General features: G+C 67.6%; 50 protein-coding genes and 2 riboswitches (2 of these 52 cut by a window edge). Of the genes, 16 read left to right on the forward strand and 34 right to left on the reverse strand.

The window, feature by feature from the left end; genetic code table 11:
• The 6 genes from dnaG to BLS42_RS03595 form a co-directional block, all read right to left on the reverse strand.
• Positions 1 to 135: the 5' portion of a DNA primase gene (gene dnaG, locus BLS42_RS03570; protein WP_090576551.1), read on the reverse strand. It extends 1,815 nt beyond the left edge of the window; only the first 135 of its 1,950 coding nucleotides appear in the window; it begins with the start codon at positions 133 to 135; its stop codon lies beyond the left edge, outside the window.
• Positions 136 to 187: 52 nt separating this feature from the next.
• Positions 188 to 1,486, reverse strand: coding sequence for a deoxyguanosinetriphosphate triphosphohydrolase (locus BLS42_RS03575; RefSeq protein WP_176803144.1), 1,299 nt, complete (start codon positions 1,484 to 1,486; stop codon positions 188 to 190).
• Positions 1,470 to 2,648, reverse strand: a complete 1,179-nt coding sequence (dusB, locus tag BLS42_RS03580; protein ID WP_090576558.1) for a tRNA dihydrouridine synthase DusB — start codon at positions 2,646 to 2,648, stop codon at positions 1,470 to 1,472. Before dusB ends, BLS42_RS03575 begins: the two co-directional genes overlap by 17 nt.
• Positions 2,649 to 2,788: 140 nt before the next feature.
• Complete coding sequence (locus tag BLS42_RS03585; protein ID WP_176803146.1) at positions 2,789 to 3,931, reverse strand: acyltransferase family protein; 1,143 nt, start codon at positions 3,929 to 3,931, stop codon at positions 2,789 to 2,791.
• Between the two features lie 206 nt (positions 3,932 to 4,137).
• Positions 4,138 to 5,607, reverse strand: a complete 1,470-nt coding sequence (locus BLS42_RS03590) for a YibE/F family protein (protein WP_090576565.1) — start codon at positions 5,605 to 5,607, stop codon at positions 4,138 to 4,140.
• Between the two features lie 117 nt (positions 5,608 to 5,724).
• Positions 5,725 to 7,098, reverse strand: coding sequence for an FAD-binding oxidoreductase (locus tag BLS42_RS03595; RefSeq protein ID WP_090576568.1), 1,374 nt, complete (start codon positions 7,096 to 7,098; stop codon positions 5,725 to 5,727).
• Positions 7,099 to 7,355: 257 nt separating this feature from the next.
• Between BLS42_RS03595 and BLS42_RS03600 the strand changes: the two genes are divergently transcribed.
• The 4 genes from BLS42_RS03600 (at position 7,356) to BLS42_RS03615 (ending at position 11,382) form a co-directional block, all read left to right on the forward strand.
• Positions 7,356 to 8,120 (forward strand): alpha/beta hydrolase, encoded by a 765-nt coding sequence (locus tag BLS42_RS03600; RefSeq protein WP_090577088.1) that lies wholly within the window; start codon positions 7,356 to 7,358, stop codon positions 8,118 to 8,120.
• The gene (locus BLS42_RS03605; RefSeq protein ID WP_090576572.1) at positions 8,120 to 8,932 is read left to right on the forward strand and encodes a DUF1295 domain-containing protein; all 813 of its coding nucleotides are present in this window, start codon (positions 8,120 to 8,122) and stop codon (positions 8,930 to 8,932) included. The genes BLS42_RS03600 and BLS42_RS03605 overlap by 1 nt, the downstream gene beginning before the upstream one ends.
• A gap of 46 nt (positions 8,933 to 8,978) precedes the next feature.
• Complete coding sequence (locus tag BLS42_RS03610; protein ID WP_090576575.1) at positions 8,979 to 9,872, forward strand: lysophospholipid acyltransferase family protein; 894 nt, start codon at positions 8,979 to 8,981, stop codon at positions 9,870 to 9,872.
• A 70-nt stretch (positions 9,873 to 9,942) separates the two neighbouring features.
• Positions 9,943 to 11,382 carry a short-chain fatty acid transporter gene (locus BLS42_RS03615; protein ID WP_090576579.1) on the forward strand — a complete coding sequence of 480 codons (1,440 nt, stop codon included), beginning with the start codon at positions 9,943 to 9,945 and terminating at the stop codon, positions 11,380 to 11,382.
• Positions 11,383 to 11,455: 73 nt separating this feature from the next.
• On the opposite strand, the gene BLS42_RS03620 is transcribed toward BLS42_RS03615, so the two are convergent.
• The 3 genes from BLS42_RS03620 to BLS42_RS03630 all read right to left on the reverse strand — a co-directional run bounded on the left by BLS42_RS03620 (position 11,456) and on the right by BLS42_RS03630 (position 14,928).
• Positions 11,456 to 12,454 (reverse strand): GNAT family N-acetyltransferase, encoded by a 999-nt coding sequence (locus BLS42_RS03620; protein WP_090576582.1) that lies wholly within the window; start codon positions 12,452 to 12,454, stop codon positions 11,456 to 11,458.
• Between the two features lie 2 nt (positions 12,455 to 12,456).
• Positions 12,457 to 13,842, reverse strand: coding sequence for a glycine--tRNA ligase (locus BLS42_RS03625; RefSeq protein ID WP_090576585.1), 1,386 nt, complete (start codon positions 13,840 to 13,842; stop codon positions 12,457 to 12,459).
• A 120-nt stretch (positions 13,843 to 13,962) separates the two neighbouring features.
• Positions 13,963 to 14,928, reverse strand: a complete 966-nt coding sequence (locus BLS42_RS03630) for a DMT family transporter (protein WP_090576588.1) — start codon at positions 14,926 to 14,928, stop codon at positions 13,963 to 13,965.
• Between the two features lie 33 nt (positions 14,929 to 14,961).
• On the opposite strand from BLS42_RS03630, the gene BLS42_RS03635 reads away from it, so the two are divergent.
• On the forward strand, positions 14,962 to 15,198 hold the full coding sequence (locus BLS42_RS03635) for an RNA-binding S4 domain-containing protein (protein WP_090576591.1): 237 nt from the start codon (positions 14,962 to 14,964) through the stop codon (positions 15,196 to 15,198).
• A gap of 8 nt (positions 15,199 to 15,206) precedes the next feature.
• Here BLS42_RS03635 and BLS42_RS03640 read toward each other — a convergent pair whose 3' ends face one another.
• The gene (locus BLS42_RS03640) at positions 15,207 to 15,863 is read right to left on the reverse strand and encodes an alpha/beta hydrolase (protein WP_090576594.1); all 657 of its coding nucleotides are present in this window, start codon (positions 15,861 to 15,863) and stop codon (positions 15,207 to 15,209) included.
• Between the two features lie 71 nt (positions 15,864 to 15,934).
• Here BLS42_RS03640 and BLS42_RS03645 point away from each other — a divergent pair, with 71 nt between their 5' ends.
• Together BLS42_RS03645 and BLS42_RS03650 are read left to right on the forward strand one after the other, a co-directional pair.
• The gene (locus tag BLS42_RS03645) at positions 15,935 to 16,810 is read left to right on the forward strand and encodes an SGNH/GDSL hydrolase family protein (protein ID WP_256336221.1); all 876 of its coding nucleotides are present in this window, start codon (positions 15,935 to 15,937) and stop codon (positions 16,808 to 16,810) included.
• A gap of 166 nt (positions 16,811 to 16,976) precedes the next feature.
• On the forward strand, positions 16,977 to 17,588 hold the full coding sequence (locus BLS42_RS03650) for a hypothetical protein (protein WP_090576597.1): 612 nt from the start codon (positions 16,977 to 16,979) through the stop codon (positions 17,586 to 17,588).
• On the opposite strand, the gene BLS42_RS03655 is transcribed toward BLS42_RS03650, so the two are convergent.
• The 3 genes from BLS42_RS03655 to mmsB all read right to left on the reverse strand — a co-directional run bounded on the left by BLS42_RS03655 (position 17,575) and on the right by mmsB (position 20,794).
• Positions 17,575 to 18,165: an isochorismatase family protein gene (locus tag BLS42_RS03655; protein WP_090576600.1), complete on the reverse strand. Its 591-nt coding sequence runs from the start codon at positions 18,163 to 18,165 to the stop codon at positions 17,575 to 17,577. The two genes, BLS42_RS03650 and BLS42_RS03655, sit on opposite strands and share 14 nt — an antisense overlap.
• 151 nt (positions 18,166 to 18,316) lie before the next feature.
• Complete coding sequence (locus BLS42_RS03660; protein WP_090576603.1) at positions 18,317 to 19,801, reverse strand: CoA-acylating methylmalonate-semialdehyde dehydrogenase; 1,485 nt, start codon at positions 19,799 to 19,801, stop codon at positions 18,317 to 18,319.
• 90 nt (positions 19,802 to 19,891) lie between these two features.
• Positions 19,892 to 20,794, reverse strand: a complete 903-nt coding sequence (gene mmsB, locus BLS42_RS03665; RefSeq protein WP_090576605.1) for a 3-hydroxyisobutyrate dehydrogenase — start codon at positions 20,792 to 20,794, stop codon at positions 19,892 to 19,894.
• A 198-nt stretch (positions 20,795 to 20,992) separates the two neighbouring features.
• On the opposite strand from mmsB, the gene BLS42_RS03670 reads away from it, so the two are divergent.
• Positions 20,993 to 21,892, forward strand: a complete 900-nt coding sequence (locus tag BLS42_RS03670; protein WP_090577094.1) for a LysR family transcriptional regulator — start codon at positions 20,993 to 20,995, stop codon at positions 21,890 to 21,892.
• A 98-nt stretch (positions 21,893 to 21,990) separates the two neighbouring features.
• Here BLS42_RS03670 and BLS42_RS03675 read toward each other — a convergent pair whose 3' ends face one another.
• The 3 genes from BLS42_RS03675 to BLS42_RS03685 form a co-directional block, all read right to left on the reverse strand.
• Positions 21,991 to 23,370 carry an MFS transporter gene (locus BLS42_RS03675; RefSeq protein WP_090576608.1) on the reverse strand — a complete coding sequence of 460 codons (1,380 nt, stop codon included), beginning with the start codon at positions 23,368 to 23,370 and terminating at the stop codon, positions 21,991 to 21,993.
• A gap of 166 nt (positions 23,371 to 23,536) precedes the next feature.
• Positions 23,537 to 24,676: a homoserine O-acetyltransferase MetX gene (locus BLS42_RS03680; protein ID WP_090576610.1), complete on the reverse strand. Its 1,140-nt coding sequence runs from the start codon at positions 24,674 to 24,676 to the stop codon at positions 23,537 to 23,539.
• 11 nt (positions 24,677 to 24,687) lie between these two features.
• Positions 24,688 to 24,803: riboswitch (SAM riboswitch) on the reverse strand.
• 164 nt (positions 24,804 to 24,967) lie between these two features.
• On the reverse strand, positions 24,968 to 26,284 hold the full coding sequence (locus BLS42_RS03685; protein ID WP_090576613.1) for a bifunctional o-acetylhomoserine/o-acetylserine sulfhydrylase: 1,317 nt from the start codon (positions 26,282 to 26,284) through the stop codon (positions 24,968 to 24,970).
• Between the two features lie 61 nt (positions 26,285 to 26,345).
• A riboswitch (SAM riboswitch) is annotated at positions 26,346 to 26,461 on the reverse strand.
• 170 nt (positions 26,462 to 26,631) lie between these two features.
• On the opposite strand from BLS42_RS03685, the gene BLS42_RS03690 reads away from it, so the two are divergent.
• Positions 26,632 to 27,270 (forward strand): VOC family protein, encoded by a 639-nt coding sequence (locus BLS42_RS03690; RefSeq protein ID WP_090576615.1) that lies wholly within the window; start codon positions 26,632 to 26,634, stop codon positions 27,268 to 27,270.
• 112 nt (positions 27,271 to 27,382) lie between these two features.
• Here the strand turns inward: BLS42_RS03690 and BLS42_RS03695 are convergent, their stop codons facing one another.
• A complete protein-coding gene (locus tag BLS42_RS03695) occupies positions 27,383 to 28,150 on the reverse strand; it encodes a CPBP family intramembrane glutamic endopeptidase (protein WP_090576618.1) in 768 nt (255 codons plus the stop codon).
• 100 nt (positions 28,151 to 28,250) lie between these two features.
• Between BLS42_RS03695 and BLS42_RS03700 the strand changes: the two genes are divergently transcribed.
• A complete protein-coding gene (locus BLS42_RS03700) occupies positions 28,251 to 28,931 on the forward strand; it encodes a histidine phosphatase family protein (protein WP_256336222.1) in 681 nt (226 codons plus the stop codon).
• 47 nt (positions 28,932 to 28,978) lie between these two features.
• On the opposite strand, the gene hutI is transcribed toward BLS42_RS03700, so the two are convergent.
• The 4 genes from hutI to tdh all read right to left on the reverse strand — a co-directional run bounded on the left by hutI (position 28,979) and on the right by tdh (position 34,142).
• Positions 28,979 to 30,196, reverse strand: coding sequence for an imidazolonepropionase (gene hutI / locus BLS42_RS03705; protein WP_090576623.1), 1,218 nt, complete (start codon positions 30,194 to 30,196; stop codon positions 28,979 to 28,981).
• An 11-nt stretch (positions 30,197 to 30,207) separates the two neighbouring features.
• Complete coding sequence (locus BLS42_RS03710; protein ID WP_090576626.1) at positions 30,208 to 31,338, reverse strand: NAD(P)/FAD-dependent oxidoreductase; 1,131 nt, start codon at positions 31,336 to 31,338, stop codon at positions 30,208 to 30,210.
• 459 nt (positions 31,339 to 31,797) lie between these two features.
• Positions 31,798 to 33,009 (reverse strand): glycine C-acetyltransferase, encoded by a 1,212-nt coding sequence (locus tag BLS42_RS03715; protein ID WP_090576629.1) that lies wholly within the window; start codon positions 33,007 to 33,009, stop codon positions 31,798 to 31,800.
• Positions 33,010 to 33,095: 86 nt separating this feature from the next.
• Positions 33,096 to 34,142 carry an L-threonine 3-dehydrogenase gene (gene tdh / locus BLS42_RS03720; RefSeq protein WP_090576632.1) on the reverse strand — a complete coding sequence of 349 codons (1,047 nt, stop codon included), beginning with the start codon at positions 34,140 to 34,142 and terminating at the stop codon, positions 33,096 to 33,098.
• 168 nt (positions 34,143 to 34,310) lie between these two features.
• Between tdh and BLS42_RS03725 the strand changes: the two genes are divergently transcribed.
• Positions 34,311 to 35,219, forward strand: coding sequence for a LysR family transcriptional regulator (locus BLS42_RS03725; RefSeq protein WP_090576635.1), 909 nt, complete (start codon positions 34,311 to 34,313; stop codon positions 35,217 to 35,219).
• Positions 35,220 to 35,222: 3 nt separating this feature from the next.
• Here the strand turns inward: BLS42_RS03725 and gatB are convergent, their stop codons facing one another.
• The 4 genes from gatB to BLS42_RS03745 all read right to left on the reverse strand — a co-directional run bounded on the left by gatB (position 35,223) and on the right by BLS42_RS03745 (position 40,263).
• Positions 35,223 to 36,728: an Asp-tRNA(Asn)/Glu-tRNA(Gln) amidotransferase subunit GatB gene (gene gatB, locus BLS42_RS03730; RefSeq protein WP_090576638.1), complete on the reverse strand. Its 1,506-nt coding sequence runs from the start codon at positions 36,726 to 36,728 to the stop codon at positions 35,223 to 35,225.
• Positions 36,728 to 38,314, reverse strand: a complete 1,587-nt coding sequence (gene gatA / locus BLS42_RS03735) for an Asp-tRNA(Asn)/Glu-tRNA(Gln) amidotransferase subunit GatA (protein ID WP_090576641.1) — start codon at positions 38,312 to 38,314, stop codon at positions 36,728 to 36,730. The genes gatB and gatA overlap by 1 nt, the downstream gene beginning before the upstream one ends.
• A 4-nt stretch (positions 38,315 to 38,318) precedes the next feature.
• Positions 38,319 to 38,615 carry an Asp-tRNA(Asn)/Glu-tRNA(Gln) amidotransferase subunit GatC gene (gene gatC, locus BLS42_RS03740; RefSeq protein WP_090576644.1) on the reverse strand — a complete coding sequence of 99 codons (297 nt, stop codon included), beginning with the start codon at positions 38,613 to 38,615 and terminating at the stop codon, positions 38,319 to 38,321.
• Between the two features lie 175 nt (positions 38,616 to 38,790).
• Positions 38,791 to 40,263, reverse strand: coding sequence for a CitMHS family transporter (locus tag BLS42_RS03745; RefSeq protein WP_090576648.1), 1,473 nt, complete (start codon positions 40,261 to 40,263; stop codon positions 38,791 to 38,793).
• Positions 40,264 to 40,432: 169 nt separating this feature from the next.
• Here BLS42_RS03745 and BLS42_RS03750 point away from each other — a divergent pair, with 169 nt between their 5' ends.
• Entirely contained in the window at positions 40,433 to 42,211 is a 1,779-nt protein-coding gene (locus tag BLS42_RS03750; protein WP_090576651.1) for a sensor histidine kinase, read from the forward strand.
• The gene (locus BLS42_RS03755; protein ID WP_090576654.1) at positions 42,204 to 42,875 is read left to right on the forward strand and encodes a response regulator; all 672 of its coding nucleotides are present in this window, start codon (positions 42,204 to 42,206) and stop codon (positions 42,873 to 42,875) included. Before BLS42_RS03750 ends, BLS42_RS03755 begins: the two co-directional genes overlap by 8 nt.
• A 28-nt stretch (positions 42,876 to 42,903) precedes the next feature.
• Here the strand turns inward: BLS42_RS03755 and BLS42_RS03760 are convergent, their stop codons facing one another.
• The 9 genes from BLS42_RS03760 to BLS42_RS03800 form a co-directional block, all read right to left on the reverse strand.
• Positions 42,904 to 44,634, reverse strand: coding sequence for a SulP family inorganic anion transporter (locus BLS42_RS03760; protein ID WP_090576656.1), 1,731 nt, complete (start codon positions 44,632 to 44,634; stop codon positions 42,904 to 42,906).
• A gap of 111 nt (positions 44,635 to 44,745) precedes the next feature.
• Entirely contained in the window at positions 44,746 to 45,249 is a 504-nt protein-coding gene (locus BLS42_RS03765) for a GNAT family N-acetyltransferase (RefSeq protein WP_090576659.1), read from the reverse strand.
• 124 nt (positions 45,250 to 45,373) lie between these two features.
• Positions 45,374 to 46,216, reverse strand: a complete 843-nt coding sequence (locus BLS42_RS03770) for an inositol monophosphatase family protein (protein WP_090576662.1) — start codon at positions 46,214 to 46,216, stop codon at positions 45,374 to 45,376.
• The gene (gene ligA / locus BLS42_RS03775) at positions 46,213 to 48,468 is read right to left on the reverse strand and encodes an NAD-dependent DNA ligase LigA (protein ID WP_090576665.1); all 2,256 of its coding nucleotides are present in this window, start codon (positions 48,466 to 48,468) and stop codon (positions 46,213 to 46,215) included. Before ligA ends, BLS42_RS03770 begins: the two co-directional genes overlap by 4 nt.
• Before the next feature lie 60 nt (positions 48,469 to 48,528).
• Positions 48,529 to 49,317 carry a PP2C family protein-serine/threonine phosphatase gene (locus BLS42_RS03780; RefSeq protein WP_090576667.1) on the reverse strand — a complete coding sequence of 263 codons (789 nt, stop codon included), beginning with the start codon at positions 49,315 to 49,317 and terminating at the stop codon, positions 48,529 to 48,531.
• A 160-nt stretch (positions 49,318 to 49,477) separates the two neighbouring features.
• Entirely contained in the window at positions 49,478 to 50,755 is a 1,278-nt protein-coding gene (locus BLS42_RS03785; protein WP_090576670.1) for an adenylate/guanylate cyclase domain-containing protein, read from the reverse strand.
• Positions 50,745 to 51,344 (reverse strand): PH domain-containing protein, encoded by a 600-nt coding sequence (locus BLS42_RS03790; protein WP_090576672.1) that lies wholly within the window; start codon positions 51,342 to 51,344, stop codon positions 50,745 to 50,747. The genes BLS42_RS03785 and BLS42_RS03790 overlap by 11 nt, the downstream gene beginning before the upstream one ends.
• Positions 51,337 to 52,269 carry a biotin--[acetyl-CoA-carboxylase] ligase gene (locus BLS42_RS03795; protein WP_090576675.1) on the reverse strand — a complete coding sequence of 311 codons (933 nt, stop codon included), beginning with the start codon at positions 52,267 to 52,269 and terminating at the stop codon, positions 51,337 to 51,339. Before BLS42_RS03795 ends, BLS42_RS03790 begins: the two co-directional genes overlap by 8 nt.
• Before the next feature lie 186 nt (positions 52,270 to 52,455).
• On the reverse strand, positions 52,456 to 53,346 hold the full coding sequence (locus BLS42_RS03800; protein WP_090576678.1) for an SDR family oxidoreductase: 891 nt from the start codon (positions 53,344 to 53,346) through the stop codon (positions 52,456 to 52,458).
• A gap of 204 nt (positions 53,347 to 53,550) precedes the next feature.
• Between BLS42_RS03800 and BLS42_RS03805 the strand changes: the two genes are divergently transcribed.
• From BLS42_RS03805 to BLS42_RS03815, 3 genes are all read left to right on the forward strand, one after another.
• Complete coding sequence (locus BLS42_RS03805) at positions 53,551 to 55,134, forward strand: acyl-CoA carboxylase subunit beta (protein ID WP_090576681.1); 1,584 nt, start codon at positions 53,551 to 53,553, stop codon at positions 55,132 to 55,134.
• Positions 55,135 to 55,184: 50 nt separating this feature from the next.
• On the forward strand, positions 55,185 to 55,424 hold the full coding sequence (locus tag BLS42_RS03810) for an acyl-CoA carboxylase subunit epsilon (RefSeq protein WP_176803149.1): 240 nt from the start codon (positions 55,185 to 55,187) through the stop codon (positions 55,422 to 55,424).
• A gap of 93 nt (positions 55,425 to 55,517) precedes the next feature.
• Positions 55,518 to 56,167, forward strand: the 5' portion of a protein-coding gene (locus tag BLS42_RS03815) for a DUF885 domain-containing protein (protein ID WP_371129503.1). The gene runs 1,051 nt beyond the window's last position; 650 of the gene's 1,701 nt are visible here — the first part of the coding sequence; it begins with the start codon at positions 55,518 to 55,520; its stop codon lies beyond the right edge, outside the window.

Here is a 56,167-nt window from a genome sequence, read left to right on the forward strand (position 1 = left end):
GTCGTGGAAGGGGCACAGGCCCTTGTAGGACCCCAGCCCGGCTCCCTTGAGCGTCACGTAGCCATCGACGACTTCCTTGATGTCGGTGCGCTGGCGCACTTCATCGATGTCTTCACGTTTGATCAGGCCGGCCACAGTGCCATCCTAGTCCCCGGGTACGACGCCGACGGGCCGGCCACGGTGGCGGTCACCACAGCGACGGCAGGCTGCCCACGAGGCGCTCGTACATGGCCAGCGCCGAGCCGTCCGTCAGCGAGGCGACCTGATCGATGACGACGCGCAGCCGCGCGGCGTCGTCCGCAGCGTCGAGCCAGTCGGCGGCGAACATCGGCTCCAGGTGGCGGTCCCCCGTGGCGCTGAGCGCGGTGACGAGGGCATGCAGGACCTCGCGCTGGCGCTCGTAGATGGGCTGCCGGTGTTCGGTGGTCATCACGAAGGTGGTGGCCAGGCCCTTCATCACCGCGATTTCCATGACGGTCTCATCCGGGACGATCAGCTCCGCCTTGTAGCGGGTCAGGTTTTCCGGGCCGTAGACCGTGCGGGTGGCCTCCAGCGCACTCTGGCAGAAGCGCCCGATGAGCTGGCTGGTCATGTCCTTGAGCGCCGCCATGGCCTTGCGGCTGCCGTCGGCCTCGCGCACCCAGACGTCCGTGGCCTCCAGCCGGGCCAATGCGGCGTCGATCGCGGCGGGATCGTTGTGCGGCAGGTACCACTGCTTGGCGTAGCCGACGACGCGGGCGCGGTGGTCCGGGTTGTCCATCCAGCGCAGCTGGAAATGGCCTGCGACGATCGCGTCCTCGACGTCGTGCACCGAGTAGGAGATATCGTCCGCCAGGTCCATGACCTGCGCTTCGAGGCAGGACCGGCGTTCCGGGGCGCCGTCCCGGATCCAGTCAAAAATGGGAAGGTCGTCCTCGTAGGCTCCGAACTTGCTGGTCCGCTCTCCGTGGATGACCGGCGCGTTCACGGCGGACCAGGGGTACTTGGCGGCGGCATCGAGGCTCGCCCGGGTCAGGTTCAGGCCGGCCGGCCGGCCGTCGGCGGCCAGGACCTTGGGCTCCAGCCGGGTCAGCAGCCGCAGCGTCTGGGCGTTGCCTTCGAAGCCGCCGATCCCATGGGCCACCTCGTTGAGGGCAGCCTCGCCGTTGTGGCCGAAGGGCGGGTGGCCGAGGTCGTGGCTGAGGCACGCCGTATCCACGACGTCGGGGTCGCAGCCGAGCGCGCGGCCCAGCTCTCGGCCCACCTGGGCAACCTCGAGGCTGTGGGTGAGCCGGGTCCGGACGAAGTCGTCGGTATCCGGCGCCACCACCTGGGTCTTCGCGCCGAGCCGGCGCAGCGCCGAGGAGTGCAGGACCCGCGCACGGTCGCGCTCGAAGTCCGAACGGTAGGTGCTCTTGGGCGGCTCTTCGACCCACCGGGCCCAGTCGCGGGAGGTGTAGCCGTCCAGGACGGGGGCGGTGGTCCGGGTCTCAGCCACCGGAGACATCCAGTTCGGCGAAGGAGATGTCCCGGGTCTGCGCGTCATCCAGCGTCCGGTTCAGCAGCCAGTCCTTCGGCAGCGCAGGCTTTTTCGGAGAACCGGCGCGGCCGCGCGGGCCCTCGGCGTCGACCCCGGGATACGGCGAGTCGAGGTCCAACTGGTCCAGGGTCCCGCGCAGTACCTCGAGGCTGGTGACGAGTGCCAGCTTGGTCCGCAGTTCGCTGCCGACCACGTAGCCCTTGAAGTACCAGGCAATGTGCTTGCGGATTTCGCGCAGCGCCTTGCCCTCGTCCCCAAATGTCTCAACCATGAGCTCGGCATGCCGGTACACGCTTTCGGCCACCTGGCGCAGATCCGGCCGGTACCGCTGGTCGCTGCCTTCGAACGCGGCCATGAGATCGCCGAACAGCCAGGGCCTGCCCTGGCAGCCGCGGCCGACGACGACGCCGTCCACCCCTGTTTCGCGGACCATCCGGACCGCGTCTTCCGCGGACCAGATGTCTCCGTTGCCAAGGACGGGAATGTCCGGCAGGGCCTCGCGCAGCCGGGCAATGGCGGACCAGTCGGCCTGGCCGGAATAGAACTGCGCGGCCGTGCGACCGTGAAGTGCGACGGCGGCGACGCCGGAATCGCGGGCAATCCGGCCGGCATCGAGGTACGTCAGGTGGTCCTCGTCAATGCCCTTGCGCATCTTGATGGTCAGCGGGACGTTGCCCCGGGAGGCTTCCTTCACCGCGGTCTGGACGATCGAGGTGAAGAGGTCAATCTTCCACGGCAGGGCCGAGCCGCCGCCGCGACGGGTCACTTTGGGCACGGGGCAGCCGAAGTTGAGGTCGATGTGGTCTGCCCGGTCCTCCTCGACGAGCATCCGGACGGCCTGGCCGACGGTCACGGGGTCGACACCGTAGAGCTGGACGGAGCGGACTTTCTCGTCGTCGTCGTGCGAAATAATGCGCAGCGATTCCGGCGTGCGCTCCACGAGGGCACGCGAGGTGACCATCTCTGCCACATACAGGCCGCCGCCGTATTCACGGCACAGCCTGCGGAAGGCGGAGTTGGTGATGCCCGCCATGGGCGCCAGGATCACGGGGGTGTCCACCGTGATTGGGCCCAGCTTCAGGGGCGGGAGTTCCAGCTTGGGGGCGGGAGGCGTTGCTACAACAGTCACCCGACCATTGTCTCAAAGACGGGCAAATCGGCCCGGACCCGCTCCGGCTATGTGGAAATCAGGACCTCAGCTCCGGACGGGAGCCCGTCGATCCCAGCGTGTTTCCCGGGCCGGACGTCGCTGCTGCGCCGGCGGCCAGACTAGGAGGCAGGCCGTTTCTCTCCGAGTCGTTTTTCGGCCGGCAGGGTACCCAGGTCGTGTGCTGGGGGCGGAGGCTGGGTGGAAACCGCCGCGCCCTGGCCTGATCGCACCGGTCCTGAACGGGGAATACGCCAACTCTTAAACCGCTGAGCGGGGCGTTCGATAAAGTACCAGCTCAGCACAGCGAGGGGCGCGGTAGCGGCGACACTGGCCGAAATGAAGGCCACTGGACCAGCTTGTTGTAGCCCGGTCAGCACAAACAGTTGCTGAACGGGAAACGCGTACAGGTATGTTCCGTAGGAGAAGTCATTCTTTGACCCCAGTTTCCGCAGCTTGCGCGGGAGGATCGCCCCAAGCCAAAGCAACACGTACGCCAGCGGCAGGGGCGACAAGGCCCGTCCAAAACCGGCTATTGAGCACACGACGAAAATCGCAATTGCTGGTACGCCAATTTGCCAGCGGAGCGGAACGCGATCCGCCAGGCTATAGAGAGCGGCGCCAGCTAGGAAAAATGTACCCAGCAGAATCCATCGTTCAGCATTTCCCGTGTCGCCTCGCGCATGAATGACCAGGCTGCAGGCCGTGGCAACGATAAACAGCGTGGGTGTCAGCCATGTCAAACGCCGCACCAAAGGGATGATGAACACCAATCCCAGTAGCACGTAGCACGCCACTTCATAGAACAGGGTCCATAGCGAGCCATTCCACGCGCCCGGGAAGGGTGCCCCGAGGAGCGTGGCCCCAATAACGAGATCACCGTTTCGCATATCAGCATTGGTATAGACGAAGTGCCAGGCAGCGCCAGGCGTCCATCCCCCGCGGGCCAACGCCGCCACTGCAGCGGCGACAAATGCTGTGAAAATCAGGCAGACCCAATAGCCAGGAAGGATCCGAAGCGCCCGCCGCCATGAATAGCTCCAAAAAGATGAGCGATGTCGGCTTCGGGTAATTAGATAGCCACTTATTGTGAAGAAACCGCCGACGGCGACCGTACCGAGTTTTATATCTCCCAACTTCGGGTCGTCGCCATACCCGGCAATGGGCCACGTGTGGGAAACGATGACGAGGACCGCCAAGACCAGACGGATCAGATTGAGCGCGTTATCGTGGGGGTCGAGCTTTTGCTCCAACGAATCCGACATTGCGCTCCTCATTTGGAAACGAACCGCGAGAGCCGACGCCCGTGCTCAGAGCATAGGGGGCCAGATGGATTTCCGACAAGGGATCGGAGCACTTCATCGGAGACCCCGGCGCTGGGTGGGCATCGCCGAGGGGCCGTGCGCAGAGCATCACCAGATGTGGAAATGGCCGGTTATGTGGAGACTTTCGGGCGCCGCCAGAGCCCGCGTCAGCCCCGCAGGGCGGCACGCCGCCCGCGGCGCGTGGCAGGACCGGCGCCGGCCCCGTCCGGCTCGACCCAGTCCGGGTCGACCCAGTCCGGCTCGATCCCGTCGGACTCGCCGGCGTCGGACCCGACCCAGTCGGACTCGATCCCCTCGAACTCGCTGGCATTGACCGGGCTGGCCTTAATCCCACTGCCCTTGATCCCGGTGGCCTTGACCACCAGCACGGCAATGAGGGTGGTGACCGGCACGGCGAGGACGAGCCCCACGGAACCGACCAGGGTGCGGATGACTTCCTCGGAGAGTTCGGCGCTGGTGATGGCGTCCCCGAGCGGCCGCTCGTAGAGCATGACCAGGATCAGGACCGGCAGGGCCGCGCCGGCGTAGGCAAACGCAATGGTGTAGACCGTGGAGGCGATGTGGTCCCGGCCGATCCGCATGGCGGACGTAAAGAGCTGCCGGGCACTGGTTTCGGGGGCGAGTTCCCACAGTTCCCAGACGGCCGACGACTGCGTGATGGTGACGTCGTTCAGCACCCCCAGACCGGAAATGATCAGCCCGCACAGGATGATGCCGGAGATGGAGATGTGGTCCGACATGTTGGTGAGCGTGGCGGCGTCGTGGCTGCCCACACCGGCAAGATTTGCGGCGTCGGTGGCCCAGGCGGCCAGCAGCGCCGTAATGGCGAGGCCGAACATTGTCCCGAGCAGCGCCGTCGACGTGCGGGCGGAGAAGCCGTGGGCGAAGTAGAGCACCCCGATCATGATCACCGTGGAACCCACGAGGGCCAGGAGCAGCGGCGGCTTTCCCTCGACCAGCCCGGGCAGCATGAACGAGACCAGCACGACGTAGGCGCCGACCAGTCCGATCAGGGCCCGCAGGCCGCGCCAGCGCGCCACCGCGATCACGACGACGGCGTAGAGCACGGCCAGGAAGATGATGGGCAGTGTCCGGACAAAGTCGACGAAGACATAGGCCGGCGCGCCCTGGCCGTCGGCGCCCTGTGCCTTGGAGAGGTTCAGGTAGCGGATGTTGTCCCCGGGCTTCACGCCGTGGGATTTCGCGATGTCAGGGTTGATGACCACCTTCACCGGGTTGCCGCCCTTGTCCGGCTCGGTGTAGGCGAACGTGCATTGCGAGCCTTCGTTCGGTGGCTGCGCGGCGGCGCCGGAACCGGATGTGCCCTGCTGCGCCGCGGCGTCACCGCCCGCTTGGGCATCCGAACAGCTGCCGACGACGACCCGCTGGATCTTGCCGGTGTCAAACGTCACGCCCGGGGCCGCCGCATAGGGGCTGGCCAGGGTAATGCCGTCCTTGCTTCCCGACGGCCACATGAAGACCATGGCCGCCAGGGTCAGCAGCGTCAGCGGGATCAGGATGGCAGCCAGGATCCAGTTGGCCTTCTTCCGCGCCACGAGCGTCCGGGGCGAGGGCTCGACATCGTCAGTGTGGGAGTGCGAGTGTCCGGCGCCCATCAGCAGTTCAACCTCATGCCGAAAACTTTACGGCGTGGGCGGGGCCGCGCTGGACGGATGACGCCGCGCGCTCGCGGAGCGCCGAAAGCGCTCTCGTCGCGGCGGAAGTGGACCAGGTTACGCGGGCGCGATGTTCTGGTTGACGTGGAAGAGATTCTGCGGATCGTACTTGGCTTTGACCTCCCGCAAGCGGCTGTAGTTCGGTCCGTAGTTTTCCGCGACCCTGGGCTGGTCATCGCCGTCCATGAAGTTGATGTAGCCACCCGCCGCCGAATAGGGGCGCAGTGCCGCCGCATAGTCCTTGACCCAGGCGATGTTTGCCTCGTTCTCTGCCGGGTCCTGCCAGATGGCCGCAATCACAGGCGCGAACTTCACGCTCCTGTTGGGGAACGCAGTTTCGCTTGCGCCCACGCGATGGACTGCCCCGTCAATGGGGTACAGGTGGACGGCGGTTTGCACGCTCGGTACCCTGCTGCCGAAATCGAGGTGTGCGGCGATGGCGCCGTCGTTGAGCTCCGGGAGGAAATCGGCTTTCCAGTAGCCCTGCAGTCCTTTTGGAACCAGCGGGTCGAAGGCCTGGTTCAGGGCCGGGTAGGGCATCGGGCCCACCATGGATCCGGCCACGGGAGCGATGTCGAGGAAGGGTTTCCAGCGGCTGGGCCCTTCGGCCTGATCGCCCGTCCACATGCCGACAACCACGGCAACCGGTTTCCCGTGCCATTCCGCGGGCAGGAACGGTACAGGCGGCCCGAGGGCGAATGCCAGGAACGCTCCAAACTCCTCCGGCGCTGAATCCATATGATCCCGGTAGAACTTCGCCACTGTCTCCGCGTGCTCCATCGGATAGATGATGATGCCGGCATGGACCATATCCACCGGATGCAGCCGGTATTCCAGCGACGTCACCACGCCGAAGTTTCCTCCGCCGCCGCGCAGTGCCCAGAACAGGTCCTCGTTCTGGCTTTCACTGGCGGTCAGGAACTTTCCGTCCGCCGTTACGACGTCGGCGGAGAGCAGGTTGTCACAGCTGAGTCCGTACTTCCGCGCCAGATAGCCAATGCCGCCGCCCAGGGTGAGCCCTGCGACGCCCGTCGTCCCCACGATACCGCCGGTGGTCGCCAGCCCGAAGGCATGCGTGGCGTGGTTGAAGTCGGCCCACGTTGCACCGGCCTCCGCGCGCGCCGTCTTGGCTGCTGGATCCACCCGGACGCCGGAGGTGTTGACGAAGTCGATGACCAGGGCGTCGTCCCAGGTGCCAAACCCGGGAACGCTGTGGCCTCCACCGCGGATGGCAAGATCCAGGGAGTTGTCCCGGGCGAAGTTGACGCACGCGATGACGTCAGCCACCTGGGATACGCGGACCACGGCTGCCGGCCGTTTGTCGATCATGCCGTTGTGCACTGCCCTCGCGGCGTCGTAGTCCGGGTCACCGGGCGTGATGATCTGCCCGCGGACTTGTTCGCGGAGGCCATCGAACTTTGTTCCGTTCATTTTCTGTACCGTCGATTTCGTCGTGAGATTCGACCCGGACGGTTCTCTGCGCTCCCAGCCGGCGTGACGCCCGGAGGTTTACCTGCACATGCCTACTCTTTCGGCATTCCCTCGTCAAGGGTCCGCGTGCTCGCCGCACCCATCGCCGGGGGCGCCGGCTCCGAATCCACACTAGGCACCCCCTGCCTTGACGGGCGGAGGCTGCAACCTAGGGTTGGTTATTAACGGACAAAGGACGGAAGGACACACGCGTGGCCATGCGTAAACTAGACGACCGCGAACCGGGGGCGGGCCGTTCCGGGCCTGCCGCCAGGGCCGTGCTGAGAATCACCGAAGCCGCCGGGGAGACCCGCGGAGTCGCCTTGGTCCTGCACGGCGGGCGGGCCGACAGCTACGACGCGGTCCGCGGCCGGCACCTGAGCCCGGCCCGGATGCTGCCCTTCGCCCGGGCACTGCACAGGCAGGGCGGCCGGCACGGGCTGGCCGTGTGGACGCTGCGCAACCGGTACCGCGGCTGGAACGGGGAGGAGATGTCCCCCGTTCACGATGCCCGCTGGGCGCTCGCCCGGATCAGTCAGGAACATCCCGGCGTGCCGGTGTACCTGCTGGGCCACTCCATGGGCGGTCTCACGGCACTGTGCGTGGCCGACGACGCGCAGGTCGAGGCCGTCGTCGCGCTCGCCCCGTGGCTAAATCACAAAACCCCGGTCGAACCTGTCGCTGGCCGCCGGGTCCTGATCGTCCACGGCACCGACGACCGCTGGACCAGCCCGGCGAAATCACTGGACTATGCCCGGCGCGCCGACGGCGTCGCCGCTTCCGTGGACTACGTCTCGCTCAAAGGTGCCGGCCATTTCATGATCCGCCGGGTGGCACTGTGGAACGTGCTGGCGAATGGCTCCGTCCTGGATGCCTTCGGCGAGGCCACGGGAGCTGATGTCTCCGGCGCCACGGACGCACTACGCCGTGTCCTGCATCGCGCCCTGCCGGCGGCCGGAACACGCCTGCCGGTGGTGTTGTGATGCCGCCGTTCCCCCTTGATGCCTTCCTTGCCAGCCTGCCGTGGGTCATCGCGGGACTCGTGGTGCTGCTCGGCCTGACCTTCGCGGTTGCCGTGCGGCAGAACCGGCACTCCGTCATCGACACTGTCTGGGGTCTCGGCTTCGTGGTGGTGGCCGGCATCTCCTGGGTGCTGTCCGCAGGATACGGCGACACCGGCCGGCGGCTGCTGCTGCTTGTCCTGGTCGCGGTCTGGGGCATCCGCCTCGCCGTCCACATCGGCCTCCGTGCCCGCGGCGGCCACGAGGACCCGCGGTATGTGGACATGCTCTCCGCGGCACCCGGGTCACGGAACGTCTACGCCCTGCGGCGGGTCTACCTGCCCCAGGGGGTGGTGATGTTCTTCGTCTCGCTCACCATCCAGGTCGGCATGTTTGCCACCGGAAGCGTGGGCTGGCTGGCGTTCGCCGGCGTCCTGCTCTGGATCCTTGGCTTCGTGTTCGAGACGGTCGGCGACTGGCAGCTGACGCAGTTCAAGGCCGATGCCGCCAGGCGCGGCACCGTGCTCAACACTGGGCTGTGGCGCTACACCCGCCACCCCAACTACTTCGGCGACGCCGCCGTCTGGGCAGGGCTCTTCCTCGTGACCGCCGATTCCTGGCCGGGCGTGCTGACCATCCTCTCCCCCGCCCTGATGATCTGGACTCTCGCCGGCAAGACAGGCAAGCCGCTGACGGAAAAGGCAATGTCCGCACGGCCCGGTTACAAGGAATACATCGACTCCACCTCCGGCTTCCTGCCCTTGCCGCCCCGGCGGCGGGTGGCCGGGCACTGACATGCGAGGCACGGGACAGGCACGGCCTGCCCTGAGCTGGCGGCCCTTGAGATGGCGGCCGGAACCCAGCGACCGCTTCTACCGGTTCGTCGTCCGCACCGGGCTGGCGCTGCGCTGGCTGTTCCGGATCCGCGTCCTCATCACGGGCCGGGAGCACCTGCCGCAGCCCGGGCTGCACAATGATTCCCGCCGGACTGCCGTCTGCAACGATTCCCGAGGCGCTTTCTCCCCCGGTGCCGCCGCCCGCGGCCCGTCGCGGCCGGTGGTGCCCGGCCGGGGTGCCGTGGTCGCGATCACGCACTTCGGCTACCTCGACTTTGCCTTCGCCGAGATGCTGCTGTGGTGGCACAACCGGGCCCAGCTGCGTTTCCTCGTCACGCAGGGAGCCGCCGACCATTGGTTTGCCGGGCCCGCGGTCAGCGCAGCCGGGCTTGTCGTGGTCGGATACGGATCGGGAGCCAACGCCTACGACGCCGCCGTCGCCCGGCTGAGGCAGGGAGAGTACATCGCCATCCTGCCCGAGGCCGGCGTGAGCCGCAGCTTCACGGTGCGCGAATGTAAGACCGGTGCCGTGCGAATGGCCGCCGAAGCCGGCGTGCCGATCATCCCGGTCTCCATCTGGGGCGCCCATCGGCTGATGAGCCGCCACCATCGATTCTCGCCGCGGCGCGCCTGGCGTGCCCCAGTCCGAATCCACGTGGGCGAGCCGATCCTTCCGGACTCGCTCCCGAGCCCGGCCGACGACGCCCTGCCGGCCACGGCGCGCCTGGCCAGGACCCTCCAGGACGGGATCGAAACCGGCATCGCCGGCTTCCCCCTGCAACCCGCGCCCGGTGCCTGGTGGATGCCGGCCAGTCTCGGCGGCGGCGCCCCGACGGAAGAGGAACGGCGCCGGCTCGACGAGGCCGACGGTCCGCGGCGCGCAGGCAGGCGCCGATAAGCCCGGTTTCCGCCATCGTCTTGACTAAGCTCCATGGGGTACAAAATGCACTCAAAGGAGAGGGACACCTGTGGCAAGCACAGTCGTGACCAGGAGCGGAATCGAAGAACGCGGTCTCGCACGGATAGCCCAACGGATGGCGGCGTGGACGGAGAAGTGGTTCCCGGACGCCTACATCTTCGCCCTCGCCGGCGTCGTCATCATCGCTGTGGCCGCGCTGGCCATCGGCGCCTCGCCCCAGACCATCGCTGACTCGTTCGGCAACGGCTTCTGGGACCTGACAGCGTTCACCCTGCAGATGGCCATGGTGGTCTTGACGGGTTACGTCGTGGCCACCTCCCCGCCCGTGGCGAAGCTGATCAACCGGCTTGCGCTCATGCCGTCAACCGCGCGGACCGCCGTCAGCTTCGTGGCGCTGATGTCGATGTCCGTCTCCTTCCTCAACTGGGGGCTCAGCCTGATCTTCGGCGGGCTGCTGGCCCGCGCGATCGCCCGCCGCAAGGACCTGACCGTGGATTACCGGGCCCTCGGCGCGGCCGCTTTCATGGGCCTCGGCGCCGTGTGGGCGCTCGGGCTGTCCTCTTCCGCGGCGCAACTGCAGGCCACCGCCGCGTCGCTGCCGCCGGCGCTGCTGAAAATCACGGGCATCCTTGACTTCGGCACCACGATCTTTACCTGGCAGTCGCTGCTGACACTGGCCATCCTGATGGCCCTCACCACCGTGATTGCGCACTTCTCTGCGCCCCAGGGCGGCTCGATCCGCACCGCCGAGGACCTCGGCGTCGACCTCGACGATGAACCGAGCGAGCCCGCACCGCGTTCCCGGCCCGGCGAATGGCTCGAATACAGCAAGGTCCTGCCGATTCTGGCCGGCATCCTCACGCTCGGCTGGCTCATCTCGCAGTTCCTCACCAAGCCTTTCCTCAGCGTGGTCAGCAGCCTCAACGGCTACTTGCTGGTGTTCCTGATCCTGGGCCTGGTCCTGCACGGGACGCCGCGGAACTTCCTGCAGGCGGTCACCAAGGCCGTCCCGGCCACCGCCGGCATCCTGGTGCAGTTCCCGCTCTACGCCGCGATGGCCGCGATCCTGACCAAGGCCACCGGCGACGGCGGGATGACCATCTCCGGGCACTTGGCCGAGTTCTTCTCGGACATCGGTGGCAATGGGGCGTTCGCCGTCGTCATTGCGCTGTACACCGCCCTGCTGGGCCTCCTGGTGCCGTCCGGCGGCGGTAAATGGCTTGTCGAGGCGCCGTACGTGATGCAGTCCGCGACCGACGTCAACATGAACCTCGGCTGGACCGTGCAGATCTACAACATCGCCGAGGCCCTGCCGAACCTGGTCAACCCGTTCTTCATGCTGCCGCTGCTCGCGGTGCTGCGGCTGCGCGCCCGGGACCTGGTGGGCTTCACGTTCCTGCAGTTCGTGTTCCACCTGCCGGTGGTCCTGCTGCTCGTCTGGCTGCTGGGCATGACCTTCGAGTTCGTGCCGCCGGTGATCCCCAAATAGCTGTGCTCGACAGTAACTGTGCTTAACGCAAACTGACCCGCAGCTATGGCTGCGGGTCAGTTTGCGTTAAGGCCTAGGCCGGGTCGGAGACGACGAGCGTTTCCGAGCCCTGGACATGGGCTTTGCCGCTCTCGAGCAGCGGTTCGACGACGGCGCGCAGGGCGGTCATCGCGTCGTCCAGTTCCAGCATCACCGGGTGCTGGTAAGCGATCAGGGCCAGAATGTCCCGAACGGCGGCCCCGGCTTGATCCGCGCCGAGCTTGGGTTCGTGTCCGACGAAGACCTCAGTGGGCCCGTCCGAGCCGGCCGCACCGTCGGCGTCGGCCCCTGGAATTCCCTGGGCGTAGCTGATGGCGAACCCCTCCAGCCGACCCTTCCGGCTCGCAGCGATGCCCTGCCCGAAGGCACTGGCCTTGGGCGCCCGCAGCACGATCGCTCCGTGGGCGCCGCTGAGATCATCCAGGAACAGACGCTGCACCGCGGCAACGCCCAGCTCCCCCGGGCTGTCCCAGCCGTGCATGGCGGTGTAGTAGCGTCCCACGACGTCGCTGAGCTCCACCGAGCCCGTGGCCAGATCTTCGACCTGATCGGTGGCCGCGGACTCCGAACCGTCGCCGAACACCGGCAGCTTGAGCGGCGCCGGGTCAACGACGACGAGGCGGGAGCGCTGGATCGGGGCCAGGCCCGCGGCCTCGGCAAACGCCGCCCCGGGGGTGCCCGGCTCCACTTTGCAGCGCAGTTTGGACACGCCCGACGGCGACTGGGCGGCCTCGTGCCGCAGCATGGTCAGCAGCGTGGACCCGAGCCCGGTGCGGCGGTGGTCTCGGGCGACCTCGACATACGCCCAGAGCCGTTCCGGATGCAGCGAGGCCTCGTGGACCACGGCAGCCGCCACCGGAATGGCGACGCCGTCCACGACGTCCTCGGCCACGATGCAGCGGCGCCACGGGGCATTGCCCGAGGGCGCCAGCGTGCCGCGGAACTGTCCGGCCTGGACCGTCTCAGGACCGCCCCAGATTTCCAGCAGCGCGAGGTCGTCGCCCTCCCGCCATTCCCGGTATGCGATGGCCATGATCAGGCGCCGATCAGCCGTGCGGCCAGGTAACCCTCCACCTTGTCCAGGGAAACGCGTTCCTGGCTCATGGTGTCGCGTTCGCGGATGGTGACGGCCTGGTCGTCCAGGGTCTCGAAGTCCACGGTGATGCAGAACGGGGTGCCGATCTCGTCCTGGCGGCGGTAGCGGCGGCCGATGGCGCCGGCGTCGTCGAACTCGATGTTCCAGCTCTTACGCAGCTGGGCTGCGAGGTCCTTGGCCTTCGGGGACAGGTCCTCGTTGCGGCTCAGCGGCAGCACCGCGGCCTTCACCGGGGCCAGGCGCGGATCGAGCTTGAGCACGGTGCGGATGTCCACGCCGCCCTTGGCGTTGGGGGCCTCGTCCTCGGTGTAGGCATCGATCATGAAGGCCATGAACGAGCGGGTGAGGCCGGCGGCGGGCTCGATCACGTACGGGGTGTAGCGCTCGTTGGTGGCCTGGTTGAAGTAGCTCAGGTCCGCACCGGAGGCCTTGGCGTGGGTGGAGAGATCAAAGTCGGTGCGGTTGGCGATGCCCTCGAGCTCGCCCCACTCCGAGCCCTGGAAGCCGAACCGGTATTCGATGTCGGTGGTGCCCTTGGAGTAGTGGCTGAGCTTGTCCAGCGGGTGCTCGAAGTAGCGCAGGTTCTCTTCGCGGATGCCCAGGCCCGTGTACCAGGACATGCGTTCCTTCATCCAGTACTCGTGCCACAGCTCGTCAGTGCCGGGCTCGACGAAGAATTCCATCTCCATCTGCTCGAACTCGCGGGTGCGGAAGATGAAGTTGCCAGGCGTGATCTCGTTGCGGAACGACTTGCCGATCTGGCCGATGCCGAATGGCGGCTTCTTCCGCGAGGTGGTCAGAACGTTGCCGAAGTTCACGAAGATGCCCTGGGCCGTTTCGGGGCGCAGGTAGTGCAGGCCTTCCTCGCTGGCGACGGGGCCGAGGTAGGTCTTGAGCAGGCCCGAGAATTCGTGGGGCTCCGTCCACTGGCCGCGGGTGCCGCAGTTGGCGCAGGCGATGTCCTTGAGGCCGTTCTCGGCAGGACGGCCCTTCTTCTCCTCGTACTCTTCTTCGAGGTGGTCCGCGCGGTAGCGCTTGTGGCAGGAGAGGCACTCGACCAGCGGGTCGGAGAAGACATCGACATGGCCGGAAGCTTCCCAGACCTGGCGGGGAAGGATGACGGAGGAATCCAGGCCTACGACGTCTTCGCGGCCGCGGACCACGGACTGCCACCACTGGCGCTTGATGTTTTCCTTGAGCTCGGCGCCCAGCGGCCCGTAGTCCCAGGCAGAACGGGAGCCACCATAGATTTCACCGGCCTGGAAAACGAATCCCCGGCGCTTGGCGAGGGAAATGATCTGGTCAAGGACGGATTTTGCTGCCATGGGAACTCCAATTTTCTACAGGGCCGCTGGGTGCGGTCCGCGGTGTCAGCCCCGGGTCACCGGCTGGTTGCCGGAAGGGGAAACGAACAGTGCGATGCAAACTCCAAGCCTACCGGCCCGCTAGCGCTTCAACGCGCCGCGGGGCCAGGGCAGGGTGGCCAGGATGATGGCGCCGAGCGTCAGCACGGTGCCAAGGACTGTCGGGAGCGAGATCACGGTTCCGGGCACCGGCAATATCAGGTCCAGTCCGAGGGACCCCAGCAGCTGCCCGGCGATCATCCCGAGGCCGGTGACCAGCACCCCAAGGCTGCGGACCAGGAGGGCACCGATGCCGATGAAGATGCAGCCGAGCGGGCCGCCAAGGTAAAACCACCACTGCGCCGGGAGGGGGTTGCCGGCCCCGGCCACGGCGAGTTTGATCAGCCAGGCCGCCCACAGCAGGGCGCCTCCGGCGATGAAGTTCACGAGTGTCGCGGCGATGGGGGTGCCGTAGTGCACGGTGGCTGTGCCGTTCATGGCCTGCTGGAAACTCATCAGGAACCCGGCCAGGAGCGGAAGCATCACGGGCACAAGCAGCTGCAGCACGGATTCCCCGGCGCTGAACCTGGGCGACACCGCCCAGGCGACGGCGGCGACGGTGAGCACACTGCCCAGCACCCGGATGCCGGTGATGGGTCTCTTCCCCGCCGGCCCGATCCCCATCCGGTCCACCAACAGGCCACTGAGGGTCTGCCCCGTCACGGCGGCCACGGTGAAGAGGGCGACACCGAGCAGTCCCACGGTAAAGGACTGGGCGAAGACGAAGAAGGCCCCGATGCAGCCGGCCAGGACGTAGAAGGGCGGAAACTGCCGTTCGCGCACGGCCGGCAGGACCCGCGCCAGTCCGGCCCGGCCTTTGGGCAGTGCCAGCGAAATGGCCGTCATCACCACCAGTCCGGTGCTGAAGCTGACGACGGCGGCGCCGATTCCGTCCCCAAGCGCCACCCCGAGTGCGCCGTTGATCCGGCCCTGGACGGGGATTAATAGTCCGGTCGCGACGGCCATGGACAGGCCCGCGACCAGCGGGAGCCGGGGGGTGTGGGTCATTGGTGCCACCTTAGGTCAGGCATCATTGCTTATATGAGCAATCCGGAATTCGAAGACATCACCATTCGCGACAGCATGATCCGGCTGGGCCAGCTGCTGAAGCTTGCGAATCTGGTGGAGGACGGCGTGGAGGCCGCAGAACTGATCAAGAACGGGCTGGTCAAGGTGAACGGCGAAATCGACGAGCGCCGCGGCCGCCAGCTTCACGACGGCGACACGGTCACCGTGAACGCCCGGACCGTGCGGATCAGCGCGCCCGCCGCCTCCTAGCCGCCCGGCTACTTCTTGGAGTTGAGCACCACGTGCGTGAGGAACTCCGAGACGTGGCCGACTTCCTGCTGGTTGATGCCGTGCCACATGCCCGTGTACAGGACCTTGGTGAGCTTCACGTGCTTGCGGACCCAGCCGATGGTGTAGTCAATCTTGTCCTCGGTGATCACCGGATCCTGCTGGTCCCGGCCCCAGAACAGCGGCACGGTGCCGTCCAGGTCGCCGTCGAGGAAGCTGGGGTCATCGCCGGCGTCGATAACAAACCCCGACAGGCCGACGACGGCGGCGAAGTCCGCCGGACGCTGCCGCAGCAACGTGGTGGCCATGGCCATGCCCATCGAGAACCCCAGCAGCGTCACCGACGGATGGTTGGCCTTGACCGAGTCGATCCAATCCAGCACATACCCCGAGGCCGCCTTGACGGCGTCGAGCGAATAGTCAATGGAGGCGGTCAGCGGGAACCAGGTGAAGCCGGGGCCGGTGACAAGGGGGGCCCGCACCGAGGCCACCGCGAAGTCCTCGGGAAGCATGTCCGCCAGGCTGAGCAGGTCCTGCTCGTTGGCGCCGTAGCCGTGCAGCAGGACCAGGAGCGGCTTGCCGGCGCGCTCCTGCTCGGGCTTGGACCACAGGACAACGGGGGTGGGAAAGGCATCGGCTTGAGTCATGGGTCCATTCTTGCAGTTACCCTGCGGTAACAACGCTACGGTGGCGTAGCTTTGCAGGAACAGTGCAGGATATGAAGGTGAGCGAGACCGAAGCCATGGAGAATTCACCAGACACCGTCGTAACCCACCCGTGGACCCGCTATGTGGCCATGGGCGACTCTTTCACGGAAGGCATCGGCGACCCCGAACCGGCCAGCCCGGGCGGCCACCGGGGCTGGGCAGACCGCGTCGCCGAGGAACTCAGCCGCGGGCACAACGACTTCGCGTACGCCAACCTGGCCGTCCGCGGCCGGCTCCTGCAGCAGATCGTGGACCAGCAAATGGCGCACTGCCTGTCCCTCAAGCCGGACCTCATCACGCTCTCCGCGGGCGGCAACGATCTCATCCGTCCGGGCGGTGATCCGGACGTGCTGGCCGAAAGGCTGGACTCGGTGGTGCAGATCCTGAGCCTGGGCGGCGCCACCGTGGTCCTGTTCAATGGCCCGGACACCGGTTCCACGGTACTGGGCCGGATCCGCAGCAAGGTGGCCATCTACAACGAGAACCTGCGCACCATCGCCGCGCGCCACGACGCCGTGATCGCGGACATGTGGTCCCTGCGCCAGCTCAACGACCCGCAGATGTGGAATGTTGACCGGCTGCATTTTTCACCGCTGGGCCACCACACCATCGCGGCCATGGTGCTGGACGCGCTGAACGTCGAGCACACCCTCCAGCCGCTCGCCCCCAAACCCCTGCCGCAGCGCGGTTGGCGCGAGGCGCGCAGCGGGGACCTGGTGTGGGCCAAGGAGTATTTTGTCCCCTGGGTGGTGCGGCGCCTGCGGCACCGTTCCTCGGGCGACGGCGTGACGGCCAAGCGGCCCCTGGCCGGCCCGGTGTTCGGTCCCGGCGTTCCGCTCGGCTCCGGCGAAGGCCCACCCGGCGCCGAGGACCCCGTACGATCCTGAGGCTGCGGTCCTGAGCCTGCGGTCCTGAGGCTGCGGTCCTGAGCCTGCGGTCCTGAGGCTGCGGTCCTGAGCCTGCGGGGCATAAGCTGGAGGGACACTTCTCCGGCCCTACAGATGAGCCCGCAGACGAGAAGGCCCAGCAGCTGAAAGGCCGAGTACCGTGAGTATGTTCTTCTGGATCATCGTGTTGTCGTTCCTGATTCCCGTGGCAATGCGCCTCTACCGCCGGTCCGTCCGCGGCCGGAACCAGGGCACGCCGGGACAGTTCGGCCCGTTCCCCGGTAGCCAGAACAACCCCGGTAACCAGAACAACCAGCCGCGGGATGGCTACACGCAGCAGGACTACTTTGGCGGCTTCGGCCAGCTGGGCGCCCCGAAGCAGCCGGGACCGGCCAACCAGCCGTACCCCAACCAGCCGTACCCCGACCAGCAGTACCCCAATGCGCAGTACCCCAGTCCCCGGTTCCCCAACCAACCGTTCCCGAGCGAGCCGTACCCCGGTCAGCAGTACCCCGGGCCGGCGGGCTACCAGTCCCCCGTTCCCTACGAGGACAGCCCCGAGTACCTGAACAACCCGCCGCAACCGCAGCGGCAGGCGCCCCCAACTGCCCCGGCGCCGGCAGCGGGACAGCCGCAGGCACCCCAGACTCCCCAGCCGCCGGCGGCCGCTCAGGGCTACCGGGCCCGCAAGCTGGCTGAACTCGACCAGCAGTACAGCGACGGCAAGCTGTCCATGGAGGACTACATGGCCCAGCGCGCTGAAATCATGAAGGGCTAGGCTCTGAAGGGCTAGGATCTGAAGGGCCGGCGAAGTCGACGTCGACCGCGTTGACCGTTCCCGCCGTCCGCCCCGGGGCCTTGTGGTACTGCCAGTACAAGTTGGTGTGGGCCACCACCAGTTCCGGCGGCGGCGCGCCATAATCGCTCAGGTCCTCGGTGGTGTGCGCGTCGGCGACCAGCGTGACATCGTAGCCGCGCGTGATCGCGCCGTGCAGGGTCGAGCGGATGCACTCGTCGGTCTGCGCACCGGCCAGGAAGAAACGGCCGATGCCGCGACCGGCCAGCACGGACTCCAGATCGGTGGCCTCGAACGCGTCGCTGTATTCCTTGGCCACGAGCGGCTCCGAACCGCGGCGCGCGAGCTCCGGCACGTACTGCCATCCGTCGCTGCCGCGCGGGAGTTCCTCGCCGCTGTGCTGCACCCAGATGACGTCCACCCCGGCACCGCGCGCCTTATCCACGAGGGCGGCGATGGTCGCGACGACGTCGTCGCGGCGGTAGGCCTCCGCGACGACGCCGACCTGCATATCGACGACGAGCAGCGCCGTGTTGGGGCGGTTGATGAGCGTGGTCATGGTGCCTCCCGGATCGTGGCTTTCCCTGCCTGCCTACTCTATTCCCGGAGCCCGAAAGCAACGAGGGGTCACCCGCACCCTGATCCGTTGCCGGATGGGCGCGAAGTGACCCCGCGTTGCTTGGAAGTTGCTTGGAAACGGAGAAGAAGTGTCAGTCGACCTGGGGGAAGCCGAGGTCGATCACCGAGGTGGACGGGTCCGGCCAGCGGGTGGTGACCACCTTGCCGCGGGTGTAGAAGCGGATGCTTTCGGGGCCGTACATGTGGGTGTCGCCGAAGAGCGAATTCTTCCAGCCGCCGAACGAGAAGGTGCCCACCGGCACCGGGATGGGCACGTTGACGCCCACCATGCCGGCCTCGACGTCGAACTCGAACTGCCGGGCGGCGCCGCCGTCGCGGGTGAAGATGGCCACGCCGTTGCCGAACTCGTTGTCGTTGACCAGCTTCACGGCGTCGGCGTAGGTCTCGACGCGGACCACCGAGAGGACGGGGCCGAAGATCTCGTCGTCGTAGACCTTCATGCCGGGCTTGACGTGGTCGATCAGGCTGACGCCGATGAAGAAGCCGTTGGAGTCGAATTCGTGATCGCGGCCGTCCACCACCACGGTGGCGCCTTCGTTGGCCGCGCCGGCAACGTAAGAGGCCACCTTGTCGCGGTGCTCGGCCGTGATGAGCGGGCCCATCTGGGAGGCCGGGTCCGTGCCCGGGCCAATCGTGAGCGTGGCCATGCGGGTGCTGATCGCGTCCACAAGCTCATCGGCGATGCTGCCCACGGCGACCAGGACGCTGACTGCCATGCAGCGCTCCCCGGCGGAACCGTAGGCGGCCGAGACGGCGGCGTCCGCGGCCATGTTGAGGTCCGCATCCGGCAGGACCACCATGTGGTTCTTCGCGCCTCCCAGGGCCTGGACGCGCTTGCCGTGATCGGCGGCGCGCTTGTAGATGGACTGCGCGATCGGCGTCGAGCCGACAAAGCTGACGGCCTTGACCTCGGGGTGTTCCAGCAGGACGTCCACGGCCTCCTTGTCGCCGTGGACCACGTTGAGCACGCCAGCCGGCAGCCCGGCCTCGGCGAAGACCTGGGCGATGAAGATGGCGGAAGACGGGTCCTTTTCGCTGGGCTTGAGCAGCACGGTGTTGCCGCAGGCCAGGGCGCTGCCGATCATCCACAACGGCACCATGGCCGGGAAGTTGAAGGGCGTGATGCAGGCGACGACGCCGACCGGCTGGCGGACCGAGTGCACGTCGACGCCGCCGGAGACCTGCTCGGAGCGCTCGCCTTTGAGCATGTGGGACAGCCCGGTGGCGAATTCGATGTTCTCCAGTCCGCGGGTGATTTCACCTTCCGCATCCGAGAGGACCTTGCCGTGCTCGCTGGTCAGCAGGGCGGCCAGTTCGGGCCGGCGCTGCATGAGCAGTTCACGCACCTTGAAGAAAATGCCGGTGCGCTTGGCCAGGCTCGTGGCGCGCCAGCCGGGCAGGGCGGCGCGGGCGGCCTCGATGGCTTCCTCGACGCGGGCGGCAGAGGCCAGGGCCACCTCTTTCTCCTGCTCGCCCGTGGCGGGGTTGAAGACGGGGCCGAAGCGCTCGGCGTAGGAAATCAGGGCGCCGTTGATGAAGTGCGGAATGCGTTCCATGGGTGGGTCTCTTTCGTGAAGGGCAGGCCGTGAAGTGGTGGGCCAGTGAAGTTGTGGGCCCTAAAGGGTTGGGCCCTGTTGGGGGGACGCCTAGTTGGCGGGGTCGAGGGTACCGTCGACGAGCTTGACGATCATCGAGCAGTCCTGGCCGGACTGGCCGGAGTCGATGAGCCGCTGGAAGAGCTGCTGGACGTGCTCGCCGATTTCCAGCGGGGTGCCGGTGTCGCGCGCGGCGCTGATGGCCAAGCCAATGTCCTTGTTGGCCAGCTCCGTGGTGAAGGTCGGGGCGAAGTCGTTGTTGGATGCCGCGGTGGGCACGACGCCGGCCACGGGGTACCAGGTGCGCAGCGCCCAGCTGTCGCCTGAGGAGACCGAGGCGATGTCCCAGAAAACCTGCTTGTCCAGGCCGAGGCGGTCGGCGAGGACGGCGCCCTCGGCGGTGGAGGCGAGGTTGATGAAGAGCATGAGGTTGTTGCAGATCTTCGCGGCCTGGCCGGTGGTGGGGCCGCCGGTGGGGATGATGTTGGCCGCCATGGGGCGGATGTATTCGGTGGCCTCGGCAACGGCGCCGGCCTCGCCTCCGATCATGAACGTCAGGGTGGCGGCCTTCGCGCCGCTCATGCCGCCCGAGACGGGAGCGTCGACAAAGCGGAAGCCGGCGGCAGCGGCGGCGTCGTGCAGGGCCTGCGCGGAGGCAATATCGATGGTGGAGGAATCCACCAGCAGGGTCCGGGTATCGGCGTGGGCCAGGACGCCGTCCTCGCCGAGGTACACGGCGCGGGCGTGCTCGCCCTTGGGGAGCATGGTGAAGACGACGTCGGCGCCGGCGACGGCCTCGGCGATGCTGCCGGCGGCTTTGACTCCCCCGGCCTCGGCGGCGGCAACGGCTGCGGTGTTGAGGTCGAACCCGCGGACCTCATGTCCGGCGTTTGAGAGGTTGACGGACATGGACCCGCCCATGTTTCCGAGTCCGATCCAGGCGATGACTGCCATGGCTTAAGCTCCTTTGCTTTGATGTGCTGCCGGGTGCTTCGGCCTGAAAGCCGACACCCTCGCTGTCAACCATCACACCCCTGATAGAGTGCAATCAAGGGAAAAAATCACAGATGCCATGTGCACAGATGCACACAGGCGGCGCCGGCTCCCGTATCCGTTGACGACACACTCGCTGAAGAGGGGACAAAAGTGGACTTGCGACGGCTTCCCAGCCCTGATGACCTGCTGATCCTCTTGACAGTGGCGCGACTGGGCCGGTTCAACGCGGTGGCGGAGACGCTGGGCACGACCCACACCACCATCTCCCGCCGCGTCCTCGCCCTGGACAAGCAGCTCGGCGGCCGGACGCTGGAACGCAGCCCACACGGCTGGGAGCTGACCGAACTCGGCAGCCAGGCCGTCGCGGCCGCGGAGGCCATCGAGGGCACTCTCGGCGCCCTGTCCAGCAGCATTGCCCGGTCCGGCGACGTGGTCTCCGGCCTTGTCCGGATCAGCACCCCGGATGCCTTCGGCGCCGAATTCCTGGCCCCGGCGCTCGTACGGCTGCAGAAGGCGAATCCGCTGCTCAACGTCGAGCTGCTCAGCGCCACACGCAAGGTCAGCCAAAACCGCTCCGGCGTGGACCTGGAAGTGGTGGTGGGCAACATGGACACCGCAAACGCCCAGGCCATCTTCCTGAGCAACTATTTCCTCAGGCTCTACGCCAGTCCCGGATATGCGCAGGAGCACGGGCTTCCGGCAACGCTCGACGACGTCCGGCAGCACGGCTTTGTCTCCTACGTGGAGTCGGCGCTCCAGGTGGCCGAGCTGGGGCACCGGTCCACGCAACTGCCGGTGCCGCGGTCCAGCTTCCAGGCCACAAGCGTCTTCGCCCAGCTGGAGGCCGTCCGGCGGGGCGCCGGGATAGGCCTGCTCCCCAACTTCCTCGTGGCCGGCCGGTCCGGCTTCCTGCCCGTGTTGCCGGACGATTTTCAGCGTCAGCTGCCCATCTGGGCAGTGGCCCGGCCGGAGTCGCTGCGTTCAGCCCCCGTCCGTGCCGTGCTGGAGGCGATCCGGACCGAGATTGCCGACCGCCAGGCAGTCCTGGCAGGCTGAGAAATCCTGGCGGGCTGAGCCGGCACAAACGGCAACAGCCCGGACCCCGCAGTGCGGGATCCGGGCTGTTGCCGTTTTAATTCGATGTTGCTTCTTGCCTACTTCTTGGAGGCGGCGAGGAGGTCCGCGGTGCCCCGGGCGTCGGCTGCGTCGACGTCGCGGAGCGCGATGCCGCGGGTTTCCTTCAGGAAGTACACCGCAACCATCGTGACCACACAGGCGCCGAGGAGATAGATGGCCACCGGGACGGAGGACTTGTACTGGCTCAGCAGGGCGACGGCGATGATCGGAGCCAGCGAACCGGCCACAATCGAGGTGACCTGGTAGCCCAGCGAGACACCGGAGTACCGCATCCGGGTCGGGAACATTTCGGCCATGAGGGCCGGCTGACCGGCGTACATGAGGGAGTGGAACAGCAGACCGATGGTGATCGCAGCGAGGATGACGAGGTCGTTCTTGGTGTCCATCATCGGGAAGGCGAAGAAGCCCCATGTGCCGCCGAGGACGGCGCCGGCCATGTAGACCGGTTTGCGGCCGACGTTGTCCGAGAGCTTGCCGACCATGGGGATCACGGCGAAGTGGACGACGTGCGCGACCAGCAGCAGGAGCAGGATCCGCGAGGTGTCCGTCTGGACGACGACCTTCAGGTAGGTAATGGAGAAGGTGACCACAAGGTAGTAGAGGATGTTCTCGGCGAAGCGCAGGCCCATCGCGGTGAAGACGCCGCGCGGGTAGCGGCGGAAGACCTCGGCCACGCCGTAGCCCTTGTTCTCAACGGCGACTTCCTTTTGGGCCTCAAGGAAGATGGGAGCGTCCTTGACCTTGGTGCGGATGTAGTAGCCGACCAGCACGATCACCGCGGAGAGCCAGAAGGCGACGCGCCAGCCCCAGCTGAGGAAGTCGGCGGAGGACAGCAGGGAGGACAGCGTAAACAGCACGGCGGTGGCGAGCAGGTTGCCGAGCGGAACGGCAGACTGCGGCCAGCTGGCCCAGAAACCGCGGGACTTGCTGGGGCTGTGCTCTGCGACGAGGAGGACGGCGCCGCCCCATTCACCGCCGACGGCGAAGCCCTGGGCGAAGCGCAGGAAGACCAGCAGCGCCGGGGCCCAGTAGCCGATCTGCGCGAAGGTGGGGAGGCAACCCATCGCGAAGGTGGCAACGCCCACCAGGATAATGCTGACCTGGAGCAGCTGCTTGCGGCCGAACTTGTCGCCGAAGTGGCCGAAGACGATGCCGCCGATCGGGCGGGCGACGAATCCGACAGCGTAGGTAAGGAACGCGGCGATGATGCCGTCCAGTTCCGTGCCCGAATTGGGGAAGAAGATCTTGCCGAAGACCAGGGTGGCGGCGGAGGCATAGAGGAAGAATTCATACCACTCAACCACCGTGCCGGCCATGGAGGCCGTTACTACTTTCTTCAGGCCGGACGATTTGACGTCCGTTTCTTCAGCGCGCCTCGCGGCGTTTTCCGTACTCATGAGAACTCCTTCGGCGTCGTCTTCGACACCCTGTGGACCATTGGACTGAGGACGCCCGTGATGTAGGGCACATGGCGTCATTCTCCATGAGTATGGACGCTCCCGCCCTGAGCATCAACGGCCATTAGTGCAGAGCGCATCTGCAAAAATGCACAACCGATGCTGCCTAGTGGCCGAAGAAGGTCTCCCGCAACTGGCCGCTGAGCTGGGCGATCTCGGTCAGGAAGCCGTCGTGGCCGATCGGCGCTTCAATGATGTGCAGTTCCGGGCTGCCCGGCAGGGCCTCCGCCAGCTGACGGGACTGGGCCGGGAAATAGAGGCGGTCCGAGTCCACGGCCGCCACCAGGAACTCGGCGGTGGCCGGGGCCAGGGCCTCCGCGAGGCTTCCGCGCCCCCGGCAGACATCGTGGCTCATGAGGGCTTCGGTAATGGCGATGTAGCTGTTCGCGTCGAAGCGCCGGACCAGCTTGCTGCCCTGGTGGTCCAGGTAGCTTTCCACCTGGTAGCGCCCGCGTCCGGCCAGTGATCCGGCTTCCAGGGGCGCCTCGGACGCCTGGGCGTTCCGGCCAAACCGGCCGTCCAGTTCGGCTGCGGAGCGGTAGGTGATGTGCGCGATGCGGCGGGCGAGGGCGAGCCCTGCTTCGGGTTCCGGGCCGCCGTAGTAGTTTCCGCCGTTGAAGTGGGGGTCCTGGCGGATAGCCAGGGTCTGGGCCTGCGCGAAGGCAATCTGTTCGGCGGTGCTGCTGGCGCCGACGGAAATCACGGCGCAGCGCCGGACGCGGGCGGGGTAGGTGACGGCCCATTCGAGGGCGCGCGCTCCGCCGAGCGAGCCGCCCAGCACGGCGTACCAGCTGCCGATGCCCAGGGCGTCGGCCAGCCGCGCCTCGGCGGCGGCCGTGTCACGCAGGGTGACGAGCGGGAACCGCGATCCCCAGGGGCGCCCGTCGGGGCCCGCGGTGGAGGGTCCCGTGGAACCGTGGCAGCCGCCCAGGATGTTGATCGACACGACGAAGTACTTGTCCGTGTCCACGGGAGCACCGGGGCCGGCGAGCTGTTCCCACCAGCCGGGCTCGTCGCTGACGCCGCGGGCCACGTGCGTGTCGCCGGTCAGGGCGTGTTCAATGAGGACGGCGTTGGAGGCGTCCGCGTTCAGGGTCCCCCACGTCTCGTAGGCCAGGACCACATCCGGCAGCGGAATCCCTGATTCGAGCTGCAGGTCACCGATTCTGACGTACTGGACGGTGCCGTCCGGGTGGCGGGACGGCTTGGTTTCGGGAACACCTGTGCGGGTGACGGCAATCGTCATGTGAGGACCTATCTTTGCGCTTGCCTGCCGTCAGCTGACCGGCAGGCCAGGTCTTCACCCGGGGCACCCCGCCGCAAAAGGAGGGTTGCCGGCCAGCAAGCCGGGGCTGTCACTGGCACTCATGACCTAGTACGAGTTTACGAAACAGGGTGCGGAAATCACGAAGATTGTGACTTCCATGTGACAGCCGGGCCATCTGACAGTCCTGCCATCTGACAGTCCTGCGGCCGGCCATCCCGTTCAAGGGAGACCGGCCGCCGGCAGTCCTGATTACCTAGGCGCTTTGCTTACCTAGGCGGACTTGGCCGCGCGGAATCCGGCGTCGAGGTCCGCGAGGATGTCGTCGATGTGCTCCAGGCCCACCGAAAGCCTCACCAGCCCGGGATTCACTCCGGCGATCGTCTGCTGTTCGGGCGAGAGCTGGCTGTGGGTGGTCGACGCCGGGTGGATCACCAAGGAACGGACATCGCCGATGTTCGCGACGTGCGAGTGCAGTTCGAGGGCATCGACGAACCGCTTGCCGGCCTCGGCTCCCCCGGCGATATTGAACGCCACGACGGCGCCGGTCCCCTTGGGCCCGTACTTGCGGCCGCGCTCGTACCAGGGGCTGGAGGGCAGCCCGGCATAGGCGACCGATTCGACGTCGCCCCTTGCCTCGAGCCAGTGCGCCACCTGGGTGGCGTTGGCCACGTGGCGTTCGACGCGCAGGCTGAGCGTTTCGATGCCCTGGGCGATGAGGAAGGCGTTGAACGGGGACACGGCGGAGCCGAGGTCGCGCAGGAGCTGGACGCGGGCCTTGAGGATGTAGGAAAGGTTCGCGCCCAGTGCGCCGTCCGCGCCGAGATCGCGAGCGTAGACCAGGCCGTTGTACGTGGGGTCCGGAGTGTTGAAGCCGGGGAAGCGCTCCGGGTCCTTGCCAAAGTCAAAGTTGCCGGAGTCCACGATCACGCCGGCGATCGCGGCGCCGTGCCCGCCGAGGTACTTGGTGGCGGAGTGGACCACGATGTCCGCGCCCCACTCGATCGGCCGGATCAGGTACGGGGTGGAAAGCGTGTTGTCCACGATCAGCGGGACCCCGGCCTCGTGCGCCACACGGGAGATGCCCTCGATGTCCAGAACGTCCTGGCGGGGGTTGGAGACCACTTCGCCGAAGAAGAGCTTGGTGTTGGGCCGGACGGCGTCCCGCCACTGGTCCAGGTTGTCCGGATCCTCCACGAAGGTCGCGGAGATGCCGAACTTCTTCAGCGTGTGGGCGAGCAGGTTATAGGTTCCGCCGTAGAGGCTGGGGCTGGCCACCACGTGGTCCCCGGCCTCGGCGATGTTGAGGATCGCGAAGGTCTCGGCGGCCTGGCCGGAGCTGAGCAGCAGGGCCGCGAGGCCGCCTTCGAGGCTGGCCACGCGCTGCTCGACGGCGTCCTGGGTGGGGTTGCCGATACGGGTGTAGATGGGGGCGAGTTCGGCGAGCGCGAAGCGGTTCGCGGCGCTTTCGGCGCTTGGGAACACGAACGACGTCGTCTGGTAGATGGGCAGGGAACGCGCGCCGGTGGCACTGTCCGGCTCCTGGCCGGCGTGGATCTGGCGGGTTTCGAAGGACCAGGCGTTGGACATTGATGCTCCTCAAGAACTGGGCACAGCACCGGCCCGGGCTTTCGCCCCCGGTCCGGCACAGGCGCCGCGCTTGCCTTCCGGCGGGCGCCGGAGGGCCAGGTCTTCACCCGGGGCACCCCACCGCGATACGAGGGTTGCCGGCCAGCGAGCCGGGGCTGTGCGCTGGCACTCATGACCTTGCTTCAGTGTAGGAATGCCGGCGGAGCCCTGGATAGCTTTGTGACGAAGATGAAGACGGTTGCCGTGGCGGCGCCTCCCGGGACGCCGCGCCTGCCGCGCCGGGACATCCCATGACGGTTAGGGGTGCCTAAGCTGAGAGGTCCATCACAAAGTGCCAAGATGATGGCATGCGCATGGATCACGTCTCTTACGCCTGTGAACACGATGGCTTGGCAGCCACCACTGAACGTATTGCGTCTGCCCTCGGCGTCGAAGCCGTGAAGGGTGGAGTGCACCCCCGTTTCGGGACACGCAACATGATTATCCCGCTCGCGGGACACAAGTACTTGGAGGTAGTGGAGGTCCTGAACCACCCGGCCTCGGACAAGGCACCGTTCGGCCAAGCAGTCCGGGCACGCTCCGAAGCGGGCGGCGGCTGGATGGGCTGGTGCGTCGAGGTTGACGACCTCGTCCCGTTCGAGGAGCGGCTCGGCCGCGCGGCCGTGAACGGCAACCGCAAGTTTCCCGACGGCCGCGAACTGGTCTGGAAGCAGATCGGAATCCTGGGGCTCATCGCCGACCCCCAGGTCCCCTACATGCTCAAGTGGGAGGGCGACCCGGAGCTGCACCCGTCCAACGCCTACGCGAGCGATGTCAAGATGTCCGCGCTGACCATTGCCGGTTCGGCAGCGCGCGTGACGGAGTGGCTGGGCGAGCCGGTGGAAAAGCCGCTGGAAGACGTCGCCGTGAACTGGATCGCGCCGCACGGTACTCCCGGCATCCTCTCTGTCACCTTCGAGACCGCCTCCGGAGCGGTCACGATCTAACGCTCCACCTGTCCCACACTTCGGCCGCCATCTCTTAGGTGCCAACGATGTCACCCAGGAGATGGCGGCCGAGATCATTTAAACGCCGGCCGCGGTGTGCCGCGTTCGGTACTCAGCCCAGGCCTACGGCCTTGCCGAACAGGCTGAACCCCACAAACGCCACGGTGTCCAGGATGGCGTGCGCGATCACGAGCGGCATCACCCGTTTGGTCCGCGTGTAGAACAGGGCGAAGATGACGCCCATTACCGCGTTGCCGATGAACGGGCCGAACCCCTGGTACAGGTGGTAGCTGCCGCGGAGCAGGGCGCTGGCGATGATTGCCGCCGGCACGCTCCAGCCCAGTTTTCCGAGCCTGTCCAGCAGGTACGCCACCACAATTACTTCCTCGACCACCGCGTGCCGGATCGCGGACAGGACCAGTACCGGCACGGTCCACCAGTACGCGTCCAGGGCGCTGGGGATGATCGACGTCGTGATCCCCAGCGCCCGGCCAGCGGCGTAGAGCCCGAGGGATGGAATGCCGATGAGTGCGGCAAGCCCCAGCCCCTGCAGGAGGTCCTTGCCGGGCCGGGCGAAGTCGAAGCCGATCTTATGGAACGCCGAGGTTCCGCGCCCTCCGGCCGGCCAGTGTTCGGTGAGGAAGTAGATCACCAGGGCCACCGGGACCAGCGCGAAGAAGATGTCCAGCATCTGGTAGGTGAGGTCGAAGTATTCGCGCGGGCTCTGCGAACGGTTCAGCGTGGAGGTCCCCTGGGCCAGCGGCGCCGTGGTCATCTTGTCCAGCAGCTGCACCAGGGAGTAGACCGCGGATTGCCCCAGCGACAACCCCAGGACAATCAACATTTCGAACCGCAGCCGACGGCGGGAGGGAACCAACATGTTTCTATCTTGCCCGCAATTGCCGATAGTTTGCTGGTGCCCACGTGGTACCGGCCGTGCCGGCACGACGTGCTTTTTGGGAGCCCTATGCTTGGGGACTATGAGTGCGCCCCGGAAAATCATCATGATCCGGCACGGCCAGTCTGCCGCCAATGCCGATACCTCGATCTACAACCGTGTTCCGGACTACCGGATCCCGTTGACACCCCTGGGCCTGGAGCAGGCCATCGCGGCCGGGGACGAGGTCCGGCGCCAGCTGGACGGCCGCCCGGTGTGCGTCTACGTCTCCCCGTACCTGCGCGCCTACCAGACCCTCGAGGCGCTCAACCTCGGCCCGCTCGTGGAGCGGGTGATCGAGGAACCGCGCCTGCGCGAACAGGACTGGGCGAACTTTCAGATCGCCGGCGACATCGAGGACCAGAAGGAGCTCCGCAACGCCTACGGGCACTTCTTCTACCGCTTCCGCGAGGGCGAGTCCGGTTCCGATGTGTACGACAGGATTTCTTCCTTCATGGAAACCCTGCACCGCCACTGGTCAAGACCCAGCTATGCCCCGAACGCGTTGTTCGTGACGCACGGACTGACCATGCGGCTGTTCTGCATGCGCTGGTTCCACTGGTCGGTGGAATATTTCGAGTCCTTGAACAACCCCGAAAACGCCGAGGTCCGCACCCTGCTGCGCACAGCGCACGGCAAGTACGAGCTCGACAAGCCCTTCACGCAGTGGGAGAAGAGGCGGGTGGACGAGACCGTCCTGGACGCTCCGCCCATGATGTTCTAACCGGCTGCAGCCGGATCAGCGAGCCGCTTGGCTAAAGGACGGGCTGACTAACGGACCGCTTGCGCTACGCCGGCCCGCCACACCGCGTGCGTCAAGGGGATGCCGGGCCGGTAGGCCAGGTGCGTGGCGGAAGGCGCGTTGAGCAGGTGCAGGTCGGCGCGGTGTCCGACGGCGATCGAGCCCACCGCGCGTTCGCCGTCGAAGTCGTTCCCCGACTCCCGCCCCAGGGCCAGCGCGCCGCCGTAGGTCGCGGCGCGCACCGCCTCATGGACGCTGAGCCGCATCTGCAGCACGGCGGTGGTGACGCAGAACGCCATGGAGCTCGTGTAGGACGTGCCGGGGTTGCAGTTGGACGCCAGCGCCAGCTGCACGCCGGCGTCGAGCAGTTCCCGTCCGGGGGCCAGCGGCTGCCGGGTGGAGAGATCGCAGGCCGGCAGGCAGGTGGCGACCGTGCCCCGCGTGCCGCTACCGCTGGCGGCGTCCCAGCCGGACCAGCTGGTGGCGAGGGCGTCGACGTCCGAGGCCGAAAGGTAGTTCACGTGGTCCACGCTCGCGGCGCCGAATTCCACGGCCAGCCGGACACCGGGACCCTCGCCGAGCTGGTTGCCGTGGACGCGCAGGCCCAGCCCGGCGTCCTTGCAGGCCTGCAGCACCCGGCGGGACTGGTCCTCATTGAAGGCGCCCTGCTCGCAAAAGACGTCGGCCCAGCGGACATAGGGCCGGACTGCGGTGAGCATCGGCCCGCAGACCAGCTCCGTGTATTCCTCCGCGTCCGTCCCGGCGGGCACGAGGTGCGCGCCCAGGTAGGTGACCTCGTCCGCCACGGTGGAGGCGATGCGGGCGCTGCGGGCCTCGTTCTCGAGGTCCAGGCCGTAGCCCGTCTTGGTCTCCAGGTAGGTGGTGCCCTGCGCGACAGCTTCCGCGACCCGGCCCATCGCCAGCCGGGTGAGGTCGAAGTCGCTCGTGCTCCGGGTGGCGCCGGTGGTCACGGCGATGCCGCCGGCGCTGTAGCTCTGGCCTGCCATCCGGGCCTCGAACTCGGCCGTGCGGTCCCCCGCGAAGATCAGGTGGGTGTGCGAATCGACCCAGCCCGGCAGGAGCGCCCGGCCGCCGGCGTCCACTCTTTCATCAGCGGCCGGGGCGTCAGCAGCGGGGCCGAGCCAGGAAATCCGCTCCCCCTCGATCACCACGGCCGCGTCGCGGAGGACGCGGTGTTCCGCGTCTTGGGTCATCAGTTCGGCGATATTGGTGATCAGGGTGCTCATGGAACCATTCTTCAGCGCCGGATGGACCAGCGGGTCGCGGCCAGCGCCTCCGCTGTCCGGGATGCCGGACTAGCGTCCCGCGTCGGGGGCACAGCCGAGGCGGCGGCGGACCCCTGACCGGCCAGGATCAGCCCGGCGGCCAGTTCCGCGATGCCGGATGAGGTCTGGAATCCGTAGCCGCCCTGGCCGGCGAGCCAGAAGAATCCCGTGGCCTCGGCGTCGAACCCCATCACGGGGACGCCGTCGGCCGCCTCCGTCCGCAGCCCCGTCCAGGCCGTGCGGACGCCCCGGATCCCGAGCGTCGTGATTGCGTTGAGCCGGGCGATGAGCCGTTCGATGTCGCCGGGATAGGGTCGGGCGTCCTCGGGGCCGCTGGGCACGTGCTCCGCGGGCGAGATCAGGACCTGGCCGTTGTCGGGCCGGAAGTAGAAGCTGTCATCGGCCGCCGCCACCATCGGGCAGGCTTCCGGGAGGGGATTCTCGACGTCGACGATCGCCGCGGTGCGCCGGTACGGCTGCAGGCCCAGCTTCTCGACGCCGCTGAGGACGGCGAGCTCGTCCGCCCAGGCGCCGGCGGCATTGACCACGACGGCGGACTGGAAGCCTTCCTGCCCGGCGCCCAGTTCCCAGCCGGTGCCGAGGCGCTGGGCCGAATGGACCCTGGCGCCGGTGATGATGTCCACGCCGCCGGCCTCGGCACGGCGCCGGTGGTCCTCGAGCAGCACGGGGGCGTTGCAGGCGAAGGATCCGGTGTCCAGGCCGGCGGCGCTGAACGAGTCCGGGACAAGGGCCGGGCACAGCTCCAGTGCCTCGGCGTGGCTGATCCGGTGCATGTGGCCGCTGGCCTCCGCCCGGACGGTGGCGTCGTCCCCGATCAGCATGAAGCTGCGCGGCGTGAGCACAGGTTCCGGGCGTTCGGCGTCCTGGGCGGCGATGAGGTCCAGCGTCCGCACGGTGAGTTCCTGGACCACGGGCGGCCCGTAGCTGGGAATCAGTTGCCGGGCCGAGCGGGCCGAGGTGTGGTAGGCCAGGGTCTGCTCGGCTTCGATCAGGGCCACGCTGCATCGTCCGGCCAGGGTGGAGGCAATGGACAGGCCGGCGATACCGCCGCCGACAATTACGACATCGTAATGAGCTGACATGGTCCCATCCTTGCAGATTGCCGCATCAGGCCGCGCCGAGACCTGCGCCCGGGCGAGCGGCGCCGCGGAAAGCGGCGCTTCTGGAGCGGATCATGCCAGACTCGGCGCAGGATCGTTCCAGGATCGCTAGCGTGCCATATTCATGTTGTGCACCACTGGACATGCCCCTTTCTAGTCCGCACCGCTGGACATGTCCCCTCGTGGCCGCGTGCCGGCCCGCGACATGCCCTTCCCTGGTCCGCACTACTGGACATGTCCCTCGTTGCGGTGGGCCGGCCCGGGACATGCCCTTCGTTGGTCGTGGCCGTTGGACATAGTGGCATTATGTCCAGTCCTAGCTGCCGGAGCTGGGCATGTCCCGCGGACAAGCCCAGCCGGGATGAACGAGCAAGGCCGGGGCAGGCCGGATCCCTGGGCTAAGGCCGGGCCTGTGGGGCCCGGCCTCAGCGATCAGACCGCCTAGGCCGCTGCCACCGCCGCGCGGCTTCGCACGAACGCCTGGACGCAGGCCTCGACGTCGTCGGCGCTGTGCGCGGCGGAGAGCTGGACGCGGATCCGTGCGGCGCCCTTGGGCACCACCGGGTAGCTGAACGCCGTGACAAAGACGCCGTTGTGGAGCATGGCGTCGGCCACCTTGGCCGCCATGACGGCGTCGCCGAACATCACCGGGACAATGGCGTGCTCGCCGGGGAGCAGGTCGAAGCCTTCCTCGCTCATGCGGTTCCGGAAGAGTTCCGCGTTCGCGAAGAGTTTGCCGCGCAGTTCGCCGGAGTTCTCCACGAGGTCCAGGGCCTTGAGCGTGGCCGCGACGATCGCAGGGGCCAGCGAGTTGGAGAACAGGTACGGGCGGGCCTTCTGGCGGAGCATCGCCACGACCTCGCCGCGGCCCGAGACGTAGCCGCCGGACGCGCCGCCGAGGGCCTTGCCGAACGTGCCGGTGTAGATGTCCACGCGGTCCGAGACGCCGGCGTGTTCCGGCGTGCCGGCACCGGTGGCGCCCATGAAGCCCACCGCGTGGGAATCGTCCACCATGACCAGGGCGTCGTACTTGTCGGCGAGGTCGCAGATCGCTTCGAGCGGGGCCAGGAAGCCGTCCATCGAGAAGACGCCGTCCGTGACGATGATCTTGCGGCGCGCCGGGTTTTCCTGGGTGGTGGCCGCGATCAGCTTCGCCTCGAGGTCTGCCATGTCCTGGTTGGCGTAGCGGAAGCGCTGGGCCTTGCAGAGCCGGATGCCGTCAATGATGGAGGCGTGGTTCAGGGCGTCGGAGATGACGGCGTCTTCCGGGCCGAAGAGGGATTCGAACACGCCGCCGTTGGCGTCGAAGCAGCTGGAGAACAGGATGGTGTCCTCGGTGCCGAGGAACGCCGAGACGCGCTGTTCCAGTGCCAGATGCAGGTCCTGGGTGCCGCAGATGAAGCGCACGCTAGCCATGCCGAAGCCGCGCTCGTCCATCGCGGTCTTCGCCGCGGCGATGATGTCCGGGTGGTCGGCGAGGCCGAGGTAGTTGTTGGCGCAGAAGTTCAGCACGTCGGCACCGGACTCGCCGATCTGCCCGGCCTTGATGCGGTTGGCCTGCGGCGAGTCGATGTGCCGCTCGGTCTTGAACAGACCGGCGCTGCGGATCTCATCGAGTTCGTGCTGCAGCTGGTCCTTGATGGCTGAATACATGGGTTGGCTCCTCAGCTGGTTGGATGCGGGGGCAAAATGCGGTGTCTGGCAGGGCGGTGTGAAACGGGTCCTCGAAAGAGGCTGGTCTAGAAGACGGTCCAGTCGAGGACCACCTTGCCGCCGACGCCGGCGCGGGCCACCTCGAAGCCCTTTTCCCAGTCGGTGGCCGGCAACGTGTCCGTGACCACGGCCGAGATGTTCGCGTGCAGGACCGGGTTGGAGGAGAGCATGGCGCTCATCGCGTACCAGGTCTCGAACATTTCGCGACCGTAGATGCCCTTCATGGTCAGCATGTGCGTGACCACCTTGCCCCAGTTGATGTCGATGGACTGGCTGGGCAGTCCCAGCATCGCGATCCGGCCGCCGTGGTTCATGTTGTCGATCATCTCAGGCAGCGCGGTGGGGTGTCCCGACATTTCCATGCCGATGTCGAAGCCTTCGCGCATGCCGAGTTCGCGCTGGGCGTCTTTGACGCGCATCTTCGAGACGTCGATTGCAAGATCGACGCCGAGCTGGCGGGCCAGTGCCAGCCGGGGCGCGGAGACGTCGGTGATCGCGATCTTGCGGGCGCCCGCGTGCCGGGCGACGGCGATCGCCATCAGGCCGATGGGTCCGGCCCCGGTGATCAGGACGTCCTCACCGACCAGCGGGAAGCTCAGGGCGGTGTGGACTGCGTTGCCGAAGGGGTCGAAGATGGCGCCGAGTTCCGGGGTGACGGAGGGGTCCTGGTGGACCCAGACGTTGGTCTCGGGGATCACCACGTACTCGGCGAAGGCGCCGTCACGCTGGACGCCGACGCTGACGGTGTTGATGCACATCTGCCGGCGGCCGGCGCGGCAGTTGCGGCAGATGCCGCAGACGATGTGGCCTTCGCCGGAGACTCGGTCCCCCACCTTGACGTCCAGGACGTCCTCGCCGGTCTCCACGACCTCGCCGTAGAACTCGTGGCCGGCGATCAGGGGGGCGTTGATGATGCCCTGCGCCCAGGCGTCCCAGGCCTGGATGTGCAGGTCGGTGCCGCAGATGCCGGTGGTCATGACGCGGATCTTGACGTCGCCGGGGCCGGTTTCCGGCTCGGGACGGTCAACGAGCTCGAACCCTGCGTGGGCGCCGGCCTTGTAGAGAGCCTTCATGGGCCTTCCTAACTGTGCTTTTTGGTTTCTCGCTCCGCGCGTTCTATTCCGCCGTGCGGCACGGGCGTGTGGGACAACTCACCCCATTAGACCCATCAAGAAGCATTAGCACAACCGAATTTTTCTCAATCGACGAATTAGGAAATGCTGTTGCATAGAATGGCTGGCATGGAAATCCACCAACTGGAGATGCTGCGCGAACTCGGGGCCTTGGGCAGCGTCAAGGCCGTCGCCGAAACCCTCCTCGTGACGCCGTCGGCCGTGTCCCAGCAACTGGCCGCGCTGCAGAGGACCGTTGAGGTGCCGCTGACCCGCAAGGAGGGCCGGAACCTGGTGCTCACGGAGGCCGGCCAGGTCCTGGCGGACGCCGGAGCCGCGGTGGTCAGCGCGATGGCGGATGCGAAGATGGCGATCGGCGCCTACCACGGCTCGCCGGTGGCGCCGGTGACCCTCAGCGGTTTCCACAGTGCCGGGCAGGCGCTGTTCGCGCCGCTGGCCCGGCTCCTGGACGGCCCCGGCCAACCCCGGATCCTGCTCTCCGACGAGGACGTCGCCCAGCAGGATTTCCCGGCCCTGACGGCCCGCTATGACCTGGTCCTGGCGCACCGGATGGATCACAGCCCGCGCTGGCCCGAGGAACGCGTCGCGGTGATTCCGCTCGCGCACGAGCCGCTGGACGTGGCGCTGCCGGCCGGGCACCGGCTGGCCGGCCAGCGGGCGGTGACGGCCGACGACGTCGTGGGCGAACCGTGGGTGACGAGCCGCGCGGGCTACTCCCCCGCGGACGTGCTTTCCGCCGTCGCGGCGGTCTCCAGCCGTGAGCTGAACATTGTGCACCGCATCAACGACTACTCGACCGTGGCGGCGCTCGTGGCGGCCGGCGGCGTGATCGGCCTGCTGCCGCGGCACACCGCGCGGCCGGTGTTGAACCCGGACATTGTCCTGCGGCCGCTGGAGGGCATCAGCACCCGGCGCCGGATTGACCTCCTGGCCAGGCCGGAGAACCTTAAACGCACATCGGTCATGATGGTCTGCGAAGCGCTGCAGACCATCATGACCGATTTAGTGGGCGGCTAGGGGCTAGCCTTCGACGCCGAGGCGCTGGAGGATCAGCTCCTTGACGCGGCCGGCGTCGGCCTGCCCGCGGGTGGCCTTCATGACGCCGCCGACGATCGCGCCGATCGCCTGGAGCTTGCCGGCGCGGATCTTGTCCGCGACGTCGGGCTGCGCGGCGAGGGCCGCGTCGATCGCTTCCAAGAGGGGTGCGTCGTCGGAGACCACGGCGAGGCCGCGCTTCTCGACGATTTCCGCCGGGGTGCCCTCGCCGGCGAGCACGCCGTCCAGGACCTCGGAGGCCATCTTGTTGTTGATCTTGCCGTCCTCCACCATCTGGTTCAGTTCCACGATGGTGGCCGGTGCGACGCCGAGCTGGCCGGGATCGACGTCGGCGGTCTTGGCGCGTCCGACGATCTCGCCCATCCACCACTTGCGAGCCACGGTGGCCGTGGCGCCGGCGGCGATGGTTTCCTCAATCTCGTCCATGACGCCGGCGTTGACGACGTCGCGGAACTCCAGGTCCGAGTAGCCCCAGTCGGCCTGCAGCCGCTTGCGGCGGGCGGCCGGCGGCTCGGGCAGGGTGGCCCGGAGTTCCTCGACCCATTCGCGGGACGCGGTGATCGGGACCAGGTCAGGTTCCGGGAAGTAGCGGTAGTCGTCGGCGTCGGACTTGGCCCGGCCCGACGTCGTGGTCCGCGTGTCCTCGTGCCAGTGGCGGGTTTCCTGGGTGACCGGCTCGCCGGAGTCCAGGACGGCGGCGTGCCGCTGGATCTCGTAGCGGACGGCGTGTTCGACGGCGCGCAGCGAGTTGACGTTCTTGGTTTCCGAGCGGATGCCGAAGCGTTCGCGGCCGTGCGGGCGCAGCGAGACGTTGGCGTCGCAGCGGACGTTGCCGCGTTCCATCTTGGCGTCCGAGACCCCGAGGTTCTTGACGATTTCGCGGACGGCGGCCACGTAGGCCTTGGCGAGCTCGGGTGCGCGGCTGCCGGCGCCTTCGATCGGCTTGGTGACGATCTCGACCAGCGGCACACCGGAGCGGTTGTAGTCCACCAGGGAGTAGTCCGCGCCCTGGATGCGGCCTGTGGCGCCGCCCATGTGGGTCAGCTTGCCGGCGTCCTCTTCCATGTGCGCGCGTTCGATCTCAACGCGGAACACGGTGCCGTCGGAGAGCTCGACGTCCAGGTAGCCGTCGTACGCGATGGGCTCGTCGTACTGGGAGGTCTGGAAGTTCTTCGGGGTGTCCGGGTAGAAGTAGTTCTTCCGGGCGAAGCGGCACCTCTCGGCGATCTTGCAGTTCAGCGCCAGGCCGATCTTGATCGAGGACTCGATCGCGGTTTTGTTCACCACCGGCAGCACGCCGGGCATGCCGAGGTCCACCTCGTTGACGTTGGTGTTCGGCTCGTCGCCGAAGACGTTCGGCGCGGAGGAGAACATCTTGGTCTTGGTGTTGAGCTCCACGTGGACCTCGAAGCCCAGGACGGGATCGTATTTCTCCATCGCCTCTTCGAAGCTGAGGGTTGCGTCAGTCATTAGTGTGAACCTCCGTGGCTCGCGGGGGCGCCAGCAACCGCCGGTGCGGAATCGGTCAGTGACGGAGCCGTCAGTGAAGGGGCACGGTCCAGCAGCGGTCCGCCCCACTGCGCCTCGAGCAGGGATTCCAGGACCGCGCCGACGCGGTAGAGCCGGGCGTCCTGGCGGGCCGGGGCCAGCAGCTGGATGCCCACCGGCAGCCCGTCCTCGTCGGCGAGGCCGCCGGGCAGGGAGAGCCCGGGAACACCTGCCATGTTGGCGGGGATCGTTGCGACGTCGTTGAGGTACATCGCCAGCGGGTCGTTGAGCTTCTCGCCGAGCTTGAAGGCCGTGGTGGGGGCCGTCGGGGAGATGAGGACGTCGGCCTTGGCGAAGGCTGCGTCGAAGTCGCGCTGGATCAGGGTGCGCACCTTCTGGGCCGAGCCGTAGTAGGCGTCGTAGTAGCCGGCGCTCAGGGCGTAGGTGCCCAGGATGATGCGGCGTTTGACTTCATCGCCGAAGCCCGCGGCGCGGGTGGCGCCCATGACCCGTTCGATCGTCATCGGTCCCTGTTCGGGCAGGACCCGCAGGCCGTACCGGACGCCGTCGAACTTGGCCAGGTTGGAGGACGCCTCGGAGGGCATGATCAGGTAGTAGGCGCCCAGTGCGTACTTGAAGTTGGGGCAGGACACCTCGACGATTTCGGCACCGGCGCCCTTGAGAAGCTCAAGGGACTCGTTGAAGCGGTTCTCGACGCCGGCTTGGTAGCCCTCGCCGTGGAGCTCCTTGATGATGCCGATCTTCATGCCCTCGACGTTGCCGGTCCGGGCGGCAGCGACGAGGTCCTCCATCGGGTCCGGGAGCGAGGTGGAATCGCGCGGGTCGTGGCCGCCGATCACCTGGTGCAGCAGGGCCGAGTCCAGCACGGTGCGGGAGACCGGGCCGATCTGGTCCAGCGAGGACGCCATGGCGATGGCGCCGTAGCGGGAGACGCCGCCGTAGGTGGGCTTGACGCCGACCGTGCCGGTGACGGCGCCGGGCTGACGGATGGAGCCGCCGGTGTCCGTGCCGAGGGCCAGCGGGGCTTCGAAGGCCGCGACGGCAGCAGCGGAGCCACCGCCGGAGCCACCGGGGATGCGGTCCAGATCCCAGGGGTTGTGGGTGGGGCCGAACGCGGAGTGCTCGGTGGAGGAGCCCATCGCAAATTCGTCCAGGTTGGTCTTGCCCAGGATCGGCATCTTCGCGGCGCGCAGGCGCTCGACGACGGTGGCGTCGTAGGGGCTGTGCCAGCCTTCGAGGATCTTCGAGCCGGCCGTCGTGGGCTGGCCGATCGTGACGATGAGGTCCTTGACCGCGATCGGCACGCCCGCGAGGACGTGGAGCTCTTCGGCGGCAGCACCGCCGGCAGCGCGGATCGCGTCCACTTCGGCGGCGACGGCGAGCGCTTCGTCGGCGTTGACGTGAAGGAAGGCGTGGACCTTGCCGTCGACGGCGGCGATGCGGTCCAGGTACGCCTGGGTGACCTCGACGGCGGTGATCTCACGGGCTGCCAGCTTCTCGGCGAGCGCTGCGGCGGTGAGGCGGATCAGTTCGTTGTTCTCAGTCATGGTCTTAGTCCTCATCCAGGATTGCCGGGACCTTGAAGCGGCCTTCGTACGCGTCGGGGGCGCCGTTGAGGGACTGCTCGGCCGTGAACGTGTGGCCCACGACGTCCTCGCGGAATACGTTGGTCAGCGGAATCGGGTGGGACGTGGCCGGGACGTCGTCACCGGCGGCTTCACTGACGGACTTCACTGATTCCACGATGACGGCGAGTTCGCCGGCCATCCTGTCCAGCTCTTCAGCACTCATCTCGATGTGCGCGAGTTGCGCGAGATGCGCGACGTCGTCGCGGTTGATCGCAGCCATGGATCTCCCCTGCAAGTTCGGATTATTTTCCGTCCCAGTCTACGTGGGTTGAACTGCTGTTACCGTCCGACGCCGAGAAGGACGGCGACAAACAACGCGGGGTCACTTGCGGCCCATCCGGAGGTCCGGAACGGGCCGTAAGTGACCCCGCGTTGCTTGGTGCTGGTGGGGGTTGTTAGCCGATGCCGATGGCTCCTGTGAGGACTCCTACTCCGAGCATGACCAGGGAGATCACGGCCGTGCGCCAGAGGACCTTTTTGTGGTGGTCACCGAGGTCCACCTTGGCGAGGGAGACCAGTAGCAGGATGGCCGGGACCAGGGGGCTCTGCAGGTGGAAGGGCTGGCCGGTGATGGAGGCGCGGGCCATATCGGCGGCGCTGACGCCGTAGTGGGCTGCCGTCTCGCTGAGGACCGGTAGGACACCGAAGTAGAAGGCGTCGTTGCTCATGAAGAACGTCATCGGGATGCTCAGGACGCCGGTGATGATGGCCATGAACGGCCCCATGTCCGTCGGGATGATCTGGACGAGCCATTCCGACATTGCCTTGACCATGCCCGTGCCGTTGAGGACACCGGTGAGGACTGAGGCCGCCATGACCATGCTGACGACGGCGACGATCGAGGGTGCGTGGGCGATCAGCTGGGCGCCCTGGTCCTTCACGTTGGGGAAGTTGACCAGCAGGGCGACGGCGGAACCCACCATGAACACGAACGGAAGCGGAATGACGTTGGCAACGAGCGTCACCATGACTGCAACCGTCAGGCCGAGGTTGAACCAGAACAGCTTGGGACGCAGGGTCTTGCGGTTGGGGTCCAGCGCGGTGTCCGCCATGGCGGTGTCGCGGTCGTCAACGAGGACTTCGGTGCGATCCAGGACGGCGACGGAGGATCCGCCGGTTGACGGGCTTCCGACTGCGCCGGCAGTGCCGGAGACCCGGGGGCCGGTACCTTTGCGGCCGAAGCCGAAGCGGCCGGTTCCGGTGCCGCCGTCGGGCATCCCGGCGTCACCGGTGCCCCAGATTTCCGGGGCGACGGCGTGGAGGCGGTTGCGTTCCTGCAGGCCGAGCAGCCAGGAGAAGACCAGGACCACAATGAGGCCTGCGATGAGGGACGGGACCATGGGCACGAAGACGTCGTTGACGTCGAGCTTCAGCGCGGTTGCGGCGCGGGCGGTGGGGCCGCCCCAGGGCAGGATGTTCATGGTGCCGTTGGCGAGGCCGGCCACGCAGGTCAGCACGACGGGGCTCATTTTGAGCCGCAGGTAGACCGGCAGCATCGCCGCGGTGGTGAGGATGAAGGTGGTGGAGCCGTCGCCGTCGAGCGAAACAGCTGCTGCGAGGATGGCCGTGCCGAGGACCACTTTGGCGGGATCGTTGCCGAGCTTGCGCAGAATGAACCGGACCAGGGGGTCAAAGAGCCCGACGTCGATCATCAGGCCGAAGTAGATGATTGCGAACATCAGCAGCGCGGCCGTGGAGGTCATGGACTTCATGGAGTCCAGCACCATCGGGCCGATGCCCAGGCCCGCGCCGGCGAAAAGCCCGAAGACTGTGGGGACGATGATGAGCGCCAATACGGGCGTCAACTTCTTCGTCATGATCAGCACCATGAATACCGCGATCATGGCGAATCCTAGTAATACCAGCACGGCCGGCTCCTTCTTCGTTGAATGACACCACTCCGATGTGATGCGCACTACAGACGTTAGAGTGGCGCCCGTCACGACTGGGCCTTTGGCTCAATTGATTGGCATACTGCTTATTGGATGCATTTTGCGCATTTTGCTCACGTCCGCACAAACCCCTGGCAGGAGCCCGATGAAGCGCCGCACAGCAATGCCGGCCCTGCGCTTTTCGACCCAGACACTGTTGCTACAGCTCGGCGTCGTGGCGTTGGTGGTGCTGCTGAGCAGCGCCGTCCACGCCTGGCTGACCTACGACCGGCTGGGCCGGGAGGCCGAGAATCAGGCGCTAACCCTGGCCCGGACTGTTGCCTCGGACCCGTCCGTGCAGGCAGACGTCCAGTCCATCAGCGCCCTTCCCGCCGCTCCCCCGGCGGCCGAGCTGTTGGCCGGTCCGTTGATGGCTGCCGCGGAGAGTGCCCGGACCCGCACCGGGGCGCTGTTCGTGGTCATTACGGACGAGACCGGTATCCGGCTGGCACACCCGGACGCGGAACGGCTGGGCGAAAAAGTCAGCACGGACCCCTCGGAGGCACTCGCCGGCAGGGAGGTCACCACGCGCAACACGGGCACGCTGGGCCCGTCCGCCGGCGCCAAGGTCCCGGTGTACGCCCCGGGCTCGGGAGCGGTGGTGGGTGAGGTGAGCGTGGGGTACTCCACCGAAACGATCAGCCAGAGCCTGGCACGGGACATCATCCCCATCGCCGCCACGGCCGCCGGCGCGCTGCTGGCAGGCGTGCTGGCTTCCTTCCTGCTGCGGCGGCGGCTCCAGCGGCTGACACTCGGGCTGGAGCCCGAAGAGATCAGTACCCTGGTGCACGACCAGGTGGCCGTGTTGCAGGGCGTCGACGACGGCGTGATCGGCGTTGCGGCCGACGGCAGGGTCAGTGTTTTCAACGCCGCCGCCCAACGGCTGCTCGGCGTTCCCGACCTCGCGGGCAGCGCCTGGGCAAACGCGCCGGTGCCGGAGCAGCTGAAGGCCTTGACCCGGGCCGACGCGCCGGAGGGCGACGCGGTGGAACTCGTGGCCGGCGGCCGGGTCCTGGTGGCGAGCGCCCGCAAGGCCCTGCATGGCCGCGAGGACCTGGGCTGGGTGGTGACGCTGCGGGACCGGACCGAACTGCAGCAGCTGACCCGCCAGCTCGACGCCGTCGGCACCATGTCCGCGGCCTTGCGGGCGCAGCGCCACGAATTCGCCAACCAGCTGCACACGATCGCCGGCTTCATGAGCATCGGCCAGCCCCAGCAGGCCCAGGACTATCTCGCCAAACTGGCGGGAACCGGGCCGCTGGCGTTCCCAGTGGACCAGGCCGAGCTGCTCCAGGACCCTTACCTGCAGGCCTTCCTGGGCGCAAAGGGCGTCGAGGCGGACGAGCGCGGCGTAAGCCTGCGCCTCGGCCCGGAGTCCGTGGTCCGCGGCCACGTCACCGAACCCCAGGACGTCACCACCGTGCTAGGGAACCTGATCGACAACGCAGTCAACGCCGCCGTCGCCGGTTCTGCGGCTGAGCGCTGGGTGGAAGTGGAAGTGCTGGACGAACCGGGTATCAAGGGAGGAGCCGGCACACTTCACATTGTGGTCGCGGATTCCGGCGACGGCCTGGGCGCAGGAATGACAGCCGCGGAGGCCGAGTCGGTTTTCGCGGAAGGCTATACAACCTCGGATCGGCCGGCCCGGGCGGGCGCCGGGCAGGGCCTGGGGCTGGCATTGTCCCGCCAGCTCGCGCGCCGCCGCGGCGGAGACGTGCGGTTGCTCGAAGCAGGCTCCCCGGGCGGGCCGGGCGCCGTGTTCGTCGCCACCCTGCCGGGAACCACCGAATCCGGGCCAACGCTGCCGGGAACTGAACCGGGAACTACTGAACCAGCCACTGAACCGGGGCCCACTAAAGCGGACGGAGAGGACAACGATGTCTGAGGATTTCAGGGTGCTGATTGTCGACGATGATTTTCACGTCGCCAAGCTGCATGCCGCCTACGTGGATTCGGTGGCCGGGTTCCTGGCGCTGCCGCCCGCCGGCTCGGCGTCCCAGGCGCTGCAGGCCATCCACAGCCTGCGCCCGGACCTGGTGCTGCTTGACGTCTACCTCCCGGACGCTTCGGGCCTGGACCTGCTGCACCAGCTGGACGTCGACACGGTGGTCCTCAGCGCGGCCTCGGACACGGCCTCGCTGCGCCTCGCGTTCCGTCGCGGGGCGCTGGGATACCTGCTCAAGCCCTTCACGGCCGAATCCCTCTCGCAGCAGCTGCGCTCCTATGCGCGCTACCGCCGGATCCTGGCGCAGCCGGGCTCTGTCAGCCAGGAGACGGTGGAACGCGCCAAGCGCGCCCTGATCCCGGGCGACGTCGTCGCCTCGGCGCGTCCACGCTCTGCCACCGAGGCCGCGGTGCTGGAATCCCTGGTTCCCGGCGAGCAGTATTCGGCCGCCGACGTCGCCGCCCGTGTAGGCGTGTCCCGGGCCACCGCCCAACGGTACCTGTCCGCGCTGGCGGACGACGGCGCCGTCGACATCCAGCTGCGCTACGGCACCACCGGGCGGCCCGAGCACCGCTACGGGATCCCCGCCGGAACCGGCCACTAGAAACGCAGGGCGCTTGGGGGTTGCGGGGTCACTGCGGCGCGCCGGCGGCGCCGTCGGGACGCTTCTGTGCCGCCGCCTGTTCCGCTTCCACGGCCCGGTGGATGTTGCCGTGGATCATGTCCGCCCCGATGCGCTCGATCACGCCGTCGCGCTCCAGGACCGCCCGAACCGCGGGCTTGAGCCGGGTCAGGCGCAGGTTGACGTCCGACTCGCGGGCGAGGATCACGATGTCCGCCATCTTTGCGGCCCCCTGGGAGTCGACGAAGTTGATCCCGCCGCAGTCGAGCACAATCCCTGTGAGCCCCGGCGTTGACTGGATGACTTCGCGCAGGCGGTCCTCCAGTGCGTCGGCGGTGGCGAAGAAGAGGCCGCCGTCGAACCGGATCACGGCAATGCCGGGAACGACCTCGTCGCCGGGGTGCTCGTCGGCATCACGGAAGACCTGGGTGCCCGGTTCGCGGCCGAGGGACGGCATCTGCGGGTGGGTAGCCACCCGGACGAGCCAGAGGATCGAGAACCCGATCCCGATCACGACGCCCGCGAGCACGCCGAACATGAGGGTGCCGATGATCGCTGCGATCGCAATCCAAAAGTCGAACCTCTGCACCCGGGCAAGCCGCCGCAGCTCAGGTACGTTCATCATGCCCATGACGACGGCCTCGATGATCAGCGCCGCCAGCACGGGCTTGGGCAGGATCGAGAACAGCGGCGCCAGGAACAGCAGCGTGAGCAAAACTGTGACCCCCGAAGTGAGGGAGGCAAGGCCGGTCTTCGCCCCGGAGTGGTCGTTCAGCGAGCTCGCTGACAGACTCGTCGAGACGGGCATCCCCTTGAAGAGTCCCGCGGCGATGTTGGCCATCGACTGGGCTATCGATTCCTGGTTGATGTCGATCTGGTAGCGGTGCTTGGCAGCGAAGGCCCTCGCATCCCCGGCGGTCTGGGAGAAGCCGATCAGGACCAGCGCCACCGCCGCGAGGGCCACGGTGCCCACGTGGTCCCACATCAGCTGGCCGTCCGGGACCTGAAGCGAGGGCAGGCCGCTGGGTACGTCGCCCACCAGGGCCACCCCTTTGGCCCCGAGACCGAACAGCGCCTCAGCCAGCAATCCGCCCACCACCAGGACCAGGGCACCGGGGACTTGAGGAGCGATGGCTTTCAGCCCGAAGACGACGGCCAGCGCGATGGCCCCCACCACCACAGTGGTCGGCTGCGCCTCGCTCAGGGTGCCCAGCCAGGACCACAGTTCCTGGATTGGGTTGGAACCGGTGACCTCGGTCCCGGTGAGTTTGGGGAGCTCCCCGATGACGACGTCGATCGCCGCGCCGAAAAGGAAGCCGGTGACCACGGCCTTCGAGAGGAATTGCGCAATCCAGCCCATCTTGAAGACGGCAAGTATCAGGAACAGGATCCCGGAGGCAAGGGTGATTCCGGCAACGAACGAGGCGACATCCTGCTCGCCGGTGATGCCTGCCGCGCTCACGGCACTCGCGGCCACCGCCGCCAGACCCGAGCTCGGCCCCATCGAGATCTGCCGGCAAGTGCCGAAGATCGCGTAGACGATGGCGCCGGCAGCGGCGGCATACAGGCCGTTCTGCAGTGGTATCCCGGCGATTCCTGCGTAGCCCAGGTTCTTCGGAACGATCAGGGCCGCGACGGTGACGCCGGCGATCAAATCGCCCCGCAGCCACCCACGGTCGTAGGAGCGGAACTGGCCGATGAGGGGGACCCTGGTAGGCCCCTGCCCGTGCGCCTTGGTCATGCGCTCTTCATACTCCAAGTCCGGCGGTTCCGCCAGAGACCTGGCGCCCCCACACCGGCCAGAGCAGGGGTTGCCTTGTGTCGGCCGCCCGGCGCGGGGCCACTGCCCCGGCTAGAGCTCCTGGCGGTAAACCAGCAGTTTGATATCGGTGCCCGGCACCAGCCAGTCGCGCTCCGGCGCCCGCAGGAAGCCGGTCTTCTGATACAGGCCGTGGGCACTTTCCCAGCTCTCACCCGTGGTGAGGGCCACGGCGTGGATTCCGGGCAGGGACTTGGCGTGGTCGATGATGGCCTGGACCATGGCCTTGCCGGCGCCGCTGCGCTGCACGGAAGGGTCCACCACGAGCATGCGGAACTCGAGCTCGTCGCTTTGGGCGATGTCCGCGTAGGGCTCGCCCTCGACCGCCAGCGTCACCGAGCCGAGGACCCGGCCGTCCCGTTCCGCAACCCAAACCGTCGCGTCCGCAGCACGCTGCCCGACGTTCTGGATCTGCCGCATGTACGGGTGGTCGGCGCTCTCAAAGTAGCCAGCCGCCAGGTAGGCGTCCCGGGTGATGCGCGCTATGGCGTCGTAGTCGGCCGGGACGGCGGGGCGAATGAGGATCTGCGAAGGCACCTGTCAATGGTACGGGCGGTTGGCCCGGGCCTGGGCCGGAAGGGCCGTTTCCGTGACTGAACTATCACTCTGAACTCTCCCCATGGCCTATCACCCAGGCCGGCGGCCGGCCTGGGAACGACTATTAGAGGGGGAACTTGCCGGAGAGTTCCAGTGGCCCGGCGCACGTCCAGGCGGCCAGGCGCTCGTCGTCGGAGGGGCCTCCGGCCAGGGGGCTGGTGAGCCGCGGTCGCCGCACCCAGCAGCCTGCCTCCTCGGCGATCAGGGCCCCGGCGGCGAAGTCGTGTTCGTTGAGCCCGCGCTCGCCGTAGGCGTCGTGGGTGCCGTCCGCCACCAGGCACAAATCCAGCGCCGCCGAGCCGAGCCGACGCATGTCGGCGAAGCCGTCCATCAGGCCGCCGAGGCCTGTGGCCTGTTCCGCCCGGACGTCGGAATCGTAGCTGAAGCCGGTGGCCAGGATCTGCCCGGTCCGTCCGGGGACCGGGCCGAAGAGGGCGGTCAGCCGGCCCTCTTCCTGGAGCCAGGCCCCCTCGCCGCGGGACGCATAGTAGGTGCGCCCCAGCGCCGGGGCGCTGACGACGCCGGCCAGCCAGACGCCGTCGGCGTCCGCCACCGCCACGGAAGTGGCGTAGTAAAAGATGTTGCGGATGAAATTGGTGGTGCCATCGAGCGGGTCGATGGACCAGCGGTAGCCGCTGGGCTCCGCCGGCAGGACGGTGCCGCCCTCCTCCCCCGTGATGATGTCCCGGGGCCGGGCGGCGGTGATGACTTCCCGGACGGCGGCTTCGGCGGCGAGGTCGAAGGCCGTCACCCAGTCTCCTGAGTCGCCCTTGTTGCTGACATCCAGGTCGGCGATGTTACGGCTGGCCAGGACGGCGGCCCCCGCCGCCGCGGCGGACTTGGCCAGTTCCAGCAACGCGGGAATGCCGGCCGCGGGCTCGGGAGGGACGCCGGGGTGGGCGCTCATTCGGCCGGCCCGTTCGCCAGCAGCGCCCGGAAACCGTCCTCATCCAGGACCGGGAGGCCAAGCTGTTCGGCTTTGTCCAGTTTGGTACCGGCGTTCTCGCCCGCCACCACGTAGCTGGTGTTTTTCGAGACCGAACCGGCCGCCTTGCCGCCGCGGATCAGGATGGCTTCCTTGGCCTCATCGCGGCTGAAGCCCTCGAGGCTTCCGGTCACCACGATGGTCAGCCCTTCCAGGGTCCTGGGCGTGGATTCGTCGCGTTCGTCCGCCATCCGGACGCCGGCGGCCGCCCAGCGGTCCACGATGTCGCGGTGCCAGTCCTCGGTGAACCATTCCGTCAGCGCCTGGGCGATGACCGGGCCCACGCCGTCGACGTTGGCGAGCTCCTCCTCGGAGGCCCCCCGGATCGCGTCCATGCTGCCGAACGCGGTAGCGAGGGCGCGCGAGGCCCGCGGACCGACGTGCCGGATGGACAAGGCCACGAGGACCCGCCACAGCGGCTGGGACTTCGCCTTCTCCAGTTCCCGGAAGAGCTTGTCCGTGGTGGCCGTGGGCTTGGACGGGGTCTTGGTGGTGGCCTTGGTGTAGAAGTAGGGCACCAGCTCGACTTCCCCCGTCCCCACGCCCTTGGAGCGCTTCTCCCGGCGGACGCGGACGTCAGCGAGCTGCTCCGGAGTGAGGTCGAACAGTGTCGCCTCGGTGGTCAGCGGCGGCGTGGCGGGCTCGGCGGGCTGGGTCAGTGCGATAGCGGCTTCCCAGCCGAGGGCCTCGATGTCGAAGGCGCCGCGGCCGGCGAGGTGGAAGACACGTTCGCGCAGCTGAGCCGGGCAGGACCGGGAGTTGGGGCAGCGGATGTCCACGTCCCCTTCCTTCCCGGGGGCCAACGGCGTGCCGCAGGCGGGGCATTCGGTAGGCATGATGAAGTCGCGAACGGGCGGGTCCTGCTGGTCCCGCAGCGCCAGCACGGGGCCCACAATTTCCGGAATGACGTCCCCGGCCTTGCGCAACACCACGATGTCGCCGATCTTCACACCCTTGGCGATCACCACTTCCTGGTTGTGCAGGGTGGCCATTTCCACGGTGGAGCCGGCAACCTTGACCGGTTCCATCACGCCGTACGGCGTGACCCGGCCGGTGCGGCCGACGTTGACGGCGATGTCGAGCAGCTTGGTGTGGACCTCTTCGGGCGGGTACTTGTAGGCCACTGCCCAGCGCGGCACCCGGGTGGTGTAGCCCAGGGCCCGCTGTGTTGCGAAGTCGTCCACCTTGATCACAATGCCGTCGATCTCGTGGGTGAGGCTATGCCGCTTGTCGCCGTAGCGTTTGATGAACGCCAGCACGTCCGCCAGCCCGGACAGGACCTCGAAGTACGGGCTCGTGGGCAGTCCCCATTCGGCGAGCTTGCGGTAGGTGTCCGACTGGCTGGCAGGCTCGAGTCCCTCGCGGGCGCCGATGCCGTGGACGTACATCCGCAGCGGACGCTTGGCGGTTTCGGCCGGGTCCTTCTGCCGCAGCGAGCCTGCGGCAGCGTTGCGCGGGTTGGCCAGCGGCGCCTTGCCGGCCTCGATCAGGGCTTCGTTGAATTCAGCGAAGGCCTGGGACGGGATGAAGACTTCGCCGCGGACTTCCATCTCGGCCGGGAAACCGGTGCCGCTGAGCTGCTGCGGGATTTCCTTGATGGTCAGGACGTTGTGCGTGATGTCTTCGCCGGTCGTGCCGTCGCCGCGGGTGGCGGCCCGGACCAGCGCCCCGTCGCGGTAGAGCAGGTTGACGGCCAGGCCGTCGATCTTCAGTTCGGTGAGCCACGACGGCGGGTTGCCACCATTGCCGAGCTTGGCGACGCCTGCCTCGGCCTTCACCATCCAGGCCTCAAGCTCCTCGAGCGAGAAGACATCCTCCAGGCTGTACATGCGCTGCAGGTGTTGGACGGCGGTAAACGCCGCCGACACCTCGCCGCCGACTTCCTGCGTGGGCGAATCGTTGGCCACCAGTTCCGGATGCATGGCTTCTAGCGTTTCCAGCCGCCGGTAGAGCTCGTCGAACTCGGCGTCGGAGATGGTCGGCGCGTCCTCCTGGTAGTACGCAAAGCGGTGTTTGCGGACCTCTTCGACAAGGTTCTCGTACTCGGCGCGGATGTCTCCCGACGGGACCTGCTCCCCCTCGGGAGGTTGAGGATCCGTGGCGTGCCCGGGGGCTTCTTCGGCTGATATTTCAGTCCCTGCTGCGGTCTCTGCTGCGGTCTTCCCTGTGCTCACAGACCTATCCTGCCCTAGATCCACGACATTGTCCGGTCCAGGGTCCGGTCGCGGGGCCGCTCAGGCGGGCGCATCCTCGCTTGCAGTCCGGGCGTCGACCACGATCGCCGTGATGTTGTCCCGGCCGCCACTGCGCAACGCCGCCTGGATCAGTTCGTCAACGGCCGCCTGGGGGTCTGCCTCGGCCGCAAGGATGCCGGCAATCTGCTCATCGCCCAGTTCCCCGTTGAGACCGTCGGAGCAGACCAGGATCCTGTCGCCGTCCTCAAGGGGAAGCAGCCAGTAATCGGCATCGGAGTCGTCTCCCGTTCCCAGGGCCCTCGTCACAACGTGCCTGCGCGGATACACGGCGGCCTCGGCTTCGGTGATCTGGCCGGTATCGAGGAGCTCCTGCACCTCGGAATGGTCCACGCTGATCTGGGCGAGCTGGCCGTGGCTGTAGCGGTAAGTGCGTGAATCACCGATGTTGAGGACAAGCCAGTACGGAACGTCCAGCTGTTCCACCACCACGACGCCGGACAGTGTGGTTCCGGCGCGGGATCCGGTGGCGTGACGGATGCCGGCGTCAGCCATCAGCAGGTACTCCTGGAGGATGTCCGCCGTCGCGTCCCGGCTGCCGGTCTTGAACTGTGGCAGCTCGGCCAGGGTGCGCACGCAGATGCCGCTGGCAACTTCGCCCGCCTCATGCCCGCCCATGCCGTCCGCCACGGCGAAGACGGGGTCGGCAGCAATGAAGGAATCCTCGTTCGCCTCGCGGCGCAGTCCCCGGTCCGTGCCGTACCCGCAGCGCAGGCGCGGTCCCCGTTTCCCGTCCGACGGCGGGAGGGGGGCGTCTGGCGATTGGTTCATGGCGGTCCTCAATAAAGTGGTGCGCGGCTGCAGTGGTGCGCGAGGGTTCACGGCGGTCACAAACCCAGCCGGATCGCAACTGCCGGTCCGACTATTGCATATGCGCCGCGCACTGAGAAGCCCGCCACGGGCTACCGCCGGGCTTATCCTGATCTGCCGCTTAGTCCAGGATCAGACCCCGGCCGCTGCCGGGCTGTAGCTGTACCGGGTGGATTTCACCGAACCCGCGGACGTCCTCGGCCGGGCGGGGCATCAGGACGAAGCGTTCGTCCTGCTCCAGCGCGGCCGCGGTCATCGAATCCACCAGCACGGTTCCGGGGTCGGCGAGGGCTGTCAGGCGGGCGGCGAGGTTGACGGTGGGTCCGTAGATGTCGCCGAGGCGGGAGAGGATGCGGCCCCAGACCATGGCCACGCGGGCCTGTGGCAGGATCTCGTCCTCGGTGAAGGCGCGGGACAGGGCCAGGGAGATTTCGGCGCCGGCCGCGGGGGTCTCGGCAATGTAGAGGACTTCGTCGCCGACGGTCTTGACCAGCCGGCCGCCGCCGACGGAGATGATTTCGGCGCATTTGTTCTCGAAGCGCTGCACCAGCTGGGCGAGGGTTTTTTCGTTCATCCGGCGGGACAGGCTGGTGTAGGACACGAGGTCGGCGAAGCCGACGGCCCGGGCCAACGGCAGTGGCGAATCGTCCTCGTCGCCTTCGCGGCCCTCTTCGCTGGACTGCAGTCCGGCCTCGGCCCGGACGGCCAGGCGCTGGACGCCGGCGTTGAGCTGCCGGCGCCAGGAATAGACGAGCATTTCCTCGAGGGCGTCAATGAGGTTCGGCAGTTCGCTGACGAGCCGCTTCCGCGCGACGGAGTCCGGCACCCCCTGTTCCTGGACCATGTCCTCCACCAGGGCCTCGATCTGCCACACCACCATCCGGTCGGTCATCTGGCCGATGGCCCGGGTGATGGAGATGGCGGCTTCCTCGGTGAGCTTGCCGTCACGCACCAGGTCCACGATGGTGGACAGGGCGGACTGGTCGCGCTCGGTGAAGGCGACATCCTCGTCCCCGAGGTTGGGAAAGCCGAGGGCGCGCCAGAGTTTCCGGGCAGAGAGCAGCGAGAGTCCGGCGCCGGCGGCGACTTCACGGCGCCTGAGCTTGCGTTCACCGCCCAGCAGCCGGGCTTCGAGGGCCTTGGCGGCGAGCCGTTCGGCGGACATCGTTCCAGTTGGCGGGGCGGCAGGTTCGGGTTCGGATTGGGGTTCGGCGGGTTCGAAACCGGGTTCGAATCCTGGTTCGAATTCGGCGGCCGCCTCGATGGGCGCACCGGCTTCCGTGTCGAAGGCGGTCCCGGTGTCGCTGTCGGCAGCAGCCGGGCCGGCGACGTCCTCGGGTTCCCGGGGCAAATCCGGGGCAGCGAGGTCGATGTCCTGGTGGACGTTCTCAGCGTTCATCTCTTCCACCTTCTCTCGTCTCCCACGGCCGGGCCTCGCCTGGGTTGTCGGTCATGCCATCGGCCCCGAACACCTCGCCCTGGGGCAGTTCGCCGATGGCATCCAGCATGAAGTTACGGAATGTCGCGACCTCCGGGACATCGGGAACCACCATTCCAGCGGGGTACCCGGTCTCCAAGGATATATTCCCGGAGCGCAATAGGCGCTGCAACAACGATTGCTCAATGGCCACATGGCGGACCGCGGCGAGAGTAACCTGTTCATCGCGCCGCCGTAACATGCCGTATCGGGTAACTAAGCGCTGGCTGGTCAGGATGTAGCGGGTGGCGTGCCATGCAATGACCCGCGGGAGGCAATAGGCCAGCAGCACCCAGGCCGCCAACGCCAGGCAGACCGCGACCAGCCAGGGCGTCCATTCCTTCGGGATGAGGGGCATGAGCCGCGCCGGGCCGCCCTTGAGAACCCAGGCGCAGGCGTAGGCTGCCAACGCCGGAACAACAATGAAGATCAGCGCCGGGACAATGAGCATCCTGGGCTGGGGCCGGGTCACCACAATCACTTGCTCTCCCGGCTGGAGCACTCTACGCATAACCGCTTTCTGCTCGGCCGTCGCCCTGGGCGCCGGTCCCGGCCGGGTTCCACGGCCTCAAGTGCACGACGTCGCCGGCGGTCACCACATGTTCATGCCCCGCGGCGTCGACCACCAGGAGCGAACCATATTCGTCCAGACGCGTGGCGTGGCCGATGATCTCGTGGTCGCCGGGGAGCTGGGCACGGACCTGCTTGCCGAGGGTCGACAGCAGGTGTTCGACCCTCTTGTGCAGCGACGGGCCGCCGGCCATGCCGGCGGTGGGGTCGCCGTCGGCGTTGCAGAAACTCCGGTAGAGGGTGGCGAAGCGGGACAGATAGCTCTTCAGGAGTTCCGTCCGGTCCACGGTATCCGCGTTCTCCAGCAAGACGGACGTGGCGGTGGGGACCGGGAGTTCGGGCTCGGTCAGCGTGACGTTCAGGCCGGTGCCGAGAATGACGGGCGGCGTGCCGGCGCCGCCGAGCGGACCAAGCTGGGCCAGGATGCCTGCGATCTTCCGGCCCCGCACCAGGACGTCGTTGGGCCATTTGAGTTCCGCCGGAAGGCCAGCCGTTTCCGTCAGGGTCTCACGCAGGGCGAGGGCGGCCAGGAGGGAGAGCCAAGAGAAGCTGTGGGTCGGCAGCGGCCGGCCGGCCGCGTTGACCGGCCGGAGCACGAGCGAGACGGAGACGGAGCTGCGGGCCGGCGCCTCCCACCGGCGGTCCAGCCGGCCGCGTGCGGCGCTTTGATACTCGGCGGTCAGCACCGACAGATCCGGCCAGGCGCCGGGATCCTCGGTCACACCGCGGAGGAGGTCGGCATTCGTGGAGCCGGTGGACTCGACCACCGTCAGGCGCGGAATTCCGTTGGCGGACAGAAACGCCTCATCGCTGAGGGCACTCAGGTCCAGCGGCGGACGGTCCGGGGTTTCCTGCACGGCTTCCATGCTTGAATCCTACCGAGGAAAGCACACCGAGGCTCCCGCCCTGTTGACTCAGATACCTCCGCGGAAACTCCCCACCTTCGGCCGGCATATGCGGCGGGTCGGCCGGACACGCCGGGTATTTTCGGCACCCGCTCCTCAAACGAGGGGAATTTCCGCAGGGCGGGCGGCCGAAAACACTCAGCAAGTTCAGAGGAAGATGTCCGGGACCAGCTGGTCCTCGGGCGCGCCGAGGCTGTACGGGCTGAAGTCCGTCACCCCTGCCGCCGCGAGAACTTCTTCATCCGTGTAGAAGTTTCCGCTCCGGTTGCCGTGCGCGCGGACCGCAGTGCTGCCGGTCAGCACGGCGTGGGCGGCGTCGGCCATAATTTCAGGGCTGCGGGCGCCCTTGACGATCATGTCGCCGCCGGGCATGTTGCGGATCGCCGCGGTGTCGATCAAGGTACATGGCCAGAGCGAGTTCACACTGACGCCGTCTGCCTTGAGCTCCTCGGCCAGTCCCAGCGTGGTCAGGCTCATTCCGTACTTGGCCATGGTGTAGGCCAGGTGCAGGCCGGCCCACTTGGGGTCAAGGTTCAGGGGCGGGGAGAGCGTGAGGATGTGCCCGGCCTCGGACGCCCGCAGCGCCGGCAGCGCCATCTTCGAGAGCAGGAAGGTGCCACGGACGTTGATGTCCTGCATGAGGTCGTAGCGCTTCATGTCCACGTCGTCGGTCGTGGAGAGGTCGATCGCCGAGGCATTGTTAATCACGACGTCGATCCCGCCAAAGCGGTCCACGGCGGCGCCGACAGCGCCGGCGACGTCGGCGTCGTTGCGCACGTCGCCGACCAGCGGCAACGCCTGGCCGCCGGCGGCCTCGATCTGTTCGGCGGCGGTATACACGGTGCCCTCGAGCCTGGCGTGCGGCTGGCCGGTCTTGGCCATCAGGACGATGTTGGCGCCGTCCCGGGCTGCGCGGAGCGCGATCGCCAGGCCAATGCCGCGGCTGCCCCCGGAGATGAGGACAGTGCGGCCCTGAAGGGAACCGGCGGCCTGGTACGGCCCTGCAGCGGTGCCCGAAGCGTCATTGCTTGAAGTCATGCCCACACTCTAGCGGACCTATGTTACTGGCGGGTAACAAGGTGGTGCGGGAGCTTCGCGGCGGGAAAATTGTAGGTTCCCTACAGCGGCGCCTGCCAATACCGTCACTAGACTTGCCAGCAGAGCCCTGCTTTTGTGGATTCCAGCCAAAGGACCCCGCGGGACGGGCGCCGTATAACTTAGCGACAGAGCCGGAGACACTTGATGAGCCACGATCTGACCACGACTGCGGGAAAGATTGCAGATTTCCGCGACCGCCAGGCCAGTGCCGAGCAGCCCTCCGGTCCGGAAGCGATTGCCAAGCAGCACGCGCGCGGCAAGAACACCGCCCGCGAGCGCATCGACCTGCTGCTGGACGCCGGCTCCTTCGTCGAATTCGACGCTCTGGCCGTGCACCGCTCCACCGCGTTCGGCATGGAGAAGAAGAAGCCGCTGGGCGACGGGCTCGTCTCCGGCTACGGCACGGTGGACGGCCGCCCGGTCGCGGTCTACAGCCAGGACTTCTCCGTCTACGGCGGCTCGCTGAGCCAGGTCAACGGCGAAAAGATCGTCAAGGTCCAGGAATTCGCGCTGCGCAACGGCTGCCCCGTGGTCGGCATCCTGGACGGCGGTGGTGCCCGCATCCAGGAGGGCGTCGCCTCCCTGGCGATGTTTGCGGACATCTTCCGCAACAACGTCCACGCCTCCGGCGTCGTCCCGCAGATCTCCCTCATCATGGGCCCCTCCGCCGGCGGCGCGGCGTACTCCCCCGCCCTGACCGACTATGTGGTCATGGTGGACAAGACCTCCCACATGTTCATCACTGGCCCGGATGTCATCAAGACCGTCACCGGCGAAGACGTGGACATGGAAACCCTCGGGGGTGCCCGCCAGCACAACGCCAACACGGGCACCTCGACGTACCTGGCCTCCGACGAGGCCGACGCTGTCGAGTTCGTCCGCGAACTGCTCGATTTCCTGCCCTCCAACAACCTCGCCGAGGCTCCGGTGCTGGAGCACCAGCAGGAGCTGGAGGTCGACGACGACGACCTCGCCCTGGACGCGCTGATCCCGGACTCGGCCAACCAGCCGTACGACATGCGCAAGGTCATCGAGCAGATTGTCGATGACGCGCACTTCCTGGAGATGCAGTCCCTCTACGCCCCGAACGTGATCATCGGCTATGGCCGGGTAGAGGGCCACACGGTGGGCATCGTGGCCAACCAGCCCATGCAGTTCGCCGGCACCCTGGACATCGCGGCATCGGAGAAGGCCGCCCGCTTCGTCCGGCACTGCGACGCCTTCAACATCCCCATCATCACGCTCGTGGATGTCCCGGGCTTCCTGCCCGGCAAGGACCAGGAGTTCCAGGGCATCATCCGCCGCGGCGCGAAGCTGCTCTACGCCTACGCCGAGGCCACCGTGCCCAAGCTGACCGTGATCACCCGCAAGGCCTACGGCGGGGCCTACATAGTGATGGGCTCCAAGAAGCTCGGCGCGGACCTCAACCTGGCCTGGCCCACCGCCCAGATCGGCGTCATGGGCGCCCAGGGCGCAGTGAACATCCTGTACCGCCGCGAACTCGCCGCGGTGGCAGAGAACGGCGGCGACGTTGAGGCCAAGCGCGCCGAGGTGATCCGCCAGTACGAGGAAGAGCTGCTCAACCCCTACCAGGCCGCCCAGCTGGGCTACGTGGACGCCGTCGTCGCACCGTCCGAAACCCGGGTGCAGATCATCAAGGGCCTGCGCGCCCTCCGGGACAAGCGGGCCGCCCTGCCCGCCAAGAAGCACGGGAACATCCCGCTGTGACCCCGGCCGATCCGCTAACCTCGCAAGCTCGGCCAGGGATCCCTGCGGGCGTGGGCCCAAGCGATCCGCTAGTTGGCCCTGTCGAGACTCCGGACGCACCTCTGCTGGCTGTCGTGAAGGGCGAGCCGACGCCGGAAGAGTTGGCGGCGCTGACCGCCGTCGTGCTGTCCCTGGGGCAGGCCCAGCAGGCTGCACCGGAAACCCCCGGCGTCCGGCACTGGGTCCGCCGGCAGCAGCTTCGGCTGGCACCCAGGCCCGGTCCGGAAGCCTGGCGCCGCAGCCTCGGCTGAGAGTCCTCGGCTGGGCGGCCTGACTCTGAACCCGCCCCCGGAAAAAGTTCAGTAACTCTTTCATAACCACCGCGCCCGGGCTAGTCTCGTCGGGTGACTACCGAAATCATCGCCTCAGACAACACTGCCCCCGCGCGCCAGCAGACGGCCATTGACGCCGTTGCCGACGCCTATACGGACACCCTTATCCGGCTCAACCCGAGCTTTGCCACCGAGCTCGGCCTGCCCGGGCACGAGACCGAGTACGCGGACTTCTCCCCCTCCGGCCACGAGGAACTCGCGGCCGCCGCGCGCGAGGCACTCGCAGCGCTGGACGGGTTGGAGCCCGTTGACGACGTCGACGCCGTCACGCTCGACGCCATGCGTGAGCGGCTGGGCTTGCACCTGGAAATCCATGAATCGGGCTGGGACACCGCCGATCTGAACAACATCGCGTCCCCATCCCAGAACATCCGCGCGATCTTTGACCTCATGCCGACGGACACCGCCGGGCAGTGGGAGCACATCGCGGGCCGGGCCCACAACGTCCCCGCCGCAATCGACGGCTATATCGAGTCGCTGCGTTCGGCGATGCAGGACGGCAAGGTGGCCGCGGCCCGCCAGGTGTCGATCGTGATCGAGCAGGCCACCAAGCACGCCGCGGAAGACGGATTCTTCGCGAAGCTTGCCGCCGGCGCCAAGACCGCGGACGGCCCGCTCCCGGCGGAACTGCAGTCGAAGCTCGACGCCGGCACGGCAGCCGC

The organism is Arthrobacter sp. ov407, from assembly GCF_900102895.1.
Classification (GTDB): domain Bacteria; phylum Actinomycetota; class Actinomycetes; order Actinomycetales; family Micrococcaceae; genus Arthrobacter.

Bases quoted from the DNA above. Each gene is read 5' to 3' on its own strand.
- BLS42_RS03700 (WP_256336222.1), top strand. From the start codon at position 28,251: ATGAGTGCGCCCCGGAAAATCATCATGATCCGGCACGGCCAGTCTGCC.
- hutI (WP_090576623.1), bottom strand. From the start codon at position 30,196: ATGAGCACCCTGATCACCAATATCGCCGAACTGATGACCCAAGACGCG.
- BLS42_RS03800 (WP_090576678.1), bottom strand. From the start codon at position 53,346: ATGACTTCAAGCAATGACGCTTCGGGCACCGCTGCAGGGCCGTACCAG.
- tdh (WP_090576632.1), bottom strand. From the start codon at position 34,142: ATGAAGGCTCTCTACAAGGCCGGCGCCCACGCAGGGTTCGAGCTCGTT.
- BLS42_RS03780 (WP_090576667.1), bottom strand. From the start codon at position 49,317: ATGAACCAATCGCCAGACGCCCCCCTCCCGCCGTCGGACGGGAAACGG.
- BLS42_RS03795 (WP_090576675.1), bottom strand. From the start codon at position 52,269: ATGGAAGCCGTGCAGGAAACCCCGGACCGTCCGCCGCTGGACCTGAGT.
- BLS42_RS03805 (WP_090576681.1), top strand. From the start codon at position 53,551: ATGAGCCACGATCTGACCACGACTGCGGGAAAGATTGCAGATTTCCGC.
- BLS42_RS03655 (WP_090576600.1), bottom strand. From the start codon at position 18,165: ATGACCACGCTCATCAACCGCCCCAACACGGCGCTGCTCGTCGTCGAT.
- BLS42_RS03695 (WP_090576618.1), bottom strand. From the start codon at position 28,150: ATGTTGGTTCCCTCCCGCCGTCGGCTGCGGTTCGAAATGTTGATTGTC.
- BLS42_RS03635 (WP_090576591.1), top strand. From the start codon at position 14,962: ATGAGCAATCCGGAATTCGAAGACATCACCATTCGCGACAGCATGATC.
- BLS42_RS03620 (WP_090576582.1), bottom strand. From the start codon at position 12,454: ATGGCCATCGCATACCGGGAATGGCGGGAGGGCGACGACCTCGCGCTG.
- BLS42_RS03760 (WP_090576656.1), bottom strand. From the start codon at position 44,634: ATGACCAAGGCGCACGGGCAGGGGCCTACCAGGGTCCCCCTCATCGGC.
- BLS42_RS03595 (WP_090576568.1), bottom strand. From the start codon at position 7,098: ATGAACGGAACAAAGTTCGATGGCCTCCGCGAACAAGTCCGCGGGCAG.
- BLS42_RS03680 (WP_090576610.1), bottom strand. From the start codon at position 24,676: ATGACGATTGCCGTCACCCGCACAGGTGTTCCCGAAACCAAGCCGTCC.
- BLS42_RS03685 (WP_090576613.1), bottom strand. From the start codon at position 26,284: ATGTCCAACGCCTGGTCCTTCGAAACCCGCCAGATCCACGCCGGCCAG.
- BLS42_RS03605 (WP_090576572.1), top strand. From the start codon at position 8,120: ATGCCGCCGTTCCCCCTTGATGCCTTCCTTGCCAGCCTGCCGTGGGTC.
- mmsB (WP_090576605.1), bottom strand. From the start codon at position 20,794: ATGGCAGTCATCGCCTGGATCGGACTCGGAAACATGGGCGGGTCCATG.
- BLS42_RS03770 (WP_090576662.1), bottom strand. From the start codon at position 46,216: ATGAGCGCCCACCCCGGCGTCCCTCCCGAGCCCGCGGCCGGCATTCCC.
- gatB (WP_090576638.1), bottom strand. From the start codon at position 36,728: ATGACTGACGCAACCCTCAGCTTCGAAGAGGCGATGGAGAAATACGAT.
- BLS42_RS03645 (WP_256336221.1), top strand. From the start codon at position 15,935: ATGAAGGTGAGCGAGACCGAAGCCATGGAGAATTCACCAGACACCGTC.
- BLS42_RS03590 (WP_090576565.1), bottom strand. From the start codon at position 5,607: ATGGGCGCCGGACACTCGCACTCCCACACTGACGATGTCGAGCCCTCG.
- BLS42_RS03640 (WP_090576594.1), bottom strand. From the start codon at position 15,863: ATGACTCAAGCCGATGCCTTTCCCACCCCCGTTGTCCTGTGGTCCAAG.
- BLS42_RS03650 (WP_090576597.1), top strand. From the start codon at position 16,977: ATGTTCTTCTGGATCATCGTGTTGTCGTTCCTGATTCCCGTGGCAATG.
- BLS42_RS03660 (WP_090576603.1), bottom strand. From the start codon at position 19,801: ATGGAACGCATTCCGCACTTCATCAACGGCGCCCTGATTTCCTACGCC.
- BLS42_RS03755 (WP_090576654.1), top strand. From the start codon at position 42,204: ATGTCTGAGGATTTCAGGGTGCTGATTGTCGACGATGATTTTCACGTC.
- BLS42_RS03785 (WP_090576670.1), bottom strand. From the start codon at position 50,755: ATGAACGCTGAGAACGTCCACCAGGACATCGACCTCGCTGCCCCGGAT.
- BLS42_RS03725 (WP_090576635.1), top strand. From the start codon at position 34,311: ATGGAAATCCACCAACTGGAGATGCTGCGCGAACTCGGGGCCTTGGGC.
- BLS42_RS03585 (WP_176803146.1), bottom strand. From the start codon at position 3,931: ATGTCGGATTCGTTGGAGCAAAAGCTCGACCCCCACGATAACGCGCTC.
- BLS42_RS03600 (WP_090577088.1), top strand. From the start codon at position 7,356: ATGCGTAAACTAGACGACCGCGAACCGGGGGCGGGCCGTTCCGGGCCT.
- gatA (WP_090576641.1), bottom strand. From the start codon at position 38,314: ATGACTGAGAACAACGAACTGATCCGCCTCACCGCCGCAGCGCTCGCC.
- BLS42_RS03575 (WP_176803144.1), bottom strand. From the start codon at position 1,486: ATGTCTCCGGTGGCTGAGACCCGGACCACCGCCCCCGTCCTGGACGGC.
- BLS42_RS03690 (WP_090576615.1), top strand. From the start codon at position 26,632: ATGCGCATGGATCACGTCTCTTACGCCTGTGAACACGATGGCTTGGCA.
- BLS42_RS03750 (WP_090576651.1), top strand. From the start codon at position 40,433: ATGAAGCGCCGCACAGCAATGCCGGCCCTGCGCTTTTCGACCCAGACA.
- BLS42_RS03790 (WP_090576672.1), bottom strand. From the start codon at position 51,344: ATGCGTAGAGTGCTCCAGCCGGGAGAGCAAGTGATTGTGGTGACCCGG.
- gatC (WP_090576644.1), bottom strand. From the start codon at position 38,615: ATGGCTGCGATCAACCGCGACGACGTCGCGCATCTCGCGCAACTCGCG.
- BLS42_RS03625 (WP_090576585.1), bottom strand. From the start codon at position 13,842: ATGGCAGCAAAATCCGTCCTTGACCAGATCATTTCCCTCGCCAAGCGC.
- BLS42_RS03630 (WP_090576588.1), bottom strand. From the start codon at position 14,928: ATGACCCACACCCCCCGGCTCCCGCTGGTCGCGGGCCTGTCCATGGCC.
- BLS42_RS03715 (WP_090576629.1), bottom strand. From the start codon at position 33,009: ATGTATTCAGCCATCAAGGACCAGCTGCAGCACGAACTCGATGAGATC.
- BLS42_RS03675 (WP_090576608.1), bottom strand. From the start codon at position 23,370: ATGAGTACGGAAAACGCCGCGAGGCGCGCTGAAGAAACGGACGTCAAA.
- BLS42_RS03710 (WP_090576626.1), bottom strand. From the start codon at position 31,338: ATGTCAGCTCATTACGATGTCGTAATTGTCGGCGGCGGTATCGCCGGC.